The 48,578-nt window shown below is 68.1% G+C and carries 48 protein-coding genes and 1 pseudogene; 15 read left to right on the top strand and 34 right to left on the bottom strand.

Annotated elements, in window-relative coordinates; translation table 11 throughout:
• Positions 1-165: 165 nt before the first annotated feature.
• From ACFP3H_RS15680 to ACFP3H_RS15700, 5 genes are all read right to left on the bottom strand, one after another.
• Positions 166-879 (bottom strand): hypothetical protein, encoded by a 714-nt coding sequence (locus ACFP3H_RS15680; protein WP_378606163.1) that lies wholly within the window; start codon positions 877-879, stop codon positions 166-168.
• Positions 876-2,216, bottom strand: a complete 1,341-nt coding sequence (locus tag ACFP3H_RS15685; RefSeq protein ID WP_378606166.1) for a hypothetical protein — start codon at positions 2,214-2,216, stop codon at positions 876-878. Before ACFP3H_RS15685 ends, ACFP3H_RS15680 begins: the two co-directional genes overlap by 4 nt.
• 2 nt (positions 2,217-2,218) lie before the next feature.
• Complete coding sequence (locus ACFP3H_RS15690) at positions 2,219-2,860, bottom strand: DUF3558 domain-containing protein (protein ID WP_378606169.1); 642 nt, start codon at positions 2,858-2,860, stop codon at positions 2,219-2,221.
• Complete coding sequence (locus ACFP3H_RS15695) at positions 2,857-3,162, bottom strand: hypothetical protein (protein WP_378606172.1); 306 nt, start codon at positions 3,160-3,162, stop codon at positions 2,857-2,859. The genes ACFP3H_RS15690 and ACFP3H_RS15695 overlap by 4 nt, the downstream gene beginning before the upstream one ends.
• Positions 3,163-3,342: 180 nt before the next feature.
• A complete protein-coding gene (locus ACFP3H_RS15700) occupies positions 3,343-3,609 on the bottom strand; it encodes a hypothetical protein (RefSeq protein WP_378606175.1) in 267 nt (88 codons plus the stop codon).
• 260 nt (positions 3,610-3,869) lie between these two features.
• Here ACFP3H_RS15700 and ACFP3H_RS15705 point away from each other — a divergent pair, with 260 nt between their 5' ends.
• The 3 genes from ACFP3H_RS15705 to ACFP3H_RS15715 are packed head-to-tail and all read left to right on the top strand — an operon-like array spanning position 3,870 to position 6,432.
• Positions 3,870-4,193, top strand: a complete 324-nt coding sequence (locus ACFP3H_RS15705; RefSeq protein WP_378606178.1) for a type VII secretion target — start codon at positions 3,870-3,872, stop codon at positions 4,191-4,193.
• Positions 4,190-5,593: a hypothetical protein gene (locus ACFP3H_RS15710; protein WP_378606181.1), complete on the top strand. Its 1,404-nt coding sequence runs from the start codon at positions 4,190-4,192 to the stop codon at positions 5,591-5,593. Before ACFP3H_RS15705 ends, ACFP3H_RS15710 begins: the two co-directional genes overlap by 4 nt.
• A complete protein-coding gene (locus ACFP3H_RS15715) occupies positions 5,590-6,432 on the top strand; it encodes a hypothetical protein (RefSeq protein ID WP_378606184.1) in 843 nt (280 codons plus the stop codon). The genes ACFP3H_RS15710 and ACFP3H_RS15715 overlap by 4 nt, the downstream gene beginning before the upstream one ends.
• A 62-nt stretch (positions 6,433-6,494) precedes the next feature.
• Here the strand turns inward: ACFP3H_RS15715 and ACFP3H_RS15720 are convergent, their stop codons facing one another.
• The 11 genes from ACFP3H_RS15720 to ACFP3H_RS15770 form a co-directional block, all read right to left on the bottom strand.
• A complete protein-coding gene (locus ACFP3H_RS15720) occupies positions 6,495-7,757 on the bottom strand; it encodes an ATP-binding protein (RefSeq protein ID WP_378606187.1) in 1,263 nt (420 codons plus the stop codon).
• Between the two features lie 218 nt (positions 7,758-7,975).
• Positions 7,976-8,896 carry a pyridoxal 5'-phosphate synthase lyase subunit PdxS gene (gene pdxS / locus ACFP3H_RS15725; RefSeq protein WP_378606190.1) on the bottom strand — a complete coding sequence of 307 codons (921 nt, stop codon included), beginning with the start codon at positions 8,894-8,896 and terminating at the stop codon, positions 7,976-7,978.
• Between the two features lie 146 nt (positions 8,897-9,042).
• On the bottom strand, positions 9,043-10,089 hold the full coding sequence (locus ACFP3H_RS15730; protein WP_378606427.1) for an NUDIX hydrolase: 1,047 nt from the start codon (positions 10,087-10,089) through the stop codon (positions 9,043-9,045).
• Positions 10,089-11,213 carry a glycosyltransferase family 4 protein gene (locus tag ACFP3H_RS15735; RefSeq protein WP_378606193.1) on the bottom strand — a complete coding sequence of 375 codons (1,125 nt, stop codon included), beginning with the start codon at positions 11,211-11,213 and terminating at the stop codon, positions 10,089-10,091. The genes ACFP3H_RS15730 and ACFP3H_RS15735 overlap by 1 nt, the downstream gene beginning before the upstream one ends.
• Complete coding sequence (locus ACFP3H_RS15740) at positions 11,210-12,127, bottom strand: phosphatidylinositol mannoside acyltransferase (protein WP_378606196.1); 918 nt, start codon at positions 12,125-12,127, stop codon at positions 11,210-11,212. Before ACFP3H_RS15740 ends, ACFP3H_RS15735 begins: the two co-directional genes overlap by 4 nt.
• On the bottom strand, positions 12,124-12,801 hold the full coding sequence (gene pgsA, locus ACFP3H_RS15745) for a phosphatidylinositol phosphate synthase (RefSeq protein ID WP_378606199.1): 678 nt from the start codon (positions 12,799-12,801) through the stop codon (positions 12,124-12,126). Before pgsA ends, ACFP3H_RS15740 begins: the two co-directional genes overlap by 4 nt.
• 79 nt (positions 12,802-12,880) lie before the next feature.
• Positions 12,881-13,435, bottom strand: a complete 555-nt coding sequence (locus ACFP3H_RS15750) for an ATP adenylyltransferase (protein ID WP_378606202.1) — start codon at positions 13,433-13,435, stop codon at positions 12,881-12,883.
• Complete coding sequence (gene thrS / locus ACFP3H_RS15755; RefSeq protein WP_378606205.1) at positions 13,432-15,495, bottom strand: threonine--tRNA ligase; 2,064 nt, start codon at positions 15,493-15,495, stop codon at positions 13,432-13,434. Before thrS ends, ACFP3H_RS15750 begins: the two co-directional genes overlap by 4 nt.
• Before the next feature lie 212 nt (positions 15,496-15,707).
• Positions 15,708-16,379, bottom strand: coding sequence for a (2Fe-2S)-binding protein (locus ACFP3H_RS15760; protein WP_378606208.1), 672 nt, complete (start codon positions 16,377-16,379; stop codon positions 15,708-15,710).
• The gene (locus tag ACFP3H_RS15765; RefSeq protein ID WP_378606211.1) at positions 16,376-16,852 is read right to left on the bottom strand and encodes a TIGR02611 family protein; all 477 of its coding nucleotides are present in this window, start codon (positions 16,850-16,852) and stop codon (positions 16,376-16,378) included. Before ACFP3H_RS15765 ends, ACFP3H_RS15760 begins: the two co-directional genes overlap by 4 nt.
• A 27-nt stretch (positions 16,853-16,879) precedes the next feature.
• Positions 16,880-19,039: a SulP family inorganic anion transporter gene (locus ACFP3H_RS15770; RefSeq protein WP_378606214.1), complete on the bottom strand. Its 2,160-nt coding sequence runs from the start codon at positions 19,037-19,039 to the stop codon at positions 16,880-16,882.
• Positions 19,040-19,298: 259 nt separating this feature from the next.
• Here ACFP3H_RS15770 and ACFP3H_RS15775 point away from each other — a divergent pair, with 259 nt between their 5' ends.
• Positions 19,299-19,691, top strand: a complete 393-nt coding sequence (locus ACFP3H_RS15775) for a hypothetical protein (RefSeq protein ID WP_378606217.1) — start codon at positions 19,299-19,301, stop codon at positions 19,689-19,691.
• On the opposite strand, the gene ACFP3H_RS15780 is transcribed toward ACFP3H_RS15775, so the two are convergent.
• The 8 genes from ACFP3H_RS15780 to ACFP3H_RS15815 all read right to left on the bottom strand — a co-directional run bounded on the left by ACFP3H_RS15780 (position 19,688) and on the right by ACFP3H_RS15815 (position 29,651).
• Entirely contained in the window at positions 19,688-20,902 is a 1,215-nt protein-coding gene (locus tag ACFP3H_RS15780; protein WP_378606220.1) for a vWA domain-containing protein, read from the bottom strand. The genes ACFP3H_RS15775 and ACFP3H_RS15780 overlap by 4 nt on opposite strands.
• On the bottom strand, positions 20,899-22,113 hold the full coding sequence (locus tag ACFP3H_RS15785; protein ID WP_378606223.1) for an AAA family ATPase: 1,215 nt from the start codon (positions 22,111-22,113) through the stop codon (positions 20,899-20,901). The genes ACFP3H_RS15780 and ACFP3H_RS15785 overlap by 4 nt, the downstream gene beginning before the upstream one ends.
• A gap of 85 nt (positions 22,114-22,198) precedes the next feature.
• Positions 22,199-23,986, bottom strand: coding sequence for a hypothetical protein (locus tag ACFP3H_RS15790; protein WP_378606226.1), 1,788 nt, complete (start codon positions 23,984-23,986; stop codon positions 22,199-22,201).
• Positions 23,987-24,298: 312 nt separating this feature from the next.
• Positions 24,299-25,717, bottom strand: coding sequence for a glyceraldehyde-3-phosphate dehydrogenase (locus ACFP3H_RS15795; RefSeq protein WP_378606430.1), 1,419 nt, complete (start codon positions 25,715-25,717; stop codon positions 24,299-24,301).
• A gap of 164 nt (positions 25,718-25,881) precedes the next feature.
• Positions 25,882-26,475: a hypothetical protein gene (locus ACFP3H_RS15800; RefSeq protein WP_378606229.1), complete on the bottom strand. Its 594-nt coding sequence runs from the start codon at positions 26,473-26,475 to the stop codon at positions 25,882-25,884.
• Between the two features lie 39 nt (positions 26,476-26,514).
• Entirely contained in the window at positions 26,515-27,528 is a 1,014-nt protein-coding gene (locus ACFP3H_RS15805; protein ID WP_378606232.1) for a hemolysin family protein, read from the bottom strand.
• Positions 27,521-28,876, bottom strand: a complete 1,356-nt coding sequence (locus tag ACFP3H_RS15810; RefSeq protein WP_378606235.1) for a hemolysin family protein — start codon at positions 28,874-28,876, stop codon at positions 27,521-27,523. Before ACFP3H_RS15810 ends, ACFP3H_RS15805 begins: the two co-directional genes overlap by 8 nt.
• A 124-nt stretch (positions 28,877-29,000) precedes the next feature.
• Entirely contained in the window at positions 29,001-29,651 is a 651-nt protein-coding gene (locus tag ACFP3H_RS15815) for a zinc ribbon domain-containing protein (protein ID WP_378606237.1), read from the bottom strand.
• 194 nt (positions 29,652-29,845) lie between these two features.
• On the opposite strand from ACFP3H_RS15815, the gene ACFP3H_RS15820 reads away from it, so the two are divergent.
• The 5 genes from ACFP3H_RS15820 to ACFP3H_RS15840 all read left to right on the top strand — a co-directional run bounded on the left by ACFP3H_RS15820 (position 29,846) and on the right by ACFP3H_RS15840 (position 34,220).
• The gene (locus tag ACFP3H_RS15820; protein WP_378606240.1) at positions 29,846-30,832 is read left to right on the top strand and encodes an Acg family FMN-binding oxidoreductase; all 987 of its coding nucleotides are present in this window, start codon (positions 29,846-29,848) and stop codon (positions 30,830-30,832) included.
• A gap of 82 nt (positions 30,833-30,914) precedes the next feature.
• On the top strand, positions 30,915-31,310 hold the full coding sequence (locus ACFP3H_RS15825; RefSeq protein WP_378606243.1) for a hypothetical protein: 396 nt from the start codon (positions 30,915-30,917) through the stop codon (positions 31,308-31,310).
• A gap of 25 nt (positions 31,311-31,335) precedes the next feature.
• On the top strand, positions 31,336-31,980 hold the full coding sequence (locus tag ACFP3H_RS15830; protein WP_378606246.1) for a response regulator: 645 nt from the start codon (positions 31,336-31,338) through the stop codon (positions 31,978-31,980).
• Positions 31,981-32,016: 36 nt separating this feature from the next.
• Positions 32,017-33,747 (top strand): sensor histidine kinase, encoded by a 1,731-nt coding sequence (locus tag ACFP3H_RS15835; RefSeq protein ID WP_378606249.1) that lies wholly within the window; start codon positions 32,017-32,019, stop codon positions 33,745-33,747.
• A 65-nt stretch (positions 33,748-33,812) separates the two neighbouring features.
• Positions 33,813-34,220 (top strand): DUF6924 domain-containing protein, encoded by a 408-nt coding sequence (locus tag ACFP3H_RS15840; protein WP_378606252.1) that lies wholly within the window; start codon positions 33,813-33,815, stop codon positions 34,218-34,220.
• A gap of 81 nt (positions 34,221-34,301) precedes the next feature.
• On the opposite strand, the gene ACFP3H_RS15845 is transcribed toward ACFP3H_RS15840, so the two are convergent.
• Positions 34,302-35,192 (bottom strand): ADP-ribosylglycohydrolase family protein, encoded by an 891-nt coding sequence (locus ACFP3H_RS15845; protein ID WP_378606255.1) that lies wholly within the window; start codon positions 35,190-35,192, stop codon positions 34,302-34,304.
• Between the two features lie 253 nt (positions 35,193-35,445).
• Between ACFP3H_RS15845 and ACFP3H_RS15850 the strand changes: the two genes are divergently transcribed.
• The gene (locus tag ACFP3H_RS15850; RefSeq protein WP_378606258.1) at positions 35,446-36,804 is read left to right on the top strand and encodes a cutinase family protein; all 1,359 of its coding nucleotides are present in this window, start codon (positions 35,446-35,448) and stop codon (positions 36,802-36,804) included.
• Positions 36,805-36,811: 7 nt separating this feature from the next.
• Here ACFP3H_RS15850 and ACFP3H_RS15855 read toward each other — a convergent pair whose 3' ends face one another.
• From ACFP3H_RS15855 to ACFP3H_RS15870, 4 genes are all read right to left on the bottom strand, one after another.
• On the bottom strand, positions 36,812-37,024 hold the full coding sequence (locus tag ACFP3H_RS15855; protein WP_378606261.1) for a helix-turn-helix domain-containing protein: 213 nt from the start codon (positions 37,022-37,024) through the stop codon (positions 36,812-36,814).
• A gap of 190 nt (positions 37,025-37,214) precedes the next feature.
• Positions 37,215-38,189, bottom strand: a complete 975-nt coding sequence (locus tag ACFP3H_RS15860; protein WP_378606263.1) for a helix-turn-helix domain-containing protein — start codon at positions 38,187-38,189, stop codon at positions 37,215-37,217.
• 172 nt (positions 38,190-38,361) lie between these two features.
• A complete protein-coding gene (locus ACFP3H_RS15865) occupies positions 38,362-38,994 on the bottom strand; it encodes a GNAT family N-acetyltransferase (protein ID WP_378606266.1) in 633 nt (210 codons plus the stop codon).
• On the bottom strand, positions 38,991-40,160 hold the full coding sequence (locus ACFP3H_RS15870) for a ThiF family adenylyltransferase (protein WP_378606269.1): 1,170 nt from the start codon (positions 40,158-40,160) through the stop codon (positions 38,991-38,993). The genes ACFP3H_RS15865 and ACFP3H_RS15870 overlap by 4 nt, the downstream gene beginning before the upstream one ends.
• A 394-nt stretch (positions 40,161-40,554) precedes the next feature.
• Here ACFP3H_RS15870 and ACFP3H_RS15875 point away from each other — a divergent pair, with 394 nt between their 5' ends.
• A complete protein-coding gene (locus ACFP3H_RS15875; protein WP_378606272.1) occupies positions 40,555-41,523 on the top strand; it encodes a hypothetical protein in 969 nt (322 codons plus the stop codon).
• On the opposite strand, the gene ACFP3H_RS15880 is transcribed toward ACFP3H_RS15875, so the two are convergent.
• The 3 genes from ACFP3H_RS15880 to ACFP3H_RS15890 all read right to left on the bottom strand — a co-directional run bounded on the left by ACFP3H_RS15880 (position 41,501) and on the right by ACFP3H_RS15890 (position 43,674).
• Positions 41,501-41,968, bottom strand: coding sequence for a hypothetical protein (locus ACFP3H_RS15880; protein ID WP_378606275.1), 468 nt, complete (start codon positions 41,966-41,968; stop codon positions 41,501-41,503). The two genes, ACFP3H_RS15875 and ACFP3H_RS15880, sit on opposite strands and share 23 nt — an antisense overlap.
• A gap of 373 nt (positions 41,969-42,341) precedes the next feature.
• On the bottom strand, positions 42,342-43,037 hold the full coding sequence (locus tag ACFP3H_RS15885; RefSeq protein ID WP_378606278.1) for a Fic family protein: 696 nt from the start codon (positions 43,035-43,037) through the stop codon (positions 42,342-42,344).
• Positions 43,024-43,674: a hypothetical protein gene (locus ACFP3H_RS15890; RefSeq protein WP_378606281.1), complete on the bottom strand. Its 651-nt coding sequence runs from the start codon at positions 43,672-43,674 to the stop codon at positions 43,024-43,026. The genes ACFP3H_RS15885 and ACFP3H_RS15890 overlap by 14 nt, the downstream gene beginning before the upstream one ends.
• A 118-nt stretch (positions 43,675-43,792) precedes the next feature.
• Between ACFP3H_RS15890 and ACFP3H_RS15895 the strand changes: the two genes are divergently transcribed.
• Together ACFP3H_RS15895 and ACFP3H_RS15900 are read left to right on the top strand one after the other, a co-directional pair.
• The gene (locus tag ACFP3H_RS15895; protein WP_378606284.1) at positions 43,793-44,389 is read left to right on the top strand and encodes a QsdR family transcriptional regulator; all 597 of its coding nucleotides are present in this window, start codon (positions 43,793-43,795) and stop codon (positions 44,387-44,389) included.
• A gap of 143 nt (positions 44,390-44,532) precedes the next feature.
• Positions 44,533-45,417: an esterase/lipase family protein gene (locus ACFP3H_RS15900; protein ID WP_378606287.1), complete on the top strand. Its 885-nt coding sequence runs from the start codon at positions 44,533-44,535 to the stop codon at positions 45,415-45,417.
• Positions 45,418-45,540: 123 nt separating this feature from the next.
• Here ACFP3H_RS15900 and ACFP3H_RS15905 read toward each other — a convergent pair whose 3' ends face one another.
• Entirely contained in the window at positions 45,541-47,061 is a 1,521-nt protein-coding gene (locus tag ACFP3H_RS15905) for an MFS transporter (RefSeq protein ID WP_378606289.1), read from the bottom strand.
• A gap of 9 nt (positions 47,062-47,070) precedes the next feature.
• The gene (locus tag ACFP3H_RS15910; RefSeq protein ID WP_378606292.1) at positions 47,071-47,283 is read right to left on the bottom strand and encodes a hypothetical protein; all 213 of its coding nucleotides are present in this window, start codon (positions 47,281-47,283) and stop codon (positions 47,071-47,073) included.
• Positions 47,284-47,494: 211 nt separating this feature from the next.
• Between ACFP3H_RS15910 and ACFP3H_RS15915 the strand changes: the two are divergent.
• Together ACFP3H_RS15915 and ACFP3H_RS15920 are read left to right on the top strand one after the other, a co-directional pair.
• Positions 47,495-48,139, top strand: a pseudogene (locus tag ACFP3H_RS15915) (phosphotransferase family protein); the annotation flags it as partial.
• Between the two features lie 76 nt (positions 48,140-48,215).
• Positions 48,216-48,578: AMP-binding protein (locus ACFP3H_RS15920; protein ID WP_378606295.1), on the top strand; the 363-nt coding region annotated here is incomplete at its 3' end.

Consider the following 48,578-nt stretch of genomic DNA (forward strand, 5'->3'; position numbering starts at 1 on the left):
AGGGCCGGTCTTCAATTTTTCGGGCGGTCCGCGTGCACGACCAGGTGAAGGCGTACCCGCCCTACACCGGGTCGCCCGACTGGGATCGGCCACGTTCTCGGTGCGCGCACTGATCGAGCTGGTACTTCGCTCTGCTCGGTCACGAACTTGGGCGATCGGGAGATGTCAGCCTGTGCTCACCACCGCGAGGGCAGCAATCGCCCGTCCGACAGCGGCAGTGTCGGCAGGTTCGATGTGAAGGTCGTTGTGTTTGCGATAGGACAGATACCGTCCGTCGCTGGTGACGTCGAACCAGCGGACATAGCGGGCCGGATGCGGGCGGCTGGTATGTAGACCTACCCGCGCCTCGATATGTCCGGCGCCGACACGTGGCGCACGGGCGAGTTGTCGCATTCGCTCGGCAGTGGAGTCAGCCGGGCGCTGCCATGAATCGAAATGCCGAGTCAACCTGTCGACATCTTCGACGAGCGGTCCTTGTCGACCTGCGGGAACCTTGCCGAGAAAGCTCGCGAAGCCTTTCGCCACAATATCGCTCGCGCCCGCATAGACGATGACATTCCCGCTGTGGTCGGCGCCAGAACTCAATTGTCGCAGCAGCACCGCGTGGTCGCCGGTTCGCGCACCGTAGGCTCGGATTGGTTGCCCTGCGGTCGTGAGCAACGTGAACGCCGATGCCGGATCCGCCGCGTGCCGCAGCGCGGCGCCAAGATCCGAATCAGCTCCCGGTGGCCATTTCCGACGTGCCGCTGCGGTCAGCCGCTCGTGCTCGTACTCCCACTGCGCGGTTGACCGCATGATCATCGGGAAAGGACAACGGTCCGAACGGGTCTCGGCATGCCATAGATGCGCGAACTCATCGACGGTGAACTCCCAACTCACCGATCCCGACCCTCTTCCGGTGCGGCGGCAGGGGTATCAGCGCCAAGCGTTTGCGGAACCGTCGCCTCTTCGTCCCCGAGAAGTTCACGATGGAAGCCCCGGAGATACTCGGGAGCCTGGTGTTCCTCATCTTCTGATCGTTTACCGCCGCGCGCGCCAGGCGGAGGCATCATCCCAGGCGACATACTCCGACCATTCGCGGAACCACCAGCACCTGCTTGTGTTGCCGACGCGGCCACCGGAGTGCCTGCGACGCTCCGCCCGGGAACAGGCGCGCCGACCGCTGGGGTACCGGATCCGGGAGCTCCGGTACCTGGACCCGTCGCACCGGACCCGGCTGAGCCGATACCCGGCGAGGTTCCGCTGGGGGCTGCGGCGTTCATCGCGGGCATTGTCGATGCCGGAGCTGTGTTCGATGGGTCGCTCGTTGACGGCTCGGAGGTCGTCGGGTTCGTCGAACTATTGCCGGAATCCGTTGCCGCAGTAGGCGATTGCTCATCGTCGATAGTCTCATCCTGCGGAGCCTTATCCTGCTGAGCCCGAGTTCTGACTTGGTCGTCAGAACTCTGCTCCGACCGGCCGCTGCCGCCTCCCGCGCCACTACCGCCGGGCGACGCCGCACTCGGATCGCCACCTTCACCAGGTACCGTAGGCGCCACGAAGGTCGGGACGTTTTCCCCCGCAGGTCGGAACGTGGGCTTGTATCCGGAGTTCATCGCCGCGACGGCCTGTAGCCGCAGTTCTTCCTTCTGTTGCTCAGCCGAACTCGTCGCGCCGGGCGACGCGGCATCCAGCAAGACAGCGACCGAAGGCGGAATCGTGCTGTCAGCCACAATGTTCGGAGTATCGCCTACCGGTGCGGGCACGGTCTTACGCACCACTTCAGCACCGAAGGCGGCGGCCTTGACTCGGTGCCCGACTGTTGAGACCACTTCGTGGACGTCGGCGATCTCGGTCAGGAACCGCTTTCCCGCTGCTGCCGCCGCATCGGCCATCGCTCCTTCCAGATCCGCCGATGCCTGCATGGTTTGCAGGGTCAAACCAGCCGCGGCGCCCGAGATCTCGGTCGAGATGTTGAGCCATTGGTCCCCGAACTGCTGCATAACTCCGGGCTGCATCTGCTGTACTTTGGCGTAGATGTCGACGTGCGAGAGGCCTTCGAACGCTTCCATTGCCGTGATATAGGCCGGATCGGTACCGTCGTGGCCGACGTGCTTCTGCTGCTTCTCGGAGCCCGACTGCTGCTGATTGGCAGCGACTATGGCGCGGGTGACCGACGGATCCAAACCGGGAAAGAGCATGCCGGTGAGTTCAGGGCTCAGCTCGTCATCGGACATCGTCAGTTTCCCTCGCCGATCGACTCTTCGACGATCGAGGCGACGCCCATGATATCGGCACAGGGGTCGAGATCCTGCGCCTCACCTTGGATCTTGAGCCGCGTGCTGACGAAGACGACGCCGACGGCGGTACGCATGTGCACTTCGCAGTCCTTGACACCGGTCCTGATAGTTTCCGGCTCTCGTCCCATTGCGGCTTGTCTGCGATTTACGGTCGTCGGTTGCAGCCAGGTGCCGTTTTTTTGCTGGTCCTCGTCCCACGTCACGTTTCCGGACATCACGCTCAGTGATACAGCATCGGTCTGGAAACGACAGTTGAGAAACGAGTATTCCGCTACGAGATCTGCGCCGCGTTTACGTGATTGAGCTGGGTACCCTGCTGCGATCACGTCGTCGTCACTGAGCCATGTGCACGGGTCGTACACGACCTTCGGCCGGCCACTCGAGCGTGTGTACTCGTTGTCCTGGGACGGGGGCTGAAATGCCGGATTCGTCAACGTCGGCCGGGCCGGGGATTCCGATAGCGCCACCGCTGGCGCAGAAGCAGATTCCGTGGAATCCGGCGTATTCGATGAGCATCCAGGCAGAACCGCCATCACCACCGACAGCGGTACCGCAATCCCGACGGATCGCTTCGAATTCATGAATCCACCTCCTGCACAGCAGCTTTGAGCGCGCGCGCGTTCATGGCATCGACCTCCTCGAACAGCTCACCGGCTTGCAGGTATCCGGCCGCCATGCGCAGGGCCGCAGCCTTCATCGACTGCAAGACCTCGACCAAGCCGAAGGCCTTGCGCTCGAATCCTTGCTGTAACTGCTGCGCGGAGGTCAAACCCCCGAACCCCGACAGTCGTTGCAATTCCTTGGCATCGTCTATCCAACCGTCACACTGGTCCGCGAAGCGTTGGTAGCCCTGGGCAATCCGTCGCGCTGCGTCGCTGTCCATGCGCAACTGCCCGGACGTCGCGGCCCGCCACAACTCATCCGCCGCACCCCCACCCGCAGACATTTCCGCCCCCCTGACGCCGTCATTTCGCGCTTACTGTACCGGACCATCGACCAGCTGAGCGGCCGTCACCGACGCATCTCTAGCCACCAACTACACCTGACCAGGTCGCTCCTACTGTCACTCACCGATGACAGTAGGAGACCAGTAGGTTGTGGGCTCAGCCTTCTTCGGCCCCCGGTCACCACCATGCTCCAACCAGCTCTCGCGCTGGTAATAGCTGTCCATAGCCTCCTCCTCTTCGAGGGTTGGCTGTCGGCTCCGCTGGGAATCCACTGCGGGACTGGCACTCTGGTCGACTGTCGGAGCAGCGGCAACGGCGGATTGTTCGCTCGCATCGAGGAGGGCGAGATACTCGGGTGGGAGTCCCGCGTACGGGTCGCTCACGGATCAACTCCTTCGATCATGAACCTGTCGGACGAGTGACCATGCTGCCACACAGGGCAGCCATCCCAGCCACCATCATGCCGACCCACCTCCGGCGTTATCACCTGGATGTTGGCGTGCGCACACTTCGAGTGCTCGGTAACCGGTTCGGATTCTCTGGCAGGTGGCGCCGGGATGAAGCGCGTTGGCAGGTGGATCGAGGCTTGTTACCGTGTCTCGACTGGATTCGAGGCCCCGGCGATCGGGGCGAGGGGGTAATCATGCTGGTTGATCCGGCGATCCTACGAACATTCGCCAACTCGGTGGACGAGGCATCGCAGACCGTCGCGGCAACTGACCTGGCCGGCAAGATCGCCGCGGTCTTCGAGGGGCTGCCCGGCTCGCAAGCTCAGTGGGCCGCCCGCCGAGCCGGTGAGGTAGTTCGCACGCCACTGAACGAATTCGCCGGCGATATCGCATCCATGGGGACCGCCGTGCGCGGCGCGGCCAGCACCTACGAGGTGGCCGACGACGACCTGGCAGCAAGTTTCCGGGCCCTGCAGAACTCTGACCCCACCGCCAAAGGTTGGGGGCTGGGAAGTTGAGCCTCCAGTTCATACCCACACGTCCGATATTCGCGACCTGGGACATCAACGGCCTGCTCGAGAAGTCCAAAACGGTCCTGATGGCGGGACAGGATCTCGAGATGGCCGTACAGACGTTGCGGCACGAGTGCACCAATCTTCCCGAGATGCGTGGATGGGAGGGCTCGGCGCACACCGCTGCCGAGGACATGTTCGTCCGGACCGCGAAACATGCCGGTGAGTTCGCCGACATCGCCTACTCCGGTAAGCGCTCGAGCCATCAAGGCGTCTCGAACATCGCCGACCAAGCCTATGACGCATTGTCGTCGGTGAAGGGGCGCCTCGACAGCCTGATCGCGACCATCGAAAACGGCCCGCTGGAAGTGAACGATCTCTGGATCGTGGTCCTGAAGCCCGAGCCTATGGACGATGCGCGTTTCAAGGTGCTCAAACAAGCCCAGACGGCATTTCAGGAACAACTCAACCCACTGGTCACCGAACTCGGCAAGGCCGATGACGAAATCCGCACGAAGTTGTCGTTCCTCGTCAGCCGAGTCAACAAAGACTACGAGATGGACCCCACCAGAGTCACCTACGGCTCCGAGTACTTGCCTCGCACCGGAGTACCGGACCCGAGCACTGAGCAAGGCCGTACGGACCAGCGCGAGATTCAGCAACTGGAGGCGGCAATTACGGTCCGCCACACCGATACCGGAGAACCCGACATAAACGGTTCGATAACTACCACAATGACTATGCAGGACGGCAGCAAACAAGTCGTCCTGACAAATAAAGACTGGGGCCTAACAATCGCCTCGTCGTACGATCCTTCCGGCGAACTGAAATCCACGACATCCACGAATGAGAACCGCTACACCGGACTTACCACTACCACCACTGAAACGCCGGGACAGGCTAAAGTGACAGTCTGGAAGGACAAAGACGGGAAAACGGGCGGAACGGTAACGGACCTCAGAACGGGCGAAACCTTCCCGATACCGGAAAACAGCCCCATTTTCACACCGAACGCGGACGGATCAAGCTTCTTCACCCACCCGTACCTGACATCGGTGGGCTCGGGTCTGAGCGCGCTGGAAACATATACCGGAAATGCCCTGGAGAACAGCAAGGGAATTCCGATCCTCGATCCATCCCAAACAGGAAAACTCCACGTTGGAGCGAAAGTATTAGGCCCGGGCCTCAGTCTCGCGGTGGCCGGATGGGACGTCATCCAGGAAGAAGACTGGCATAAGAAGTGCGTCGCGGGAACATCCGGGCTCGCAGGTGCTGCGGGAGGCTGGATGGGAGGGGTGGCAGGAGCGAAGGGTGGCCCATTCGGCTCCTTCGTAGGGGGCGCCTTGGGCACATGGACATTCGGTTGGGCAGGGTCGAAATTCGGTGAGAAGGTTGTTTGCAATTGAGCGCCGAGAAAGAATTCTCCTACCCGGCCCCGGGCGAGTGGGAGACGGCCCGATGGTGGGAGTATCCGTTCCTTGCGTTCATCGCAGGATTCGGAGTGTTCCTCCTGCTTCAAGCGGTCGGGTCGACGGAGCAGAGCGAGTGGTCGAAGGCAATCTTCTTCATATCACTAGGTCTGACGTCAGTGCTGATGTGCGTCCATCTACTGCTATTGATCAGACAATCACACAATAAACCTCCAGTACTGTCACGAGTTTCCGTAACAGATGGCAGGCTTTCGATCAAATCTGCGCGCCCGATCGAGCTCACCAATATTGCCATGCTTTTATGTGGCACCGTGGCTGCTTCCGTATTCATAGTCACGGTGCCTTCCGGCGAGATGGACTTGCCACTCACCGACGGGCAGCGAACATTTTTCCCATTTTTCGCGGGGGCCGCCCTCGTGTACGGAGTCATCGATCTTCTCAGATCAGTCACGCAAGCACCGATCGGCAGACTGATTATTACTCCAACCGAAATTTCGTTCAAGCGGACATTCGCGGGACGCACAACACTGAACTTTTCAGATATTACCGATGTGACAGTCCCGGCGGGCGGGCGAAGCAAGGTCAGCAGTGTATCCGTGAAATGCGGGCCAGAGGGTTCCGGACAGGGCGCGGGCCTCGACCCCCGCTGGCCGTCCGTCGGTGCCGCAGCCACCTTTTGGCTTGTCCGCTTCTACCACCGGCACCCCGAGCTGCGTGACGAGCTCGCCGATCATCGCGTCATCGACCGCATCGAATCTGGCGGCCTTCTGGATCCGGAGGATCCGAAAGCCCGCATGGCTATGAGAACGATGTGAAGTTCTTCATTGCCGCGCTCTACGGGCTGCGTCGCGGGTCGAGCCGAACGCCGGATCCCCGGTCAGAGCTCCCAGAGGGCGGCGATAGGTAACCCGACGAGGTTTTCGCCGAATCGCACGCCGTGGTCCGCGGTGCCTAGCACGACCCCACCGAGGAACCGGTCACCGAGTCGCTCGGCAAGTCGCTGCAGGCCATGGAAGTGCTCGGGCTTATACGTCTGCTTCGCCTTCACCTCGAGGCCGAGGACTCGGCCGTCGTCGAGCTCCAGGAGAACGTCCACCTCGGCCCCTGATGACTCGCGGTAGTGGAAGACGGAGAATCTGGTGTCACTCCAGGTCTGCTGCTTGCGCAATTCGGAGACCACGAGACCTTCGAGCAGCGGGCCGAGCAGTTCGCCACCGCCGACGAGCGCGGCGGCACGGCCGGGCGTGACGCCGGCCAGATGCATCGCGAGCGCGGAGTCGGTGATGAGCCCCTTCGCCTTGCCGACCTGGCGTGCCGTGAGGTTTCCGGTCCACGGCCGGATCCGCTCGACGAGATACAGCGTCTCGACGAGGTCGAGATAAGCGGTCATCGTCGTCTCAGGGACGTCCGCGTCCCGGGAGAGGCGGGCGCGGACCACCTCACCGGCTTGGTTTGCTGCGATCAGACGTAGGACGGTGGCCAACCGATTGCCATCGACAAGGCGCCGGACGTCGCGGGCATCGCGCTGGACGATGCGGTCCACGTAGCCGTCGAACCAGGCCCTGCGCAGTCGCGGTGACCGTCGAAAGACCTCCGGGTACCCGCCTGCGGCAAGGAGATTCGCATAGTCCGCGCGGGAGACGTCCGAGCGGACGTCGAAAGGGTCCACGCCGGCGAGGAACCGGGTCACGAAGTCATCGAGGCGGCCGTTGATCTCGCCCTGGCTCAGAGTCCGCAGCGGCAGTGTGACAGCTCGGCCCGCGAGCGAGTCCGGTGTCCGTTCGAGTCGAAGCAGATCAGCCGATCCGGTGAGGAGGAACCTTCCCGGAGTGCGGTGTCGGTCGATGGACGCCTTGATCGGTAGCAGCAGTTCCGGGGCACGCTGGATCTCGTCGATGACGAGCAATCCGTCGGGAAGCTGATTCACGAAGGCCTGCGGATCATTCTGCGCGGCGGCCCGCAGTATGTTGTCGTCCAAGGTGAGGTAACGCCCGGGGCGTTGCGAATTCTCGACGAGCATCGTGGCGAGCGTGCTCTTGCCTACCTGTCGAGCGCCCTCGATCACCACGGCAGGAAAAGACTCGACGAGCTCAGTCGCCCACGGGAGGGCATGCCTGAACAGGATGTTTGCTGAGGTCACGCCACCATGACACCGCACAAGTCGCTGATCTGCAAGCATCAAGTCGCTGTTCTGCCGAACCCAAGTCGCTGTTCTGCAACCTCGAAGTCGCTGTTTCTGCAAATTGTCAGTGACACATATCACACCGTTCGAGGCAAGCCTAGAGACGCCGGTGGGCCCGTCCATATCGGACGGGCCCACCGGAATTACCTACTGCCCGAACACCTTCGGGCGACAATTCACCAACCGCGCTCGGCGAGGCGGTGGGGCTGGGGGATTTCTTCGACGTTGATGCCGACCATGGCTTCGCCGAGGCCGCGCGAGACCTTGGCCAGGACGTCGGGGTCGTCGTAGAAGGTGGTGGCCTTGACGATGGCGGCGGCGCGCTGTTCGGGGTTGCCGGACTTGAAGATGCCGGAGCCGACGAAGACGCCTTCGGCGCCGAGCTGCATCATCATGGCGGCGTCGGCGGGGGTGGCGATGCCGCCTGCGGTGAACATGACGACCGGGAGCTTGCCGGACTGGGCGACCTCGCGGACGAGTTCGTAGGGGGCCTGCAGTTCCTTGGCGGCCACGAACAGTTCGTCCTCGGACAGCGAGCTCAGGCGGCGGATCTCGCCGCGGATGGTGCGCATGTGGGTGGTGGCGTTGGACACGTCACCGGTGCCTGCCTCGCCCTTGGAGCGGATCATGGCCGCGCCCTCGGTGATGCGACGCAGGGCCTCGCCCAGGTTGGTGGCGCCACAGACGAAGGGAACGGTGAAGTTCCACTTGTCGATGTGGTTGGCGTAGTCGGCGGGGGTGAGGACCTCGGACTCGTCGATGTAGTCCACGCCCAGGCTCTGCAGGATCTGCGCCTCGACGAAGTGGCCGATGCGGGCCTTGGCCATGACCGGGATGGAGACGGCTTCGATGATGCCGTCGATCATGTCCGGGTCGCTCATCCGCGACACGCCACCCTGGGCGCGGATGTCGGCGGGCACCCGCTCGAGCGCCATCACGGCCACGGCGCCGGCGTTCTCGGCGATCTTGGCCTGCTCGGCGTTGACCACATCCATGATCACGCCGCCCTTGAGCATCTCGGCCATGCCGCGCTTCACGCGGGCGGTGCCGACGGTGTTGGTGGTCTCAGGCGTAGTCACGGCTGTCTCCTGTGTCATGGGCGCCAATCAAGTCGCTCGGTGTGTGGTCGGTGTCGATTCTAGAGCTGCCCGATTTCGGCCTTCATAGCCAGTTGAGCACCACTGGCCTTGTCACGACCAGCGCGTATGCGAACACCGCCCCCGCTGGCCTGCTCGACCGGCTATCAGCGGATCGAGCGGACCACGTGTTGGGTGTCGTCGGTGGCGGCGGTGATCGCCTCGGTGAGCAGCTCGTCGAGGTGGTACGGGTAGACGGCCTCGCCCGCGGCGTCGAGGGCGCGGATGTCCTCGGCCGAGCACCAGCGGTGGTCGGTGATGGTGCGTCGTTCCAGCGCGGTGAGGTCGGCCGGTCGCCATTGGAAGCCGGGCGAGCGCAAGGTGAAGAACAGTTCCTCGGAGCGGATGAGTTCGCCGTTGAACGGGAACACCGCCACGCGCCGCCACAGCGGACCGCGCAGGGCGCCCGGGTCGACGCGCTGGCCGGTCTCCTCGTAGATCTCGCGCACGGCCGCGTCGCGCAGGTTCTCCCCCGGTTCGACGCCGCCGCCGACGGTGAACCAGAACGCGACCTCGGGGATCATCGGGTCGTGTCCGCGCAGCAGCAGCACCCGGTCCTGGGTGTCGAGCAGGATCACTCGCGCGGAGGTGCGGGTGGTGTGGACGACCAGGCCGGTGGCCGCGGCCGGGGTGGCGCGTTCGGTGATCTCGAAGTAGTGCGGCAGCGGCGCGGTGCCGCCCAGGTGCAGCAGGCGCACCGGTCGACGGGTGCGCAGGGCCAGGGTGTCGCGCACGGCGTCGTTGTGGAAGCGGCGCGCGATGAGCACGCGGGCCTCGGCGTCGGCGAGTTCGGCGACGAGTTGGGGGCGCAGGTGGTCGATGTCGACCAGGGTGAGCGCGGCCGAGAGCTGGTTCTCGACCGTCTCCCGGTCGCCGCGATCGGCGCGTTCGGCCCGATCGGCGAGCGAGGCGAGCTGCGCGGCCCGTTCGGCGTGGCGCGGGTCGGTGCTGACCGGTCCGGCGACGGCCATGGCGACCGCGCGCGCGACCACCGCGCGCCGCGCCAGTGCCGAGTCCAGCGCCTGCCAGGACTGGTCGGAGCGCACGTGCAGCCGGTCGAGGCGGTTGGCGGTGGAGTACGCCCACACGCCGAGGGCCAACACCAGCAGCGCGATCAGTCCGAGAACGAGGACCGTGGTGGCGGAGAAGGTGATCATCCGGCGGCCCGCACCCTGGTGTCGCCGACGGTGACGGTCTCGTAGACGCGCAGGATCTGTTCGGCCACCACGGGCCAGTCGTAGCCCGCGACCACCTGGGAGGCGGTGGTGACGAGCCGTTCGCGGGTCGCCGCGTCGGTGAGCACGGTGTCGATGGCGGTGGCCAGCGCGTCGGAGTCGCCGATCGGGGTGAGCAGTCCGGCGGTGCCGTCGCGCAGCACCCGCCGGAAGGCGTCGAGTTCGCTGGCGACCACCGGGGTGCCCGCGGCCATGGCCTCGATCAGGATGATGCCGAAACTCTCGCCGCCCAGGTTCGGGGCCACGTACACGTCCGCGCTGCGCATCGCGGCGGCCTTCTCCTCGTCGGAGACCTGCCCGAGGAAGCGCAGGTGTTCGGCGTGCTCGCCGGCTTCGCGCCGCAGTCGTTCCTCGTCGCCGCGCCCGACGATGAGGATCTCGACGTCGGGATGGCGGCCGATGAGTTCGGGAAGCGCGCCGAGCAGCACGTCCATGCCCTTGCGTGGTTCGTCGTAGCGGCCCAGGAACAGCACCGTGCGGCCCGCGCGCGGGTAGCCGGGCAGGCGCTCACCGCGCGCGAACGCGGACACGTCGACCCCGTTGGGGATCTCGACCGCGTCGGAGCCCAGTGCCTCGACCTGCCAGCGTCGCGCCAGCTCCGAGACCGCGATCCGGCCGCTGATCTTCTCGTGATACGGGCGCAGCACGCCCTGAAAAGTGCTGAGCACCAACGACTTCGTGGTCGAGGTGTGAAAGGTCGCCACGATCGGACCCTCGGCGATCTTGAGCGCCAGCATCGACAGGCTGGGGGCGTTGGGTTCGTGGATGTGCAGCACGTCGAAGTCGTTGCTGTCGATCCAGCGCCGGATCCGGGTGTAGGCCATGGGGCCGAAGGACAGCCGCGCCACCGACCCGTTGTAGGGAATCGCGACCGCGCGACCCGCCGAGACGACGAAGTCGGGCAGCGGGGTGTCGTCGGAGGCGGGGGCGAGCACGCTCACCTTGTGTCCGCGTTCGATGAACACCCGCGCGAGCTCGACCACGTGGGCTTGCACGCCGCCGGGCACGTCGAACGAGTACGGGCAGATCATGCCGATCTTCATCGCGATCCCCCGCTCGCGGTGATGCGCGCCAGGCGTTCCGGCGAGAGGTCGCCCTCCCAGAGTGGTTGCAGCATGTGCCAATCGGCGGGGTGTTCGGCGATATTGGCGGCGAACCGGTCGGCCAGCGCCTGCGTGGCGGCGGCGACCCCACCCGAAACATCCAGTGCCGGTTCGGCTTTGAGCCCCCAGCCCTCGGTGCCGTCGTCCTCGACGGTGAACCAGCCGTGCACCGGGACCAGCGCGGCCCCGGTCTCGATGGCGAGCTTGGCCGCCCCGGCGGGCATCCAGGTGCGTTCGCCGAAGAAGTCGACGGGCACGCCCTTGCCGGTGAGGTCGCGTTCGCCCATCAGGCACACGATCCGGTTCTGGCGCAGGCGTTCGGTGAGTGCCACGAACGGCGGCTCCTCGCCACCGGTCAGCGGGAACACCTCGAAGCCGAGGCTCTCGCGGTAGGCGACGAACCGCTCGAACAGCGATTCGGGCTTCAACCGTTCGGCCACGGTGGAGAACGAGGCGTAGTGCTGCACCAACCACACCCCGGCCATGTCCCAGTTGCCCGAGTGCGGCAGCACCAGGATCAGCCCGCGACCGGCGTCGAGGGCGGCGTCGACGTGCTCGAGGCCGCCGACGTAGTAGTCGATCGCGGTGTGGTCCATCGTGGGCAGTCGGAACGCCTCGCGCCAGTAGCGGGCGTAGGAGCGCATGCTCGCCCGCATCACCTCGTCGGGCACCTGCTCGGGCGGCACGCCGAGAACGCGAGACAGGTTGCGGCGCAACTGTTCCGGGCCACCGTCCTTGGACACCCGGTCGGCGCCGAAGTCGAAGACTTTGCGCGCCACGGATTCCGGCGCCGCGCGCACCAGCCCCCAGCCCGCGGCGTACCCCCAGTCGCTGAGCTGATCGGTGATGCTCACGAGGCCGATCCCGGGGCCGCGTCCGGCTGCGGCGCGGGCGGGATGACCTCGCGGGCCCCCGGCGAGTTACGCACCGCGAGCACCCGCTGGAACACCGTCACCACGCTCAGCACCGCCAACACCCACATCGCCACATAGACGGCCCAGGTCAACCACTCGATCCCCCAGTGCCCGCCGATGCCGGTGAGCCCGGCGCCGACCAGCACGAGAACCAGCCGGTCGGGGCGCTCGATGAGCCCGCCGTCGGCGGAGAGTCCGCTGGCTTCGGCGCGGGCCTTGGCGTAGGAGATCACCTGCGAGGTGACCAGCACGACCAGGGTCACCGCGAACAGTTGCCTGCTGTGCTCGTGATAGACCGCCCACCAGGCCAGCCCGGCGAAGATCGCGCCGTCGGCCACCCGGTCACAGGTGGCGTCGAGGACCGCGCCGTACTTCGTGCCGCCGCCGCGCGCGCGAGCCATCGCGCCGTCGAGCATGTCGAACATGACGAACAGCCAGATGACGATCGTTCCCCAGAACAGGTGTCCGGTGGGAAACAGGGTCACCGCGGCCGCGATCGTCGCGGTGGTCCCGATCAGTGTCATCGCGTCCGGGGTCAACCCGGTCGAGACGAGCGCTTTGCCCAGCGGCGCAGTCGCTTTCGCAAACGTCTGGCGGCCGAAGAAGCTGAGCACGTGTTTATTCCTCCTGCGACCCGCGGGACACCCGCACCCGGTCGGCTTCGATGTGCGCGGCTGCGCGATGATCACACATCTACGCCTCCCATGCCTCCGCCAGCAGCTGTCGCGTGTCGCGCAACAACTGAGGCATGACCTTCACCCCGCCGACCACGGTGATGAAGTTCGCATCCCCGCCCCAGCGCGGAACGATGTGCTGGTGCAGGTGGTCGGCAAGCGAACCACCGGCCACACCACCGAGATTGAGACCCACGTTGAATCCGGCGGGTCGCGAGACCTGCTTCATCACCCGGATGGCCCGCTGGGTGAAGGCCATCAGTTCCGCGCTCTCGGCGGGCGTGAGGTCCTCCAGGTCGGCTACTCGGCGGTACGGCACCACCATCATGTGCCCTGGGTTGTACGGGTACAAGTTGAGCACGGCGTAGACGAGTTCGCCACGCGCGATGATCAACCCGTCCTCGTCCGACATCTTGGGGATATCGGTGAACGGGTGCCCGGTCGCGTCCTTGGGCCGCACCTCACCGGTGATGTAGGACATCCGGTACGGGGTCCACAGTCGCTGCAACCGGTCGGGGTGACCGGCGCCTGCGTCGAGGATCGAGCCCGCGTCGGACGCGAGGTTCTCGGTCATGACCCCACCGCCGCGGAGACGACCTCGAACCCCTCGGCCGTCGGCGAGGCGTTCTCCCGGTTGGCGACCCAGGCGGTGACGGTGGCGATCGCGTCGGCCACCGGCACGCCGTTGACCTGGGTGCCGTCGCGGAAGCGGAAGCTCACCGCGTTCGCCTCCACGTCACGGGCGCCGGCCAGCAGCATGAACGGGACCTTCTGCGCGGTCTGGTTGAAGATCTTCTTCTGCATCCGGTCGTCGCTGCGATCCACCTGCGCGCGCACCCCGGCGGCGCGCAGCTGCTCGATCACCGCGTCCAGGTGCGGGGCGAAGTTCTCCGCCACCGGGATGCCGACGACCTGCACCGGCGAGAGCCAGGCGGGGAAGGCGCCGGCGTAGTGCTCGGTGAGCACGCCGAAGAAGCGTTCGATGGAGCCGAACAGGGCGCGGTGGATCATCACCGGGCGGTGCTTGGCGCCGTCGGCCCCGGTGTATTCGAGCTCGAACCGTTCGGGCAGGTTGAAGTCGAGCTGGATGGTCGACATCTGCCAGGTGCGGCCCAGCGCGTCCTTGGCCTGCACGGAGATCTTCGGGCCGTAGAACGCGGCGCCGCCGGGATCGGGCACCAGGTCCAGGCCCGAGGCCGCGGCGACGTCGGCGAGGGTGGCGGTGGCCTCTTCCCACAGCTCGTCGGAACCGACGAACTTCTTCGGGTCCTTGGTCGACAGCTCGAGGTAGAAGTCCTCGAGGCCGTAGTCCTTGAGCAGCGAGAGCACGAAGTTCAAGGTGGTGGTGAGTTCGCCGTGCATCTGCTCTTTGGTGCAGTAGATGTGGGCGTCGTCCTGGGTCATGCCGCGCACGCGGGTCAGACCGTGCACCACGCCGGACTTCTCGTAGCGGTACACCGAGCCGAACTCGAACATCCGCAGCGGCAGTTCCCGGTAGGAGCGCCCGCGCGCGCGGAAGATCAGGTTGTGCATGGGGCAGTTCATCGGCTTGACGTAGTAGTCCTGGCCGGGCTTGCGCACGGTGCCGTCGTCGTTGAGTTCGGCGTCGAGGTGCATGGCCGGGAACATGCCGTCGCGGTACCAGTCGAGGTGGCCGGAGGTCTCGAACAGCGCGCCCTTGGTGATGTGCGGGGTGTTGACGAACTCGTAGCCCGCGTCGATGTGGCGCTGGCGCGAGTACTCCTCCATCTCCTTGCGGATGATGCCGCCCTTGGGGTGGAACACCGGCAGGCCCGAACCGAGCTCGTCGGGGAAGGAGAACAGGTCCAGCTCGAGGCCCAGTTTGCGGTGGTCGCGGCGCTCGGCCTCGGCCAGCAGGGCCAGGTGGGCGTCGAGGGCCTCGGTGGACTCCCACGCGGTGCCGTACACGCGCTGCAGGTCCTCGCGGTCCTGGTCACCGCGCCAGTAGGCGGCCGAGGAGCGGGTGAGCTTGAAGGCGGGGATGAACTTGGTGGTGGGGATGTGCGGGCCGCGACACAGGTCGCCCCAGATCTTCTCGCCGGTGCGCGGGTCGAGGTTGTCGTAGATGGTCAGCTCGTTGCCGCCGACCTCCATGATCTCGGGATCGTCAATGCCGGACTTGTCGCTGATCAGCTCGAGCTTGAACGGCTCTTTCGCCAATTCGACACGGGCCTCGTCGATCTCGACCACGCGACGCGAAAAGCGTTGCGCGCCTTTGATGATCTTCTTCATCCGTGATTCCAGCTTGGCCAGATCCTCGGGGGTGAAGGGCTTGTCGACCTGGAAGTCGTAGTAGAAGCCGTCTTTGATCGGCGGGCCGATCCCGAGTTTGGCGTCGGGGAACTCCTGCTGCACCGCCTGGGCCAGCACGTGCGCGGCCGAGTGCCGGATCACGCTGCGCCCGTCCTCGGTGTCGGCCGCGACCGGCTCGACCTCGACGTCTTCCTCGGGAATCCAGGACAGATCCTTGAGCGCGCCCTCGGCGTCGCGCACGACCACGATCGTGTCGGGACCCTTGGTCGGCAGTCCCGCTTCTCGCACCGCCGCGCCCGCGGTAGTCCCGGCCTGCACTCGAACGAGGGCAACTGGGCTCAGGGGTGCAGAGGTGGTCACGGGAATGTTCTCCTTATGTCCGGGTCAGTCCGGGTGTTCGGGGCCGGGGATCCGGCCTCGCGCGCGGCGACTCTCGCGCCGCCCCATGCTATCGGGCGTGTCCGACACCGGTGTCGATGACCTCGCGCCGCGCCCGGTCCGAGCCCCGGTGGCCACCACGCCACCGGGGTGGTCGACCGTGTTCGCGAACGGCCGAACCCCGTTGTGCCAGGTCAGCACCGGGCGCGCGCGGCGGCGGCCAAGCGTTCGGCGCGGTCGGCGGGCGCGCGTTTCGGGCAGCTCGTGCACATGTCCTGACCGGGCACCTCGTGGACCAGGCAGCACGAGGCGCGTCGGACGAAGGCGCGGCCCTCGACGGTGACGAAGCGCGGGGTGGGCATGTCCGCGCCCACCGCCGCCGCCAGTCGGGTCGCCGCCGCCGGGGCGCCCGCGTCGAGGGCGCGGTTGCCGATGGCGTCGGCCACGATCGCCCACAGCGACCGCTGCCCCGCGCCGGATACGGCCGCGACCTGCGCGATCATCGCGGTCAAGGTGTCACGCAACGCGGTCGCGACCTCCTCGGCGGCGGCCGCGCCGGTCTCACCGCCCAGGTCCGAGCGCACCGCGCGTCCCCCGGCGTCGACGGGCACCCGCCGGAAGAAGGCGTGTTCGACGCCGCCGTCGGGACGGACCGCGCAGTCGAACTCCCCGAGCGCGGCGACCGGCGCGGGCGTGCCCGCCACGTAGGCGGCGGCGATCTGTTCGACCAGGGTCGAGGCGGTCATGCACCACCACAGGGTGCCCGCGACCCGGGGCACGTCGGTGCCCCAGGTGTGGCTCATCGCGTCGATCCGGGCCGCGATCCAGTCCGGCTCGGTCAGTAGCCGACCGGGAACCGTGCTCACGACATCAGGGGACTGCGCAACCATGTCCAATCCACTCCGATCCAGCCGCCGACCATCGAGAACGTACCGAGCAGCCACAGCGTCACCACGACGAGGGCGCAGGTCCCCACCGCGCCGAGGGTCTTGATGAACCAGCCGCGCGAGGTGTACCAGTCCATGACGATCCGGTACTTGCCGCGCACCCAGGTCAGGGCGTGATGGGCCCAGGTGAACTCGGTGGCGAGGATGCCGAAGCCCGCGAACACCAGCGCCCACCCGGGTCCGGGGTACGGGATCGTGATGATGCCGACGATCAGTACCACCGAGCCGACCAGGCCGACCAGTATCCGGTAGGCGAGGTTGAGGGTAGGGCGCCGCGCGATGGACGCGCGGAAGGCGCGCCAGCGCTGCTTGAAGGCGTCCCACCGGCCGCCGGACCCGGCGTCGTCCTCCGCACGGTCGGTGCGGTCGGGGGCGGCGGGTTCGCTGGTCATCGTTCCAGCCTACGAGTTCGGCCACGACTAGCGCGCCACGACGAGCGCGGGGTGATCGTCGATGGTGGCGATCCCGTCGACGCCGACCTCGAGCACCCGCGAGGTCGCGATGTCGAAGAACAGCCCCGATACCACCAGCCCCCGCTCGGTGATCGCGCGGCGCACGGCGGGATGGCGGCCCAGCGTCTCGAGCTGCACGGCGACATTGACCATGCTCAGCTGGTCCACCTCGTCGAACCCGGCCGCCGCGGCCGCCGCGGCCACGGGGTGCCCCGCGCGGAACCGGCTCACGCTCGGCTCGACGTGGCGCAGCCACGAGCTCAGCCCGCCACCGGCGTCGACGGCCGACAGCGCGGCCTTCATCGCCCCGCACGAGGAGTGCCCGCACACCACCACCGAGCGCACGGCCAGGGTGTCGAGGGCGAAACTCAGGGCGGCTTCGACCGAGTCGTCGCCGCGCACCGGCACCAGGTTGCCGACATTGCGCACGGTGAACAGGTCGCCGGGGCCGCTGTTGGTGATCACGTTGGGCACGATGCGCGAGTCCGAGCAGGTCAGGAAGAAGGAGTCGGGGTCCTGGGTGTCGCGCAGGCCGTCCAGGTGCGGTCGGACCACGTGGGCGTGGCCGCGGTGGAAGGCGGCCACCCCGGCGGTGAGGGCGTCGCGGCCGGATTTCTGGTGTCGCCACGGCCGCACCATGTCGTCGATGGCGGCGCGACCGAACCCTCGGGTGGGTGGCGCGGCGGGGGTGTCGGCCATTTTGGCGTGCCCGATCTCGACGAAATCGACGCGGCCGCCGGTGCTTTCCTGCAGTCGCTGCCAGTCGCCGATGGCTTCGAAGGCGGCGTGGTCGAGGAAGTCGACGGTCATCTCGACGATCACGTCGGCGCCCTCGGGCACGGTCGCCAGTTCGGCGGACAGTTTCGGCAGGGCCAGGAAGGTGCACGATCCGTCGATGCGCACCTGCCAGCGCCCGTCGGCCAGCGGCGCCGCCGACACCTGCGCGCGCACCACCCGCCACAGCAGCAACCCGAACGCCAACGCGAGCCCGATCAGGACCCCTTCGAGCAGGTTGCCGAACACCACCCCGAGCACGGTCGCCACATAGACGAGCAGGTCGCCGGTGCGCCGCGCGAGCCGGATGTGGGCGAGTTTCACCAGCTGCATGCCGATGACGATGAGCAGCCCCGCCAGCGCGGCCTTGGGGATCTGTTCGACCACCCCGACCAGCGCCACCGAGAACACCAGGATCCAGATCCCGTGCAGCACAGTCGAAGCCCGGCTCCGCGCCCCGGCCCGCACATTGGTGGCGCTGCGCACGATCACGCCGGTCACCGGCAGGCCGCCGATCAGTCCCGACAGCAGATTGGCCGAGCCCTGCCCGAGCAGTTCCCGGTCGAAGTCGGCGCGTTCCCCGCCGCGCATGCGGCCAACAGCCACCGCCGAGAGCAGGCTCTCCACGCTGGCGATGAGCGCGATGGTGAGCACCGCGAAGGCCACGTGCCACCACTGCCCCGTCGGAATCTGCGGCAGGGCAAGGGAATCGAGCAGTGAGGCGTTCAACACGATGCGGTCGATCGCGGTGGGCAGCACCATCGCCAACACCGCCCCGGTGAGGATCGCGACCAGCGGCGCGGGCACCACCCGCACCTTGGCGGGCACGTACTTCCAGCCCAGCAGGATCGCCATCACCGTGGTGCCGACCACCACGTCACCCCAGTGCGCGTGGCTCAGCTCCACCGGGATCGCGCGCAGATTGGCCAGGCTCGAACTGGCCGACACCCCGCCGAGGACCACCAGGAGTTGTTGCAGCGCAATGGTGATGCCGATCCCGGCGAGCATGGCGTGCACGACCACCGGCGCCACGGCCAGCGCGGCGCGCGCGATGCGGCTGAGCCCGAACAGGATCTGCAACACCCCCGCCGCGGCGACGATGAAACAGGTTGTCCGCCAACCGAACTGCGCGATCGTCTCGGCGACCACCACGGTCAGTCCGGCGGCGGGTCCGCTCACCTGCAATGGCGACCCGCCGAGCACTCCGGCTACCACCCCGCCCACGACGGCGGCGATCAGCCCGGCGGCCACCGGTGCGCCCGAGGCCACCGCGATGCCGATCGACAGCGGTAGCGCGACCAGGAACACCACCACGGACGCGGGAAGATCATGGCGCAGCACAGATTTCCACATAATTCTCCTTCGCCGGAAGCGTGCTTCCGGTCCATCGGGCGAACATGCACGGGGAGTTGAACGGCTTCGTGGAGCTTCGGACTCATGACGCGAAGGCCGCGACAATAGTAAAGAGATACCCAAGCATTAGGAAAGCTTTTCGGCCGCATTGATGCGTATCGGGTATCAATTGTGATGTGAGTCACTACCGTCTCGGCCGGTCGACAACGATCAGGAATCGAGAAGCCGCCCGGTCCGACGGCGTGGCAGCATCGAGACCATGAACGGTATTCGACGAGGTCATCGCTGGTGCGGGGTGGCATTTCTGGCGGCGGTGGTCATCACCTCGGTGTCGTTGGCGGTGGGTGGGCCCGCGTGGGTGGTGTATCTGCCGCTGATCCCGCTGGCGGGGTTGGTGCTGTCCGGGATCGTCATGTTCGTCGGGGTCTACCGGTCCGCGTCGGGACCCCGGACGCGGCCGGTGCCGCGCGTGCACCGGTGGTCGGCGGTGTTGCTGGTGCTCGGCGTGCTCGTCACGATGGTCTCGTTCGCGGTCGGTGGGCCCGAATGGGTGGCGTATGTGCCGCTGCTCCCCCTCGCCGGGGTGGCGGTGTCCGGGGTGGTCATGCTCGTGTCGCCGGGGCGGCGCGCCGTCGCCGGGGCGCGGGGCTAGCCGATGTCGACCACGCGCGCCCAGCTCGGCGGCGGTTTCGGGGCGTAGTCCGGGTCGCGCTCGCGCCAGTCGACCGGACGACGGAACAGGCCGACGACGGTGCGGCACGGTGGGGGTTCGCTCGGCCACGGGGTGAATCCGTCGGTCAGGGCCACGATGACGTCCGGGCGCGCGGCCACGGCCTTGGCGAACCCGCGGCGCAGATCGGTGCCGCCCCCGCCGATCAGCGACATCCCCTCCGCGCGGCTCAGCGGGTGGGCGATATGGGCGGCGGCGTCGCAGGAATAGACGCTGACCTGGTCGCGGCGACCGGCGACGGCGCGGGTGATGGCGGCGACTTCGAGCAGGGCACTGCCGAGTTCGGTGTCGCTGACCGAGGCGGAGGTGTCGATGACCACGCCGACCCGCGGCGGCATCCGGCGCAGACTCGGCAGGATCACGCCGGGCACACCGGCGCCGCGCCGGGAGGGTCGCCGGTAGGTGTAGTCCTCGCCGACGCCGGGCGCCGAGACCGCCGCGCGCAGGGCCGCCCCCAGCAGGGCGCGCCACGGTTGCGGTGGGTGCAGGGCGTCCTCGGCCCACCGCCGCCACCCGCGCGGGGCAGCACCCGGGCGACCGGAGATGCCATGGGCCACCCGGAATCGGGCGGCTTCGCGTTCCTGTTCGCTGAGCCCGCCGGCCCCGTCCGGGCCCAGATCCCACTCGCGATCGGCCCCGTCGGCGCCGCTGCCGCAGTCGAGCCAGGCCATTTCCTGCGTGCGGGGTCCGAGGGTGAACCGGCCCAGGTAGTCCTCCATGAGCTCGCCCTCCGGCAGGCCCAGTTTCGCCGGGGTGACCACGTCGGCCGGTACCACCAGGCCGTCGCCGAAGGCATCGTCGTTGATCTCGGCGTCGGCGGCGATGTTCATCCGCAGGCGTTCGGCCGGGCCGGTGAGTTCGTGCGCGCGGGCGTAGCGGTCGCTGCGTGCGTGGTGCTCGCGCAGCAGGTGCGACACCTCGTGCACCAGAATCGAGGCCAGTTCCGCCACGGACCGGTAGTCCACGAACGCGGGTCCGATGTAGCAGCGCCAGTGCCGGTCCACCGCCATCGTCGGGGTCGCGGGCGACTCGACGATATGCAGGGCGTACAGCGCGGTCGCCAGATACGGTCTGGCGTTGACCGCGAACAGCCTTGCGGCATAGAGCTTTTCGAGGTCCATGGGGGAGGTCATCGACCCACCTCGACGACGACGGCCGCGGCGCGGTCGGCGCTGCGCGAAACCGACACCACCCCGGCGAGGCGTTCGATCTCGGCCGGGATCGTCCAGTCGTCGCGGCGCAGGGTGGCCAGGGTGGTCGCGGGAACGACGACCAGATCCGGGGCGCCGGTCTCGGCGGCGGCGACCAGGATCGTCCAGGCCGCCGCCCACCGGGCCCGCTCAGGACGTTTGCGGACCGCGGCGACCACCCCGTCGAGCACCGCCTGGCGCTGATCGCCGCGCGCGGGCAGTTCGACGCCGTCCGGGTTCGCGAGCAGGTCCTCCGGGTCGGGCAGATCCATGCGGTCGATGCTGGTCAGCAGCTCGAAACCGGCCCCGTCACCGACCGTGCCGCGGATCAGCTGCGAGAGCACGTCGCGTCCGACCCGCGCGGCGGTGGCGAAGGCGATCAGCCGGATCGTCATCTCCCAGCTGCGCGGCGAGGGCCACGCGCCACCGCGCCGGGTCTCGGTGGTGGGCAGTTGGTGCACGAGGGCGGGGCGCGCCGCCAGCAGCGTGCACACCGCGCGCCGCGCGAAAGCCACTGCCTCGTCGAGGTTCTCGGGTGCCAGGCGAGGCAGGGTCGCCCGCGGCCACGTGCCGCCGAGCCCGCGCACGACGACATCGTGATCGTGGATCCACCGCAGATGCACGAACCGGTTCGCCAGCGGCGGACTCAACTCCCACCCGTCCGCCGCCGAGGCCCGCGGATTCGCGGCCGCCACGATCCGCACCCCCTCCGGCAACCGCAACGCCCCCACCCGACGTTCGAGCACCACGCGCAACAGCGCGGCCTGCACGGCGGGTGGCGCGGTGGACAACTCGTCGAGAAACAGCAGCCCACGCCCCGCCCGCACCAACCGCACCGCCCAGTCCGGCGGCGCCATCGGCACCCCCTGCGTCGCCGGATCGTCCCCGATCACCGGCAACCCCGAGAAGTCCGACGGCTCGTGCACACTCGCGATCACGGTGGTCAGCGGCAGCTCGAGCGACTCGGCGAGCTGGGTCAACGCGGCGGTCTTCCCGATCCCCGGCTCACCCCACAGCAGCACCGGCAGGTCGGCGGCCACGGCCAGGGTGAGGGCGTCGAGTTGGGTGTCGGGGCGGGGTTCGGTGGTGGAGTCGTTCAGCAGGGCGAGCAGGTCACCGGCGACATCGAGTTGGGTGGACGGGTGAACAGTCATGGATGAATCACCTTGGGGGTGTGGGGGATTCGCCGGGTGGGCGAATCGGGGGGGTGGGCCGGGCCGAGATACGGGAGGCCGACTGCTAGCGGTGGGTGGCGTGGCGGGGGTGGGCGCGGGCCAGTTCGCGAACGCGGGTGATGTGGCGGGAGCGGTACGCCGGTGGGAGGTGGGCGTGACCCGGAGCGGGGAGGTTCGCGCGGAAGAGGCTGTAGGTGATGCGTTGGTGGAGAACGGTTTCCAGGGCATCGCGCAGGGGGCCGTCACGCAGGACCGCGTCGGGGCCGAGGAGTTCTTCGACCACGGTCAGCGCACCCGCGAGATCGCCGTGGTCGAGGCGTTCGCGCACGCCCGCGAGGTCGTCCGGGTGGCGGTGCAGGTGGTCGATGACCTGCAGGCACGGCAGTGGGGTGCCGGTGAGAGCTACCAGGAGTTCCTCCCGGCGGATCTCAGCCGGGTCGTGGTCGAGAGCGGCGAGAACACCCTTCACCAACCCGATCCGGTGCCGCTCACCACGACACAGCACAAGCCGCTGACCTGCGGTGATCAGGGGCACACTGTCGCCCCGACCGACCACGCGAGCGCCCTGTCCAGCAGCTCCGACCACACCGTCACGCACCGCCCCAGGCTCGAGCGCCGCACCGGGCTGACCCACCACACCAGGCTCGAGCACCACACCGGGCTGACCCTTCGTACCAGGCCCGAGCGCCACACCGGGCCGGCCCACCACACCAGGCTCGAGCACCACACCGGGCCGGCCCACCACATCGGGCCCGAGCGCCGAACAAGGCTCGAGCGCCGCGGCAACCAGCGGATGTAGCCGGTCGATCGTGATGGTTCCCGTGCGGAGCAGCTCGAGATCGGGCAGCGCCCAGGTTGCCGCGTCGGGCAGTACCGGTAGCGCCGACACTCCCCCGCCCAGCCGGTCCCGCACGATGCGCGCGCTGGGCCGGGCTACCGAATTCGCGTACTCGCCGCTGTCGGGTCGGTCCGGGTCCCGTTCGGGGTCGAGGTGGCCGGATGTCCCCGACACTGCCGGTCGAAGGCCATGGGACCGGCGCCGATCGCCGATCATCAGGGGCACATCGTCCGCCTCGATCGCTGAACCGGAATTCCCGGCAGCGGAGTCGAACTCGTCGAACCGCACGTCCAGGACGACACGTTTACGCGCCCCGCACCGCACCAGCACCGGCCCGGAACCCCGCCGCTCGGCCCGCAACAGAATCGCCGCCTCGTCCGCCCACCGGTCGATCGCGCAACCAGCGGGAACACCTACCGGCGGTTCAGCGTCGGGCAAGGCACCTCCACCGCGCCGCGAGACCGCACCGATACCGCCCTGGGCAGCGTCGAATCTTTCTGCCCCGCAACGCATCCGCAGCTCGTCGGCGCGGCGGGCATCCCAGAGGTGCCGGTGCAGGTCGAGTCGGTAGCGCCGATTCGGTCGAGGGTGGGGATGCAGAGTCGAGCTCATCGAAGACCGGGACTCGTCCCAGAGCGTGAGGCCGATCCGCTGCCCCCCAGCCGCCCAGGCGGGTGGTGTCCGAACGACCAGGTACACCGAACCACCAGGCGCACAACCTGTTCCACCATCGCCAGGCGCAGTGTCGTAGCCGGCCAGCACCATCGTCAACCCGGGCCGCACCAACCCGTCCGGCGCGATCCTGGGTAGATGCCAGCGCAGCAGATCCGGCGCCAGCTGACGCAGATCGGCCCGCACCCGCGCGGCGATCTCGCGCCCACGCGTCCGCGCCAGCGCACGAAGATCGATATCGACGTCGACATGAGCCGCGGCGCACGCACCGACCCAGTCCCCGACGTCACGTCGTGTGGTGGCGGTGGCGATCATCCCGGGCGGCACCGCGAATTCGCGCACCCGTATCCAGAAGTCGCGTCGCGCATCGTCAACGGACGCGCCGGATCGCCGCGGATTTTCGGAGAGTTCCTCGCCTACAGGCGAGAGGGAAGCCGGTTCGATGACCGGCGAGGGGCTCAACGGCCCGGGCGCAGGACGCCCTTTCCACGTGTCGTCATAGGGCCAGTATGCACAACGCCGGCCTCCCCGACAACCGCGGGGAGACCGGCGCGAAGCCACGCGAACACGCACTGCGCCTCCATACACCGGGAGATCCCCCGGTCGGAGGCGAAGTCCGCGATCAGACCACAGCCACCTTTCGGCTACGTGCGTCTAGCGCGCGTCGGTCAGCTCGCGCGTGTCCGAGGCCGCACCAAGCTGCGGGTAGGTCGGGTACTCGATGCCCGAGATGTACTGCACGGTCCGCACCACCTGGCACGAGTAACCGAACTCGTTGTCGTACCAGACGTAGAGGATGGCGGTGTCGCCCTCGACGATGGTGGCGTTGGCGTCGATGATCGAGGCCGCGCGCGAACCGATGAAGTCGCTCGACACCGCGTCGGTGGCGGCGGTGTAGTCGAGGTTGCGGCTCAGCGGGCCCGCGAGGGAGACCTGACGCAGGTAGGCGAGCACGTCCTCCTTGGTCGTGTCCTGCTTCAGCTGCAGGTTCAGGATCGCGACCGACACATCCGGCGTGGGAACGCGGATCGAGTTGCCGGTGATCTTGGCCTTGAAGTCGGGCATCGCCTTGGCCACCGCGGAGGCGGCGCCGGTCTCGGTGAGCACCAGGTTGAACGGCGCGGACCGGCCGCGACGGTCGGCCTTGTGGTAGTTGTCGAGCAGGTTCTGGTCGTTGGTGAACGAGTGCACCGTCTCGACATGCCCACGCACGATGCCGAATTCGTCGTCCATGGCCTTGAGCGGCGGCACGATCGCGTTGGTGGTGCAGGAGGCGCAGGAGTAGATCTGCTGCGACAGGTCAAGGTCGCGGTGGTTGACCCCGTGCACGATATTGGGCACGTCGCCCTTGCCCGGCGCGGTGAGCACGACCTTGTCGATGCCGGGGCGCAGGTGCTGCTCGAGGCCGGCGCGGTCACGCCAGCGGCCGGTGTTGTCGATCAGGATCGCGTTGTCGATGCCGTAGGCGGTGTAGTCGATCGTGGTCGGGTCGTCGCTGTAGATGAACTTGATGACGTTGCCGTTGGCGGTGATCGTGTCGTTGTCGGTGTCGACCTTGATCGTGCCGTTGAAGTGCCCGTGCACCGAGTCGCGGCGCAGCAGCGAGGCGCGCTTGGCCAGGTCGTCGTCGCCGCCCTTGCGCACCACCACCGCGCGCAGGCTCAGCCCGTTGCCCGAGCCTGCCTTCTCGATGAGCAGGCGGGTGACCAGGCGACCGATGCGCCCGAACCCGTAGAGCACCACGTCGCGCGGGCCCTGCGAGACGGCCTTGTTGGCGTCGGTGACCTCGGCCAGCACCGAGGTGGTGTACTCCTCGATCGACAGGCCGCGCTCGTCGGCGTGGTAGGCCGAGACGAGCTGGCCCAGGTCGATCTTGCACGGACCGAGGTCCAACCGGCTGATGACCTGCAGGAACGGCAGGGTCTCGTCCACCGACAGCTCTTCGCCGCCGATCTGGCGGGCGAAGCGGTGCGTGCGCAGGATGCTGATCACCGACTTGTTCACCAGCGACCGGCTGTGCAGCAGAATCGTCACGCCCTTGCCGCGGTACAGCGTTCCGATGATCGGGATCATCGCCTCCGCCGCGGCTTCCTGGGCGTTCCAGCGATCAAGTTGTTCGGTAGTCAACACACGTCCTCTGGTTCATCGATATTTGCGCTGCATCGATGCTAGTGAGGTCCGAATTATTCACCGGCGACCACTCCCCACCGGTGAGATCACGCCCACTCTGCGCGCGCTCAGGCCTTACCGCTGTGATGCTCGATCCGGTGCCCCAGTCGGGCGACGAATTCGGCGACGAAGGCGTCGCTCAGCGGGGGCCAACCCCAGAAGTCGAAGGACAGGGCGCCGAGTGCGTAACCGTCGGTCCAGGCCCAGTCGGTGACCGGGCTCACCGTCGCACACCGCCCGCACCGGACGGCCCCTGCCCCCGTGCGTTCCCACTCCTCGACGGCCTCCGAAAACGGTTGCCACACCACGGGATCGGCCTCCCACGCCTGCGGGTAATCGATGATCACCGTGGTCGCCCGGCAGCTCGGACAGACCGCGCCGCTCGGTTCGACCTCACCCTGCCCGGGGTGGTGGGCGCGGCGCCCCAGAACCACCGCGACCGGCCCCGAAATCCAGTCCGCACCCCAGTCGTCGGCGATCTCGGCCCCCGCGGGCCCCGCCACGAACCCCTCGGTGACGCCACGGGTGTACACCCCTTCCGCGGAGGTCTCCCGCAGCACCCACCCCCGCGCCGCCATCCACTCGAGCATCCGCTCCGCCGCCGCACCCGCGTCCGCCGCGCTCACCTCGAGATCGACAATCCGTTCGAAGAAGTCACCCACTCCACCATCCTGCCAGCCGTCACCCCCCTCGGTGACGCGTCACCGTGCCGCGGGCATCAACCGTTGCAGGACGTCGGTGATGGTGATCAGGCCGATGGTGCTCGATTCGGACTCCGCGGGCGTCACCAGTGCGAGGTGGCTGCGCGACTCGCGCATCACCTCCAGCGCCTCGTAGACCGGCACGGTCGCCCGGAACCGCAGCACCGGGCGCATCAGGTCGGCGGCGGTGGTGTGCGGGGCGGCGGTGAGGCTGTCGCGCACGTGGACCACGCCGCTGATGTCGGCGCCGGCGCGCACGAGCAGGCGCAGGTGCCCGGTGCGCCGGGACATGTCCTGGATGTCGCGCACGCTCGCGGTGGGCGCGACGGCGCTCGGGGTGGGGTTGGGCGCGACGATGTCGCCGACGGTGAGCTTTTCGAGTTCCAGTGCGCTGGTGAGGTTCTCGTGATAGTTCTCGTCGAGGGCGCCGGTGGTCGCGGAGTGTTCGACCAGGTGGCGCAGGGCGTCGGGGTCCTGGCCCGCGTCGACCTCGTCGACCGGGGTGACCCCGACCTTGCGCAGGCACCAGTTCGCGGCGTGGTTGAGCGCGGTCAGCAGCGGTCGGGTCAGGGTCATGAACGCGCGCATCGGGATCGCGAGCATGGTGGCCGACTTCTCCGGGTGCGCGATCGCCCACGACTTGGGCGCCATCTCCCCGACCACCAGGTGCAGGAACGTCACCACGATCAACGCCAACACGAACCCGGCCGCGTCCGCCAACCACAGCGGCGCGCCCAGGTGTTCGATCACCGGCGTGATCCAGTGGTGCACAGCGGGTTTGGTGACCGCGCCCAGGGCCAGCGTGCACACGGTGATGCCGAGCTGGGAACCCGCCAGCAGCACCGGCAGTTCCGCCGAACTGCGCAGGGCGGCCCGCGCCGCGCGACTGGTGGGCGCGGCGTCCTCGAGCCGGTGGCGCCGCGCCGCGATCAACGCGAACTCGACCGCCACGAAGAACGCGCTGGCGGTGATCAGCAGGATCGTGATCGCGACGACCACCCACGGATTACTCATCCTCGCCCTCCGCTCGCACCGTCAACCACACCGACGAGGGCACATGCTTGCCGACGGCCCTGACCCGCGCCAGGACCACCCGGCCGGGCCCCGGCTGCTCGCTGAGATAGTCGGCGCCACTGCGCGGCACCGGGATTCGCACCTCGTCACCCACCGCGGGCAGGCCACCGAACTCGGCGATCACCAGCCCGGCGATCGTCTCGTAGTCCCCGCCCGGCAGGTCGACGCCGATCGCGCGCTCCACCTCGTCGAGGTGCACGTCGCCCGGCACCAACCAGCCGCCGTCCTCGGGCAGGATCTCCGGGGTGGTTCCCGAATCGTGTTCGTCGGCGATCTCGCCGACCAGTTCCTCGGCGATGTCCTCGACGGTGACGATGCCGGCGAAGCCGCCGTACTCGTCCACGACCAGCGCCATCTCCTGGCCCGCCTTGCCGAGCCGAGCCACCACATCCGGCAGCGGCAACGACTCGGGCACCAGCACCGCCGGATGCATGTGGTCACCCGCGGTGCCGGTGGGCTGCCCGCCGAGCAGGTCGTGCAGTTCGATCACGCCGCGGATGTCGTCGCTGGAGGTGCCGATCACCGGGTAGCGGGTGTGCCCCGAGCTCATCCGGGCCAGCACCGCCGCGACCGGTTCGTCGAGCGGAACGAGGTCCACCTGCGAGCGCGGGATCATCGCGTGTTCGGCCGTGGCGGAAGGGAAGTCGAGGATGCGATCGAGCAGCGTCGACAGCTCGCTGGGCAGTTCCCCGGCCTCGCGCGAGGCCGCCACGATGTGTTCGAGATCGCGCGGGGTCGCCGAGTGCTCCACATCGTGGACCGGCTCGATCCGCAACGCGCGCAACAGCACATTCGAGGACTGGTCGAAAAGCCAGATCAGCCACCCGAAGACGCGCAGATACAGCGTGGTCGAGCGGGCCAGCCGCCGCGCGACCGGATCGGGCCGGGCGATGGCGAGGTTCTTCGGGAACAACTCGCCGAACAGCATCTGCACCAGCGTGGAGAACGCGATCGCCAACACCGTGCCGACCGCGATGCCCACCGCGGTCGGAATGCCGATGCCGCCGAACAGTTCCCCGAGGCCGCGCCCGATCAGCGGTTCGGCCACGTAACCGACGAGCAACCCGGTGACCGTGATCCCCAACTGGGCCCCCGACAGCATGAACGAGGTCCGTTTGGTGACCGCGAGCGCGCGCCCGGCCGAGGCGTCACCGGCCTCGGCCTGCGCGGCCAGCCGGGACCGGTCCACGGCCATGTAGGAGAATTCCTGGGCGACGAAATACCCGGTCACCGCGGTGATCAACAGCACCACGACCACGCCGAGCAGCACGCTCAACGCGGTCAGCACACCGCTGTCCCCTCGGTGCGGGATAACCGAGACGGACCGGTGTCGACCTCACCATCGGGCATACGCCGCACGCTAACACGCGGCACTGTACGGTTCGCCGACCGTCATCGGCGTGCCGCTCGGCCTACTGGGCCAGGCCGCACTGGGTGCAGAACACGCCCCCGACCTGGAGTCGATGCCCGCAGCCGCGGCAGTCCACGCGCGCGTCCAACGCCGTTCCGCAACTGCCGCAGAACCGCCCGCCCGCCGTGGTCGCGGCGCAGGTCGGGCAGGTGACCCGCGCGGCCGTGGCGTGGTCGTGCTGGGACGCCCAGTCCTGGCGCTGAGCGGCGTCGCGGATCTGCGCGCCACGCGCGTCGGCCTGGGCGCGGGCGATCTCGTGGGCGACCAGCGGCGAACACCGCGTGCACTGCCCGACCTGATCGTTCCAACAGGTCCGCGCGCACATCCACGACCCGCACCCCGCGCACAACCGGAACTGATGTGTCACTTCGGCGACCGCGTTCGCGAACGCCCGGTCCTTGGTACTCGACGCCCCCGCACCCCAACTGTTGGAGAAGCTCTCCGCGGCCGAGGAAGTCTTGTGCAGCAACGGCACCCGATCACCGAACAGATCCCGCAGCGACCGCAGCGCACCCCGACCCCGCGAGAGGTAGTTCTGCTGGAACGCCGACCGATGCACGGTGCTGCACCGCTCGCACCGAAAGTCCCATTGAAAACCGTTGTCGTTCGACTGATCGGAGTAGTTGCTGGTGAAGACCACTGGTTCGGCCACAGGTGCTCGGTTCCTTCTACGACTCAGGGGCAACGACGTACTGCTCGCAGGCATTAGATTCGCCGAATCTCTATCGCGGCGCCACCGGAGAACGCAACACGAGGCCGAATCCGCGGCGGTGAGGGCATTCGGTCCCTCCCGATAGGGACCGAAGACCGTCTCGGCAAACACCGGGCAAGGACGAAACTCGAGAGATGAGCGAAGTCCGCGTCTCCCTTGTTCCCGACCATCCCACTGTTCGCGCGGCGATCCGACTCGGTTGCCGGGCGCCCTCGGTCCACAACACCCAGCCGTGGCGGTGGGTGTTCGACGACACCGGGCTGCACCTGTTCGGCGACCCCGATCGTCAGCTCACCGCCGCCGACCCGCACGGGCGGCAGGCGGTGATCAGCTGCGGCGCGATGCTGCATCATGTGCGCACCGCGTTCGCCTCCCAGGGCTGGCGCACCGAAACCGCCCGCTTCCCCGACCCCACGCGCCCGAACCTGCTGGCCACCCTCGGTTTCCTGGCGCGCCCCGACTCCCCGACCGGCACGTTCGGCCGCGCCGCCGCGATGGCCCGCCGCCACACCGAACGGCGCGCGATGACCGCCCCGATCGGGTGGGAGTCGATCCGCCCGACCCTCGACGATCTCGCCGCCGCGCACGACACCGCCTTCGACGTCCTCGACGGCAGCGCCCGCGCCCGCCTCACCGTCGCCTCCGAACAGTCCGAGGCCCTGCGCCACTACGACATGGACTACCAGGGCGAATTGCGCTGGTGGGCAGGACATCCCGGCACCGTCGACGGCGTTCCCCCGTCGGCGCTGATCACCGAGTCCGAACTCGTCGGAGTCGGCGTGGCGCGCAAGTTCCCGACACCGGCGCCCGCGCTCGGCCGGTCCGAACTCCACGACCGCGCCCGACTGGCCGTCCTGTCCACGACCGAGGAGACCCCGGCGGCCTGGTTGCGCACCGGCGAAGCCCTCTCGGCGGTCCTGCTCGAGTGCACGGCCGCCGGTCTGGCCACCTGCGCCCTCACCCACATCACCGAAGTCGGCGCGGGCCGGCGACTGCTCAGCGGGCTGCTCGGCCACCCGGGCGTTCCCCAGGTCGTGCTGCGGATCGGCACCGCGCCCGACGACCGGCGACCCGACCCCACCCCGCGCCGCCCACTGGCCGAGATCCTCACCGTCGAATGACCCCCGATCGAGGACGCGGGTCCTCACCTGCCGGGACCTTCGGCCCTCGCGATGACCGGCGCGCACGCGCGAGGCTGAACCCATGATGTCGACCCTGCGCCGCCTCGACCCCCGACAGTCGGTGCTGTGCCTGATCGCGGGTCTGCTGGCGATCTGGGCGTTCGCGGGCGCGTTCGCCCTGATCACCGGCGCCCTCGACCTCGGCCCCCTCGCGCGGGCCCGACTGCCGTGGCAGAGCCCGGTCCTGGCCGGGGCGATGCTGGCGCTGGTGGTGGGGGTGCCGATGACGGTGGTCGCGTTCGTGCGCACCGCGCAGACGACCATGCTCGCGGCGTGCGCGCTGATCGGCTGGATTCTGTTGCAGCTGTTGGTCTTACGCGAATTCAGCTGGATCCAGCCGGTGTGCGTGATCCTCGCCGTCATCGTGGCCGCGCTCGGCGCTCCCCCCGTGCCCGCGCGCGGTGCGACACTGAGATGAGCACACCGCGAGAAAGGGGCAGGCGATGACCACGGTGTTCCTCGTCGACGACCACGAGATCGTCCGCCGCGGCGTCGGCGATCTCATCGCCCTCGAACCCGACCTCGAGGTGATCGGCGAGGCCGAGTCCTGCGCCCAGGCTCTGGCCCGCATTCCCGCCCTTCGCCCCGACGTGGTGGTGCTCGACCTGCGCCTGCCCGACGGCAACGGCATCGAACTGTGCCGTGAACTGCTCTCGGCCGAACCCGGCCTGCGCTGTCTGATCCTGACCTCGTTCACCGACGAACAGGCCATGCTCGACGCGATTCTCGCCGGTGCCAGCGGCTATGTCGTCAAGGACATCCGCAGCCTGGAACTGATCAACGCCGTGCGCGAGGTCGGCGCGGGCCGCTCCCTGCTCGACAACCGGGCCGCCGCCGCCCTGATGGCCAAACTGCGGTCCGAGGCCGAGGAGAAGACCGGCCCGCTGGCCCGGCTCACCGACCAGGAACGCACCCTGCTGTCGCTGCTGGGCGAGGGGCTGACCAACCGGCAGATCGCCGCGCGCATGTTCCTCGCCGAGAAAACCGTCAAGAACTATGTGTCGCGGCTGCTGACCAAACTGGGTGTCGAGCGACGCACCCAAGCCGCGGTCATGGCCGCTGATCTGCGGCGCGAAGACCGCCGATGAGGACTGTGGGCGGCGGCAGCGTGGAACAATGCCGCTATGAACGAGACCTCGGGGCCGGGAGGTCGGCTTCCGGTGACCGAAACCCTGTCTCAGCTGCGACTGCGTGAACTGTTGGCCGAGGTGCAGGACCGGATCACCCAGATCGTGGACGTGCGCGACCGGATGGACCGGCTCATGGAGGCCATGCTGGTGGTGACCGCGGGCCTGGACCTGGACAACACCCTGCGCACCATCGTGCACACCGCCATCGAACTCGTCGACGCCGGTTACGGCGCGCTCGGCGTGCGCGACACCGACCGGATGAGCAATCAGCTCAGCGAATTCGTCTACGAGGGCATCGACGACCGCACCCGCGTGCTGATCGGCGACCTGCCGCGCGGGCACGGCGTACTCGGCTTACTCATCGCCGAACCGAAACCGCTTCGCCTGTCGACGCTGTCCGATCATCCGGCCTCGGTGGGCTTCCCGGCCAACCACCCGCCCATGCGCACCTTCCTCGGCGTTCCGGTGCAGGTCCGCGACGAGGTGTTCGGCAACCTGTACCTCACCGAGAAGGCGGGCGGGCAGGAGTTCACCGAGGACGACGAGGTGGTGGTGCGGGCCCTGGCCGCGGCCGCCGGTATCGCGATCGAGAACGCGCGCCTCTACGAGCAGTCGCGGGTGCGCCAACTCTGGCTCGAGGCGATCCGTGACGTGGCGACCGAACTGCTGGCGGGCAGCCCGTCCAAGGACGTGCTGCGCCTGGTCGCCGAACGCGGACGCTCACTGACCGGCGCGGCCTGCACCTTCCTGGCCCTGCCCGAGGACCCCGATGTCCCGCACGACGAGATCACCGAACTCGTCGTGGTCGCCGCGGCAGGGCTCGGCGCGGATGCCCTGGTCGGCAAACACATCCCGCTCGCGACCTCGCGCTCGGCGGCGGCCTTCCGCCACGGCGAGGTGGTCGCCACCGACACCCCGACCTCCCTGCTCGAATCGGCCGAGGAGTTCGGCCCCGAACTCACCCTGCCGCTGCGCGCGAACGGCTCGGTGACCGGCGTGCTGACCTCGGTGTTCCCCGCGGGCGCCGGGCGTCTCGGCGAATCCGACCAGGCCCTGATGACCACCTACGCCGACCAGGCCGCCGTCGCCCTGCAGTTGGCCGACACCCAGCGTCGCATGCGCGAACTCGACGTCTACGCCGACCGCGACCGCATCGCCCGCGGCCTGCACGACCACGTCATCCAACGCCTGTTCGCGGTCGGCCTGTCCCTGCAGGGCACCATGCAGCGCGCCCGCTCCGCCGACGTCCGCGACCGCCTCGACGAGACCATCGACGACATCCAGGCCATCGTCCAGGACATCCGCTTCTCGATCTTCGACCTGCAGAGCAACACCGCCACCGACTCCTCCACCTACCGAAAACGGTTGCACGACATCATCACCGACATGACCGCCGAAACCGGCCTGCGCACCACCATCCGCCTGGCCGGCCCCGTCACCGTCCTCGAACCACCCCTGTCCGACCACGTCGAAGCGGTCCTGCGCGAAACCGTGAGCAACGTGGTGCGCCACGCGAGCGCGAGCACCGTCGGCGTGGAACTGACCGTCCGCGACGAGGTCACCATCGAGGTCACCGACGACGGCACCGGCATCTCCCCCACCCCCACCCGCCACAGCGGCCTGGCCAACCTCACCCACCGCGCCACCGAAATGGGCGGCACCTTCACCATCGGCCCCAACACACGCGGGGGAACGACGGCCCGCTGGACGGCACCATTGGGATGAACCGATCGCACCCCAACACTGTGTCGTACCACCGAATTCCGCGGTCGTAGCGCACAATCTCCGGCATGACACGGTCTCTGCCCGAGGGCGAATCACTGCTGGTGCGTACTGATTTCACCGACGATGCGGCGTGGGCCCAGACCCTCGCGGCGGTCGTCGCGTCCTATGACGAAGACACTGTGACGGGACTGACCCCGGTCGACGACGCGGCCTTCGACAACCTGCCCCTCGCCGCGTTGCCGAACCTGATCGCCGACCAGTCCTACCTCTTCCTCGCCGACACCACCACGATGACCGACCCCGACCACCCGATTCTGGCCGTCGACACCGCGAGTGACGACCTTGCGACCTTCCGAATCGCACCGAGCGCGATGGCCGGCGTCGAGGTCAACCTCTTCCTCGCCAATATGGATTTCGACGACTTCGCCGACAATGTCGACGCGAACGGGGTGTATCGCGGCTGGGATCAGTAGCCGGTAGGGCGCCGGTGGTCTTGTCGGCGGCAATCCACCGACAGCGGTCACCCGCCTCGGGTCGTCGCCTGGCGCAGCAGTTCAGTCGTTCGAGGGCCGCGTCGCAACGGACCGTGTGGTCGCCCAGTCGGGTAGCGGCTCGCAGCGGGCGAGCCAGGTCGGGGGTGCGGCGGCGAGGATGCCGCCGACGATCGCGCAGGTGGTGTCGATGTCGCCGCCCGCCGCAGCGGCGGTCCAGCACGCGGCGGCGAAATCGGGGGCGTGGTGGGCGACGATCCAGAGACAGAAGGGGACGGTGTCGAGGGCGGAGGTGTGGTGTCCGACGCCCAATTCTGTTGCGGCGGCGGTGGAGTCGGTGATCAGCCGGGCTTGTCGGATCTTGTCGCGGACCGGGCCCGACGGCGTGTGGGCGGCCACCGCGTCGAGGAAGTGGATCCCCCGCATCGGTGGGTCCGCCGCGGTGATGGCGGCGGCCAGCGCAACCGCGACCGCACCGGCTACCGCGTCGGGGTGGGTGTGGGTGACCACCGCCGACGCCGCGGCCTCATCGATGACGCGGTCCGGATCGTCGGCGAACCACGCCCCCAGCGGCGCCACCCGCATCGACGCGCCGTTGCCCCAGGATTCCCGCCCATCCCGCGCCTGCCGAGCGAGTTCGCGCCAGGGGTAACCCTTGTGGCGGATCAGCCGCAGGATCCGACTCGTCCCGGGCCCGTATCGGCGGTAGATGTCGTACCGATCGGCGAACGAACGCGCCAGCGAATCCTGATCGATCCGGCCGTGCGCACTCAACACCGCGAAGATCGAGCACGCCATCTGCGTGTCGTCGGTCCACAACCAGGGACCGGGCAGCAACGTGCGGGATCGCAACGCCCCGTGATTGATCGCGTCGTCGAAGCAGGCCCCGAACGCGTCCCCGACCGCCAACCCTCGCAACGAGCCCAACGCCCGCGCCTGCCTCTCCGCGTCCATCGAACCAGTCTGCCAGTCGCGATGACCGGGCCGGCGGGCCAGATGCGCATCGAGACTGCGATCGATGTAGCCGACGAGGTCAGTGACAGTGAGCGTCACGTCGAGAGTGGGGAACAGGGTTCGACAGGGTCGACCGGGTGTCGAATCTGAAATGAAACTGTGTCTGAAAAGTCGGCGGAATCGGTGGGCAGTGGCGAGAATTGGGGCGGATGCGAATCCCCTTCGGTGACAGAGGAAGTGGACCATGGGCAGGTTGTCGAGATCTGCGGCGGCGGTGCTGGTGGCCGTGGTCGCCGCGGGGGGAAACGCGGGGGTCGCGCGGGCGGAGACACCCGGTGGGCAGGCGTGCACTCCCTATACGGCCGTGCTCGCGCCGGGGACGTGGGAGACCACGCTGGGTGCGGATCCCGGGATTCCGGTCGGGATGCTCCGGCCGATCGGCGATGGTCTGCGACGGCAGTTCGGCCGTGACATCACAGTGCTCTACGCCCCCTATGCCGCCAGCGCTTTCGACCTGGGGCTGACCTACGCGGAGTCGCTGAGCACCCTGGATTCCCGCTTGCGTCAGATGCTGCGCGGCCTGTGCGACTCGACGCGGGTCGTCCTCGCCGGGTACAGCCAGGGCGCGGACGGTGTCGGCGACCTCGCCACCGAGATCGGCAACGGCGAGGGGCCCATCGCCGCCGATCGGGTGGTCGGGGTCGGACTACTGGCCGATCCGCATCGCGATCCGAACACCACGGTGTCGCTGGGGAATCCACAGCCCGGTCGCGGCATCGCCGGATCGCGCGACCGGGACTTCGGCGCGCTGACCGACCGGGTGCGCACCCTGTGCGCCGACGGCGACCTGTACTGCTCCCTCGATGCCGCCGCCTCCCCGTTCCTGGCCGTCCTGGGCCGGGTCCTGAGCGGTGATCCCACCCCGATCGCGAACCTGCTTCCCGCGACAGCGGATCCGAGCAGCCTGATCAATCAGGCCGTCACCATGGGTGCGGGCTGGTCCGCCACCGCGGCGAACCTGCCCGGCATCGCCGAGGACCTCACCCGCCTGCCGGAGTACCTCGCCGCGGGTGACATCCACGGTGCGCACCGCACCGCGCGCGCGATCAACCTCGCCCTCGCCCCGCTGGTCCAGGCCGCCGCGGAGGTGGATCGGGTCCTGGTCGCCCAGGTCATCCGTGCCGCCGCCGCGGCCGACCCGTCCGGTCGCGCCGCGGGCGTCAGCGTGATCGCCGACGCCCTGGAAACCATCGACTTGCTGAGCATCGCCGACGGTGCGGGCCGCATCCAGGAAATCCTGTGGCGCGCGATCGAATCCCTCGAACGCAACGACCCCCTCGCCGCTGCGGCCGACCTGGCCACCGTGCTCGCCACCGGCGCCGACCTCACCGGTTCCGTGCTCGGCCCCGTCGCCGCCGGTATCCGCTCCGACCTGCACGCCACCACCCGCACCCTGCTCAGCGTCACCGACCCCGCGACGGTGGACGAACTGTTCCAGCTGGGCCGCCAGGGCCTCGATGTGGCGAACTTCTATGCCTCCGCCGCCCACATCGACTACGGCGACGACGTCCCCCTTCTCCTGAGCTACCTGAGCGCCCAGGTGGTGTCGTAGGACCGGATCAACACGACACCGCACCACCGGACGGGCTGTCCAGACGCACGCCGAGGACCCGCTTCAACTCACCGACATTGTCGGGGTTGGGTGTTACCACGTCGCGTTCCCAACGGCTGATCTGGTTTCCGTCCGTGATTCCGATCCAGTCGGCCAACTCCGCCTGGGTGAATCCGGAGGCCATCCTCGCCGCCCGAATGGCTTTGCCGATCGTGGACATGGTCTCCCCTTTCTCTCGATGCCCTCGGCACGGACCACATCGGCGCGGGGTGTCCATCGGCGAACACTCCGTCTTGCTGATGTGGTCTCGCGCAACCACATTCGAAAGATATCGGTGAATCGGCCCGCGAAGGAGGCTGTGACTGCACGGCACCTGACTGTGCACGCACAACCTCGCGCCCCGCCGACAACTACGTCGGCGAGTTGTCCGAATCGGTGGCGCTGCGACGCCAGTCGCGGGGGGTCATGCCGAACGCCTCACGGAATCGACGGGCGAAATGGGCGGGGTCACGGAAACCCACGGCGCCGGCCACCGACGCGATGGACCGGTGCGCGTAGCCGATATCGACCAGCATCTCCCTGGCCCTGGCCAGGCGGTGTTCGATGATCCACTGCTCGAGGCTGATATCGGACTGCGCGCAGACCTTGTACAGGTGCCGCACGGAGATGTTGTTGGCGGCGGCGATGGCGGGGATCTTCAAGGCCGGATCCGACAGGTGCGCGCGCACGTACTCGAGGATCTGCTCGATCAGCAGTTGATCCGGGATGGCGCCGCCGTCACCCGGTCCGCGCCCGGCCGCCGAGATCAGCAGCGCCCGAACCATTTCCAGACACGACTCACCCACCGAGGCGGCCGCCGGATCGGCCTCGAGCTGATCGGCGATCCCGACGAGATACTGGATCTGCGCGGTGACCATCGGATACAGCGGCGAGGCCGCCAGCCGCCCGTGCGCCGCGACGACCGTTTCCGCGGAGATGCCGAGGCGCTCGCGCGACAGTTGCAGGCACAGCGTGCCGCCGAGCCCGTGCCAGCCGGAGGCGAAGGTGGGGGCCAGGTCGATCACTTCGCAGGAGCCGGGTTCGATCAGCGTTTGCGCACCGAACTGTTCGTGCCTGCGGACCTGGCCGGTCTGCACGGTCACCGTCAGAGTGTCGCTGGGCGTGGATCGTTCGTGCCGACCGGTGCGACAGACCTGGTGACCGGACACCTCCGAGCGGGTCAGCGCGATCGGACCCAACATCCAGGCCTGGTGGCGGCTGACCACGTCGGCGGGCGCGTCCCACATCCGCAGGTTCGCCCCGATGTCGGCTTCCTGCAGGATCGCGGTGACGGCCTCGCGCCGGTCCGCCGGGGTGAAGTAGTCGGAGTCGATCAACACTGCCATGGGTGATCTCCACTTCGGTTTCTCGCCGACGATGGAGGCCCTCCCGTCGACGGCCGCTGCGCGTTTCGGGTGGTGGCGATTCGGACAAAAGCGATGGCACGGGCCGGTATTCGGCGATGTTATCGCGCTATGGCCCGCTCGGTGCCCGATTCGTCAGAGTCGCGCACCGACTTCACCGACCGACGGTGAGGTGTTCCCGTGCCGCGCCGGGCCGTAACGCCAGGATCCGCCGTTCCGCCGGTGTCGCCGTCGCAGCCCACTCCGGTCGCAACGCCGCGTAGGTGCACACATCGCGCCACTGCCCCTGCGTTCGATAGAGCTGACGCAGTCGCGCTTCCGGTGTCAAGCCCACTCCCGCCATCACCGTGTCCATCACCGGATGGTCGTGGCGGTGCCCGGCCCACACCCGGTGGATTCCGAGCGGGCCGAAGGCGAAGGCCGCCATGAGCCGCCCCGCCTCGATGCCACCCGCGCGCAGCCCGCCGTCCGGGAGCACGACCAGACCGCCGATCATCGCGTTGCTGCCGAAATCCTCCACCAGCAGGCCGATGGTGCCGAGCATGGTGTCCGCGCCCGACGCCGTGATCGCGAGTGTGTACTTGCGCCGCGGACTCTCCCCGCGTGAGCACATGGCGGCCTCGAACGACGCCGCGGCCGCCTGCACCCCCATGCTGTCGGTGCCCATGTACCGGGTCAGGTGCGGGTCGGTGAAGATCCGCTGATAGACGCCGAGATCGCCGGCCCGCAGGTCACGCAATCGCAGCCGCGCGCCGACCAGGTCCACATCGCGCAGGTCGATCGTCATCGCAGCACCTCCACCGCGCGCGCGAAGGCCGCCGCGACCCGCGGATCCCGCGCGGGAACGAGCTCCTCGAGGTCGATGTAGGTTCGCCCCGATTCGATCGACTCGCCGAGCAGGATCCGGCGCGCCGTGTCCGCCACCAGGGCGCCCCCGAGCATCACCCCGGAGGCGAGTTGCGGCCAACTCGACAGACTCCGCCCGATCTCGCCGATGGCCTCGCGCATCGCCGGACTCAGCCGCTGCTCATCGACCACCGCCAGCAACAACGCCAGCAGCTCACCCCGATCCATCCCGGCGACATCGGCCGAGGTCACCGTGCCGATGCGACCGTGGAACAGCGGGCGGTGCGGTTCGCGATCGAAGCGCTCCACATCGAGCAGGCCACGATCGTTGGCGTCCATCAGCACCGGGATCCCCCGGCCCCGCGCGTACTCGCGCGCAGCGACTTTCGCCCAGACCGTGTCGCATTCCTCCACCAGCAGGTCCAGCGGGTCGGTGCCGTCGACGCCGTCGAAGAACGGCCCGATCGACTCCTCGGTCAACCCGTCGCCGCACACCTCGATGTCGAGATAGGGGTCGATCTCGAACATTTGACGCGCCGCCAGCACTCCTTTGGCAACCCCGAGATCACCCACCCCGGCCCGCAACCGATTCAGATTCGACAGCCCGAGCGTGTCGAAGTCGGCCAACCGGAACGACCCGCCGACCCCCTCCATCGCCAACGTCACCGCCGCGCTGTTGCCCACCGACAACCCCACCACCCCGATCCGCCGCCCCCGCAGGTCGCGCTGCTGCTCCCGGTCGATCTTGTCGCGATTGCGATCGGTGCGCACCCGCTGGAAATCCTCGCGCCCCAGCACATGCACCAACCGGCCGCTCCACGGATAGAACACCCAGATTCCCCACTGCCACAACGGCATTCCGTCGAGGACTCGCTCCCGTGCCGCGACCGACGACCGCGCGAGCGCGGGATCGTCACAGCGAATCAACTCGTCGAGCTGATCGGCGATCGTGTCGTGCACCGCACCGACCGAACCCGACGCCGCCAGCGCTTCCAGCCCCCGCAGCCCCTCCGCTGTCGACGCGTCGAACAGCACGGGCCGGAACTGCGATGTCGCGGCGCCGGGCGTGAGTACCGCCGGACGCGGAGCCGAGCGTTCCCGAATCATGTGCAACCTCCGACGCTCATGAGGCCTCGAACTCTCGCTCGCCTCTCTCGACCAGACGCGGCAAGAATACACACAGCACACTTTCAGCTAACACATTCGCGATTCCTCGGCACGGCGCGAAAATCGTTCAGCCAGAACACGACTCCCACCGAGCAAGTCGACGCGAACAGCAACGGCTCGACGACCGCGTCTCGAGGACGCGATACTCCAGCAAGCACCATCTCTCGACGCGCCCGACTCCGGCACAGCGCGAACGCGACCGGCTGCGTTCATGTCCGCGGTCCACCACTGGCAGCGCATCGCGAGATAGATCAGCAGTCCGGGCAGGACGCTTGCATGCCCATCACGTTCCGGATCGACCGGATCATCGGGGATCGTCCCTTCGCCGAAATCGGTGATCCCGTCCTCGTCGTCGACGACAGGCGCCGACAGGTGCTGGCAGTGGCCGGGGAAGCTGTCCGACGGCAGGATCATCGCCGCGCTCGACGGCGTCGGGCTGGAATCCTGGTCGCCCTCGGGGCAACGGCAGTGGGCTGTCTCCGATCAGATAGGTGGGCGTGACATCGTCGTGGCGGCCGACGAGCGGTCGGCCTGGACCGCCCTGATCCGCCCCGGACGCGACGAGCCGCAATCGGTGGTCCGACTCTCCCTCGACGACGGGGCGCGGCTCGACCACCTGAACCCCGGCGCTCCGATGTCGCTGGTGCGCTGCGCCGATGGTTCGGCGGCACTGGCGCCGGAAGGCTCCAACAACGAACGCAGCAGGCTTCATATCCGGCGCGGCACCCGCATCTACTTCTACGACATCCTGCACGACGAAGACGCGGTGGGAATCGACGAGCACGAAATATGGCTGGCGGTCGCCGATCCGGAAGCGACACCGACAACCCGATATCCGCGCGCACCGAAGCCCGCCGACTTCACCCGAGTGTTCCCGTTCTCCTGGGAACCCGGCGAAACACACTTCGCCGGGCCCGGCGTGGAGACAGTCGACGGTGACCTGGTCTACGCGGGGACCGTCTACCACGGTCAGGGGTTACAGCCCGGCGGGTCATTCGTCGTGCGGCGCACCAGGACCGGAGAACCGACCTGGATCTTCCGCACCGACCACAGGGCCACCGCGCTGGATGCCGACGAAGGGACCGTCTACATCGGTTACGACGACGGTGAGCTCGTGGCACTCGAACTCCGCTCCGGCACCGTACTTCAGCGCCGACATCTCACCATCGACACGATCCCTGTCACACCGACCGCCCTGACCGTTACCGCAACCGGTCGGCTCCTCATCGGCACCGAAGACGGCCGAATCCTGACGTGTTCGAATCGGCCGAGGGTCGGTGTCAGTACACCCGGAAGTTCGTGACGCTCGGGGCGTGGGGCAGGTCGGTGGTGAGGGTGAATTCGACTTGGCCGGGGCCGGTTTCGAGGCGGAGGTTGCCTACCACCGGGGCCGCCCAGAAGAAGGGTTGCCAGGCGCCGAGTGGGGTGGAGGCGTGGCCGGTGGCGCCGGTGTCGAGGTTGCGCCAGTGGACGGTGGGGGCCAACGTGCACCAGGGGGCGGGGATGTCGAAGACCTTCAGCCAGCCTTTGAGTTGGAGGTCGACGATGCCGGGGACGTCGCCGTCGGGGTAGACGTTGCCCACCGCCCAGACGTCGCCGGCACATCCGAGGCCGTGCGCGGCGGTGGTGATCATGGGGAGCTCGACGGGGATGTAGTTCGAGGCTGCGGCGGGGGCACTGGTGGCGACGAGAGCGGCGACTACCGCACCGGTGACCAGGGAGATCTCAGCAAGTTTCCGATGGGACATTTCAGCCTTTCGACTGCGAGTGCTGCACGGGCGATGGCATGAGAGAGGTTCGGCGTCGATTGTTCCATCGACTAACGGTTTGCTGCCGTTACCTCGCCGGAATCTCGGCTGTCCGCTCCGCGAAGGACTAACCCGCAGGGCCAGCGTTCGATCTCTCCTGCGCCACCGGCTCCTCGGCACGGTTCTGACTATTGTTCCGAGTTGATCCGGCCGGTGATTCACAACGACGTGCCGTTCACGGCCGATCCCGATCGAGTCCGTCCGCGACGACAAACAGCAAGGTCGACGGCGCGCTCACCCCGATCATGCCGCGGGTCCGGCGGTTCGTGGCGACGGCATCGGCAGGATTCGACGAGGGCGAATTCCTCGACCGCTACCTGCGGATGCTTGTCGAGGAAGACGAGTAACCGGCATGGGCGGACGACCTACGATCTTGATCGTTAGTTGTCGGCCCTCCTCGACAGCGCGCCCGGGTCGCGTCGATCAGCACGTCAACGAGCCGCACCAGCACCAGTGCGGCGGCGTGGTCATCGGCGCGCCTGCTCACCGCGAGCACCGGTCCGGCCTGGTCGAGTACCACCCCGCCGCGAGCGAGCACGTGGTAGATCGCCAGCATCGCGGCGCGGGCGTTCCCGTCGGAGAACGGGTGAAAAAAGCACACATCCGAATAGACCCGGGCCGCGCGAGCCGCCAACGCCACCGCGGGGTCGGCGGCCTCGAGCAAGTGGTTCTCGAACTCCGCGGACGTGCCGGCATCCACGCCGTAGCGTTCCCGGCCGCCCTTGGCGAAAGCGGGGACGGTCCGAAACGACTGAGCGCGCCTGGCGCCCATGGCAATTCGATGCCAGTCCGCGAGCCGGTCGAGAGTCAGATCCGGAGCTGCCCGCGCCGCAGCGAGTGCGACTCGCAGCCGATCTGTGCGCGGCGAATCCCAGCCCGCGCCGTCCACGTAGGACACGACACCGTCGCGGCGCCCAACCACCGGTTCGACAATCGACTCGCCGATCTCGGCCCAGGGCACCGCTGCCCGCACCGCGAGCCAGGCCCGCAGATCATCACGCACCAGCATCTGCGAGTCCCGCGGCCAACTTTTCGGCAACCGACACCACGACCGATCCCTCCGGGCTGATCCAACTGTGAAACCGTCCGCCGATGGCCTCGTCGATCAGCTCAGCGGCACACCCGGCGGGGACGCCCTCGCGCTGCAAGAACCATCCCAGGACCTGCTCCGCGTGCTGATACCACGCGTCGCCCGCACCGGTCTGGGTGACGACCTCGGTAACCAGCACGGGAACCGCCTGCTCCCACGCCGAGGCCCTTTCTTCGGCCGGGCCGTCGGGCAGCGCCAGCGTGTCGAAGCACGCCGTGAGCCGTTCGAGCCAGGCCCGCCACTCGACGAGCGCTCCCAGCGTGCGCGCTACCGTCTCCTGCGGCTCACCGACCGAATGATCCAGGCAGCACCACGCCGAGACCGGCCCACCACCGAAGTCCGACTCGTCACGCCCCCAAGACCAACCATAGGTCCAGACGCCGACCTGTTCGCCCAACGCTCGAGAGACCGAAACGACCCAACGCTCGCGGTCCGCAGGGTCCGGCGGCGGCAGGGTGCCGACCAGCGCCGTCGCCGCGCCGACGTCGAAGGCGTGGGTCGCCGGATCGATATCGACCCAGGACAGAGTTCTCGGATGGTAGTCCCACATCGTCACGAAGCTCATTGTGTAGCAACGACACAGCGATGCGGTGCCGACGAGAGCCGTCGACGTCTCCTGATCGCGTGGATCCCGCGAAAGGCTTCGCGGCGCCGACCCCTCTATTGTGCGGTGCATGCGCGCTTCGACCGATGAGATCGTTCAGTTCGCCGCCGGGTTGGTCGTGGAGGGTGCGCGATTGGACACTCGGGAGATCGCTATCCGATTCGAGATGTCGCGGACGACGCTGTTCCGGCGGGTGGGCAATCGCGAGGAGTTGATGGGCAAGGCGCTGTGGTGGTTGGCCGATCGGGCTCTCGTTCGTGCTGTCGCCCGCTGGGAGGAGCAGTACGGGCAGGCTGTGCGCGATGAGCGGGGTGTGCTGCGCTGCTTGCGAATTCTGGAGTTCTACGGCGAAGTGGCGGTCAACGACGCGGGGTTCGTCGAGCTGCTGGAGAAGGAGCCCGTGGTCGCGATGCGGGTGCTGACCGATCCGCACGGCCAGGTTCAACCGCGAGCGGTGGCCGCGCACGTGGCACTGTTCGACAGGGATGTCGCCGACGGCGGATTGGTGCCGCTGATCGACCTTCAGACCTTGGGGTACGCGGCCGTGCGTCTGCAAGAGGCGATCCTGTACTCCGATGTGTTGACCGGTCACACCGCGAATTTCCCCACCGCGGTGTTGCTGGTTCGCCAGCTCGTGGAAGGTGTCCTGCGGGCCCCGGCGGCGTAGTGGGTGGCGGTTACCGCCGATCGACACTTGTGTAACACTTCGTTTAGGTGTTTCATATGTGTGTCACAGATCACGCGCTGTAGGGCCCATGGCGCGGCGGTCCTCGAACGGCCCATCCCCCGGCCTGATCCATCGGAGCATCCATGAGACCCCACAACGCCAAGCGCTGGCTTGTCACCACGATCACCGCGGCCGCGTGCCTGGCAGGGACCGCGGTGAGCGCCGCCCCCACACACGCCGAGACCACCCCGCCCCAGGCCAACAACTGGAACTGCCGACCCAGCGCCGCCCACCCCAACCCGGTCGTGCTGGTCCACGGCACCACGGCCAACTCCGCCCTCAACTGGTGGGTGCTCTCCCCCGAGCTCGCCGACGCGGGCTACTGCGTGTTCACCTTCGACTACGGCATGACCCCGTTGTCGATGGGCCTGGTCGGCGGACTCGGTGACATCGCCCGATCCGCCGAGACCATGCGCGTTTTCGTCGACAAGGTCCTGGCCGCCACCGGTGCGTCCAAGGTCGACGTCGTCGGGCACTCGCAGGGCGGCATGATGCCCCACTACTACATCAAGCGGCTCGGCGGCGCCGCCAAGGTCGACACCCTCATCGGCCTGGCACCCAGCAACCACGGCACAACCGCGCGCGGCCTGGTCGAACTGGCCGATGCTGCCCGCCTCACCGGCTGGATCACCGACGCCTACACCCTGCTGGGATACCCCGGCGGCATCCAGCAGACGGTCGGCTCGGATTTCCAAAAGGCCCTGTTCGCCGACGGCGACACCGTGCCCGGCGTCCGATACGTCGTCATCCAGACCCGTAACGACCGCGTCGTGACCCCCTACACCAACGCCTTCCTGCAGGGCGGCGACGTCACCAACATCCTGATCCAGGACCAATGTCCCAGCAATCCGGTCGGCCACGTCGGCCTGGCTCTCGACAGCCCCACCCAGCAGAACATCCTGAACCAGCTCGGCCGGGGTGGTCCTGATTTCACGCCCACCTGCACCGACTTCGGACCGAGCTTCTAGGCTCCGCCCACCGATCAGCCCGGACGTCTCGCGCTGCGCGAGACGTCCGGGCACCTGTCCGCTACGGGCCGGAAACGCCGAGCAGGGTCGATGGCGTCCGTCCGGCCCGAGGCCCGAATGGGTTCATCTGCGCACCATGCGCTGGAACAGTTCCTCCTCGACCGCTTCCCGGTGCCGTCGCGCGTCGGCCCGTGCCGACGATGGGCGCCACCGGCCCACCATCAGCCACACCGAGGGTAGGAACAGCAGCTGTGCCGCCAGGCATACCCACCACAACTGTTGCCACTGGCGCGGGGCGTTGCGAGCCGCACGACGGACGTCCTCGCCGTGTTGAGCCAGGTATTGGAGGTCCGCTGCGGGAACCTCCGCACCGGCCCGTACCGCCGCCGAGGTATGCGTTACGTGGGGACCGAACTCGGCGAGCACCCCGGCGGCGGGAATCGCGAAGACCAGCGCGGTCAACGACAACGCGACAACCACCCGCACGCACGCGCCCCATACCGCCAACCCGGTCATCGTCGCCGCCGGATTACGCGCCTCCACCGTTTCGGTGAAGGCCGCCATCCAGGTCGCGAACGTCATCCCGGTGCCGAGGGCGATCACCACGATGATCGTGGCGAACAGGGCGTAGGGGGTGCCGCTGTCGCCGGTGGCGACCGCGAACCAGCCGATCCCGAACGCGCTGATCAGCCCGCCGACGATCATGAACGGTTTGCGCACCCCGACCGCGTCCGACAACACCCCGAACGCCAGGAGGCTCACCGCGTTCACGATCCAGTACCAGGTGGCCAGGCTGTTCGCGCGGGCTTCGCTGTAGCCGAAAGTGGTGACCAAAAACAGCACCAGGAATCCGACGGCCACGTAGTAGAACAGCAGGTAGCAGCTGATCGCGCCGGCCGGAATGATGATCCGGCTGGTCATCATCTGCCGCCAGTGACCGCGCGTCGACCGATCCGCCGAGCTGTCGCGTGCCCGCGCTTCCACCAGCGCACGGTCACGGATGCTCACCATCCGCTGATCGCGCAGCGGTGGTGCGAGTTCGCGTAACCCCACGAACGCGACCACCGAGATCACCGCACCGACGATGCCGGCCACCTGGAACTGAAATCGCCAATCATGGTGCGTATCAAGGGTGTTACTCGAGACGGCGGTGACGAGCAAGCTGCCCAGCACCGGTCCGAGCGTCCAGAACCCCATGGCCGACGCACGGCGCAGCTGTGGCGAGAAGTCGCGGATCAGGGCGGGAGTCGCGACCAGCACGACCCCTTCGACCCCGGCGATCAGCCCGAAAACCACCATGTAGGCGAGGGCGCTGTCGACGTTCGGCGCCCCGATCCCGACCAGTAGCGACACCACGATCAAGCCGTAGACCACGAGATTCGCCCGGCCCCACCGATCGGCGAGACCGGCCGCGAGCGCGCCGAGCACCCCGACGAGACCGCCGACGACCTGACCGAGAATGAAGTAGGTCAGCGACATATCCAGGTCGGCAAGGACTTTCGTCGCGACCGAGCCTTGCACGTAGAGCTGGTAGTACAGCACCACGGTAGCGGCGACGGTAATCGCCAGATAGGTCGCTCGCTTTCCGTTGGTGGGGAACCGATCCAGTTGCCGATTCCAGAGTTCGAACGATGATCCAGCCATGGTCGCGGGTCAGCCGTTGCGGGGGCGGTCGAGGCGGTCCACCGGGTCGAGTGTGTTGCGGTAGTGCTGCGCGCCAACAGCATCCCCGCCGACACCCGCGTGATCGACCGGGGTGAACGGGCGCTGCGGTGCGGCGGCGGGTGTGCCCGCTGCGGCCGGCGCCGGCCGTTTCACGGCACCGGGACGGCGGCGCGGGAAGGTGATTCGGACGGAGGACGTCATATGAGCTCCTAGGACATCGTTGTTCTGCCACAAGTCCTATCACCGCTTTACTGCCAATAAAGCTGAAATCGATACTTCTCAGGCAATTCAGCCGCGCGGGTTGACACAGGCTCCGCCCTGATGGAACGTCTATGGCTACTCGTTCCATCGCAAGGAGTCATCTGACGTGTTCCCGGCATCCGCGCACAACACCGGCAGCGCTGCCGAGTCGGCCACCTCGCTGGCCTCGGCCCGCGCCCTGGCCCAGGTGCACGCCGTCGACCTGGCCGCTACCCGGCTGAGCGACCTGGCCTCCCACCGCCCCTACGCCGAACGGCAGCTCCGTCGCTGGTCCAGGCAGTGGGAACAGTCCCGCACCCGGGAGTTGCCGCGAGTGGACCAGCTCACCGCACGACTCGCCGCCGCCATCCCCGAACAGCGCGAACTGACCCTGGTGCACGGCGACTTCCACCTGCGCAACCTGATCATCGCGCCCACCGACGGCTCGATCACCGCGGTCCTGGACTGGGAGTTGTGCACCCTCGGCGACCCGCTCGCCGACCTCGGCAGCCTGCTCGCCTACTGGTGCGAACCGGGCGAACCCGCCGTCCCCGGGTTCGAGATGACCGCGCTACCCGGGTTTCCCAACAGGCGGGAGCTCGCCGACGAGTACCTCGACCACACCGGACGCGATCGCGCCGCACTGGCCTTCTGGCACGCGCTCGGGCTCTGGAAGCTGGCGATCATCGCCGAAGGCGTCCGACGCCGCACCCTCGACAACCCGGACAACAGCACCCACGCCGGAGCCCCCACGACCGCGCAGATCGACCACCTCGTCGACCTCGCCGACGCGGTGGCCACCGCGGCCGGCCGGTGACCGAGGACCACCAGGCGATGACCTTCGACGAACCGACGAATACGCCACCCGGCAACCCTGACGACAGGACACGATCATGGCAAACCTTTTCGACCCCGTTCGTCGGCACGCGGACTCCCATCCCGACACGGTGGCGATACGCGGTGACGGCACCTCCCCCGGTGGTGTCAGCGCCTGGACCTATCACCAATTACGTTCGGCCAGTATCAATTACGCGGCAATACTGATCGACTCCGGGCTTCGCGCCGGCGATCGGGTGCTGCTCGTGGCGCCGTCGGTTCCCGAATTCATCGTCGCGTACATGGGCATTCAAGTCGCCGGTGCTGTCGTCGTTCCGGTCAACACGATGTCGACTCGAACCGAAGTCGAATATGTGCTCAGCGACGCGACCTGCGCGCTCGTGATCGCCTGGCACGCAGTGGGTCCCGCCGCGTCGGCG

Origin of the sequence: Nocardia lasii, assembly GCF_042658545.1 — a bacterium.
In the GTDB taxonomy this organism is placed as follows: domain Bacteria; phylum Actinomycetota; class Actinomycetes; order Mycobacteriales; family Mycobacteriaceae; genus Nocardia; species Nocardia lasii.

Bases quoted from the DNA above. Each gene is read 5' to 3' on its own strand.
- ACFP3H_RS15685 (WP_378606166.1), bottom strand. From the start codon at position 2,216: ATGTCCGATGACGAGCTGAGCCCTGAACTCACCGGCATGCTCTTTCCC.
- ACFP3H_RS15690 (WP_378606169.1), bottom strand. From the start codon at position 2,860: ATGAATTCGAAGCGATCCGTCGGGATTGCGGTACCGCTGTCGGTGGTG.
- ACFP3H_RS15695 (WP_378606172.1), bottom strand. From the start codon at position 3,162: ATGGACAGCGACGCAGCGCGACGGATTGCCCAGGGCTACCAACGCTTC.
- ACFP3H_RS15705 (WP_378606178.1), top strand. From the start codon at position 3,870: ATGCTGGTTGATCCGGCGATCCTACGAACATTCGCCAACTCGGTGGAC.
- pdxS (WP_378606190.1), bottom strand. From the start codon at position 8,896: ATGACACAGGAGACAGCCGTGACTACGCCTGAGACCACCAACACCGTC.
- ACFP3H_RS15735 (WP_378606193.1), bottom strand. From the start codon at position 11,213: ATGAAGATCGGCATGATCTGCCCGTACTCGTTCGACGTGCCCGGCGGC.
- ACFP3H_RS15750 (WP_378606202.1), bottom strand. From the start codon at position 13,435: ATGACCGAGAACCTCGCGTCCGACGCGGGCTCGATCCTCGACGCAGGC.
- ACFP3H_RS15765 (WP_378606211.1), bottom strand. From the start codon at position 16,852: ATGACCAGCGAACCCGCCGCCCCCGACCGCACCGACCGTGCGGAGGAC.
- ACFP3H_RS15770 (WP_378606214.1), bottom strand. From the start codon at position 19,039: ATGTGGAAATCTGTGCTGCGCCATGATCTTCCCGCGTCCGTGGTGGTG.
- ACFP3H_RS15775 (WP_378606217.1), top strand. From the start codon at position 19,299: ATGAACGGTATTCGACGAGGTCATCGCTGGTGCGGGGTGGCATTTCTG.
- ACFP3H_RS15780 (WP_378606220.1), bottom strand. From the start codon at position 20,902: ATGACCTCCCCCATGGACCTCGAAAAGCTCTATGCCGCAAGGCTGTTC.
- ACFP3H_RS15785 (WP_378606223.1), bottom strand. From the start codon at position 22,113: ATGACTGTTCACCCGTCCACCCAACTCGATGTCGCCGGTGACCTGCTC.
- ACFP3H_RS15795 (WP_378606430.1), bottom strand. From the start codon at position 25,717: ATGATCCCGATCATCGGAACGCTGTACCGCGGCAAGGGCGTGACGATT.
- ACFP3H_RS15805 (WP_378606232.1), bottom strand. From the start codon at position 27,528: ATGAGTAATCCGTGGGTGGTCGTCGCGATCACGATCCTGCTGATCACC.
- ACFP3H_RS15820 (WP_378606240.1), top strand. From the start codon at position 29,846: ATGAGCGAAGTCCGCGTCTCCCTTGTTCCCGACCATCCCACTGTTCGC.
- ACFP3H_RS15825 (WP_378606243.1), top strand. From the start codon at position 30,915: ATGATGTCGACCCTGCGCCGCCTCGACCCCCGACAGTCGGTGCTGTGC.
- ACFP3H_RS15830 (WP_378606246.1), top strand. From the start codon at position 31,336: ATGACCACGGTGTTCCTCGTCGACGACCACGAGATCGTCCGCCGCGGC.
- ACFP3H_RS15835 (WP_378606249.1), top strand. From the start codon at position 32,017: ATGAACGAGACCTCGGGGCCGGGAGGTCGGCTTCCGGTGACCGAAACC.
- ACFP3H_RS15840 (WP_378606252.1), top strand. From the start codon at position 33,813: ATGACACGGTCTCTGCCCGAGGGCGAATCACTGCTGGTGCGTACTGAT.
- ACFP3H_RS15845 (WP_378606255.1), bottom strand. From the start codon at position 35,192: ATGGACGCGGAGAGGCAGGCGCGGGCGTTGGGCTCGTTGCGAGGGTTG.
- ACFP3H_RS15855 (WP_378606261.1), bottom strand. From the start codon at position 37,024: ATGTCCACGATCGGCAAAGCCATTCGGGCGGCGAGGATGGCCTCCGGA.
- ACFP3H_RS15860 (WP_378606263.1), bottom strand. From the start codon at position 38,189: ATGGCAGTGTTGATCGACTCCGACTACTTCACCCCGGCGGACCGGCGC.
- ACFP3H_RS15865 (WP_378606266.1), bottom strand. From the start codon at position 38,994: ATGACGATCGACCTGCGCGATGTGGACCTGGTCGGCGCGCGGCTGCGA.
- ACFP3H_RS15870 (WP_378606269.1), bottom strand. From the start codon at position 40,160: ATGATTCGGGAACGCTCGGCTCCGCGTCCGGCGGTACTCACGCCCGGC.
- ACFP3H_RS15880 (WP_378606275.1), bottom strand. From the start codon at position 41,968: ATGTCCCATCGGAAACTTGCTGAGATCTCCCTGGTCACCGGTGCGGTA.
- ACFP3H_RS15885 (WP_378606278.1), bottom strand. From the start codon at position 43,037: ATGCTGGTGCGTGATGATCTGCGGGCCTGGCTCGCGGTGCGGGCAGCG.
- ACFP3H_RS15895 (WP_378606284.1), top strand. From the start codon at position 43,793: ATGCGCGCTTCGACCGATGAGATCGTTCAGTTCGCCGCCGGGTTGGTC.
- ACFP3H_RS15900 (WP_378606287.1), top strand. From the start codon at position 44,533: ATGAGACCCCACAACGCCAAGCGCTGGCTTGTCACCACGATCACCGCG.
- ACFP3H_RS15905 (WP_378606289.1), bottom strand. From the start codon at position 47,061: ATGGCTGGATCATCGTTCGAACTCTGGAATCGGCAACTGGATCGGTTC.
- ACFP3H_RS15910 (WP_378606292.1), bottom strand. From the start codon at position 47,283: ATGACGTCCTCCGTCCGAATCACCTTCCCGCGCCGCCGTCCCGGTGCC.